This window comes from Serratia quinivorans (genome assembly GCF_052113645.1).
GTDB lineage: Bacteria > Pseudomonadota > Gammaproteobacteria > Enterobacterales > Enterobacteriaceae > Serratia > Serratia quinivorans_B.
Window position 1 is genome coordinate 1,090,645 of the sequence record NZ_JBIEIU010000001.1, and the last position, 57,090, is coordinate 1,147,734.

At 56.6% G+C, this 57,090-nt stretch carries 55 protein-coding genes and 1 pseudogene (2 of these 56 cut by a window edge); 17 read left to right on the forward strand and 39 right to left on the reverse strand.

The window, feature by feature from the left end:
* The 7 genes from nuoG to lrhA all read right to left on the reverse strand — a co-directional run.
* Positions 1–1,105, reverse strand: partial view of an NADH-quinone oxidoreductase subunit NuoG gene (gene nuoG / locus ACGS9J_RS04940; protein ID WP_442229902.1) — the start only. 1,634 nt of this gene lie to the left of the window's left edge; 1,105 of the gene's 2,739 nt are visible here — the first part of the coding sequence; it begins with the start codon at positions 1,103–1,105; the stop codon falls past the left edge of the window.
* 79 nt (positions 1,106–1,184) lie between these two features.
* A complete protein-coding gene (nuoF, locus tag ACGS9J_RS04945) occupies positions 1,185–2,537 on the reverse strand; it encodes an NADH-quinone oxidoreductase subunit NuoF (RefSeq protein WP_442229903.1) in 1,353 nt (450 codons plus the stop codon).
* Complete coding sequence (gene nuoE, locus ACGS9J_RS04950) at positions 2,534–3,085, reverse strand: NADH-quinone oxidoreductase subunit NuoE (protein ID WP_104410952.1); 552 nt, start codon at positions 3,083–3,085, stop codon at positions 2,534–2,536. The genes nuoF and nuoE overlap by 4 nt, the downstream gene beginning before the upstream one ends.
* Before the next feature lie 2 nt (positions 3,086–3,087).
* Positions 3,088–4,884 (reverse strand): NADH-quinone oxidoreductase subunit C/D, encoded by a 1,797-nt coding sequence (gene nuoC / locus ACGS9J_RS04955; protein WP_442229904.1) that lies wholly within the window; start codon positions 4,882–4,884, stop codon positions 3,088–3,090.
* Positions 4,885–4,980: 96 nt separating this feature from the next.
* Positions 4,981–5,655: a NuoB/complex I 20 kDa subunit family protein gene (locus tag ACGS9J_RS04960; RefSeq protein ID WP_004947278.1), complete on the reverse strand. Its 675-nt coding sequence runs from the start codon at positions 5,653–5,655 to the stop codon at positions 4,981–4,983.
* Between the two features lie 22 nt (positions 5,656–5,677).
* A complete protein-coding gene (locus ACGS9J_RS04965) occupies positions 5,678–6,115 on the reverse strand; it encodes an NADH-quinone oxidoreductase subunit A (protein ID WP_442229905.1) in 438 nt (145 codons plus the stop codon).
* A gap of 710 nt (positions 6,116–6,825) precedes the next feature.
* Complete coding sequence (gene lrhA, locus ACGS9J_RS04970) at positions 6,826–7,761, reverse strand: transcriptional regulator LrhA (protein WP_442229906.1); 936 nt, start codon at positions 7,759–7,761, stop codon at positions 6,826–6,828.
* 858 nt (positions 7,762–8,619) lie between these two features.
* On the opposite strand from lrhA, the gene ACGS9J_RS04975 reads away from it, so the two are divergent.
* Positions 8,620–9,834: a pyridoxal phosphate-dependent aminotransferase gene (locus ACGS9J_RS04975; protein WP_442229907.1), complete on the forward strand. Its 1,215-nt coding sequence runs from the start codon at positions 8,620–8,622 to the stop codon at positions 9,832–9,834.
* A gap of 129 nt (positions 9,835–9,963) precedes the next feature.
* A complete protein-coding gene (yfbR, locus tag ACGS9J_RS04980; protein WP_037421003.1) occupies positions 9,964–10,563 on the forward strand; it encodes a 5'-deoxynucleotidase in 600 nt (199 codons plus the stop codon).
* A gap of 26 nt (positions 10,564–10,589) precedes the next feature.
* Here yfbR and ACGS9J_RS04985 read toward each other — a convergent pair whose 3' ends face one another.
* From ACGS9J_RS04985 to yfbV, 4 genes are all read right to left on the reverse strand, one after another.
* Entirely contained in the window at positions 10,590–12,422 is a 1,833-nt protein-coding gene (locus tag ACGS9J_RS04985; protein WP_442229908.1) for an SLC13 family permease, read from the reverse strand.
* Between the two features lie 97 nt (positions 12,423–12,519).
* On the reverse strand, positions 12,520–13,176 hold the full coding sequence (locus ACGS9J_RS04990; protein WP_442229909.1) for a sugar phosphatase: 657 nt from the start codon (positions 13,174–13,176) through the stop codon (positions 12,520–12,522).
* Positions 13,177–13,193: 17 nt separating this feature from the next.
* Positions 13,194–13,688 carry a YfbU family protein gene (locus ACGS9J_RS04995; protein ID WP_020827855.1) on the reverse strand — a complete coding sequence of 165 codons (495 nt, stop codon included), beginning with the start codon at positions 13,686–13,688 and terminating at the stop codon, positions 13,194–13,196.
* A gap of 146 nt (positions 13,689–13,834) precedes the next feature.
* Positions 13,835–14,290 (reverse strand): terminus macrodomain insulation protein YfbV, encoded by a 456-nt coding sequence (gene yfbV / locus ACGS9J_RS05000; RefSeq protein ID WP_442229910.1) that lies wholly within the window; start codon positions 14,288–14,290, stop codon positions 13,835–13,837.
* A gap of 354 nt (positions 14,291–14,644) precedes the next feature.
* Here yfbV and ackA point away from each other — a divergent pair, with 354 nt between their 5' ends.
* The 4 genes and pseudogenes from ackA to ACGS9J_RS05020 form a co-directional block, all read left to right on the forward strand.
* Positions 14,645–15,847, forward strand: coding sequence for an acetate kinase (ackA, locus tag ACGS9J_RS05005; RefSeq protein WP_442229911.1), 1,203 nt, complete (start codon positions 14,645–14,647; stop codon positions 15,845–15,847).
* Positions 15,848–15,921: 74 nt separating this feature from the next.
* Positions 15,922–18,084, forward strand: a complete 2,163-nt coding sequence (pta, locus tag ACGS9J_RS05010) for a phosphate acetyltransferase (RefSeq protein WP_442229912.1) — start codon at positions 15,922–15,924, stop codon at positions 18,082–18,084.
* A 366-nt stretch (positions 18,085–18,450) separates the two neighbouring features.
* On the forward strand, positions 18,451–18,969 hold the full coding sequence (locus tag ACGS9J_RS05015) for a hypothetical protein (RefSeq protein ID WP_442229913.1): 519 nt from the start codon (positions 18,451–18,453) through the stop codon (positions 18,967–18,969).
* A 121-nt stretch (positions 18,970–19,090) separates the two neighbouring features.
* A pseudogene (locus ACGS9J_RS05020) lies at positions 19,091–19,303 on the forward strand (substrate-binding domain-containing protein); the annotation flags it as partial.
* 64 nt (positions 19,304–19,367) lie between these two features.
* On the opposite strand, the gene yfcD reads toward ACGS9J_RS05020, so the two are convergent.
* Positions 19,368–19,925: an NUDIX hydrolase YfcD gene (gene yfcD, locus ACGS9J_RS05025; RefSeq protein WP_442229914.1), complete on the reverse strand. Its 558-nt coding sequence runs from the start codon at positions 19,923–19,925 to the stop codon at positions 19,368–19,370.
* A 90-nt stretch (positions 19,926–20,015) separates the two neighbouring features.
* Positions 20,016–20,567, reverse strand: coding sequence for a phosphodiesterase (gene yfcE / locus ACGS9J_RS05030; protein ID WP_442229915.1), 552 nt, complete (start codon positions 20,565–20,567; stop codon positions 20,016–20,018).
* 259 nt (positions 20,568–20,826) lie between these two features.
* On the opposite strand from yfcE, the gene yfcG reads away from it, so the two are divergent.
* From yfcG to ACGS9J_RS05045, 3 genes are all read left to right on the forward strand, one after another.
* Complete coding sequence (gene yfcG / locus ACGS9J_RS05035) at positions 20,827–21,456, forward strand: GSH-dependent disulfide bond oxidoreductase (RefSeq protein WP_012146034.1); 630 nt, start codon at positions 20,827–20,829, stop codon at positions 21,454–21,456.
* Between the two features lie 104 nt (positions 21,457–21,560).
* Positions 21,561–21,932: a dihydroneopterin triphosphate 2'-epimerase gene (folX, locus tag ACGS9J_RS05040; RefSeq protein ID WP_012146035.1), complete on the forward strand. Its 372-nt coding sequence runs from the start codon at positions 21,561–21,563 to the stop codon at positions 21,930–21,932.
* 27 nt (positions 21,933–21,959) lie between these two features.
* Positions 21,960–22,874, forward strand: coding sequence for a TIGR01777 family oxidoreductase (locus tag ACGS9J_RS05045; protein ID WP_442229916.1), 915 nt, complete (start codon positions 21,960–21,962; stop codon positions 22,872–22,874).
* A 41-nt stretch (positions 22,875–22,915) separates the two neighbouring features.
* On the opposite strand, the gene hisP is transcribed toward ACGS9J_RS05045, so the two are convergent.
* The 15 genes from hisP to ACGS9J_RS05120 form a co-directional block, all read right to left on the reverse strand.
* Positions 22,916–23,689: a histidine ABC transporter ATP-binding protein HisP gene (hisP, locus tag ACGS9J_RS05050; RefSeq protein WP_020827863.1), complete on the reverse strand. Its 774-nt coding sequence runs from the start codon at positions 23,687–23,689 to the stop codon at positions 22,916–22,918.
* 18 nt (positions 23,690–23,707) lie between these two features.
* Positions 23,708–24,412, reverse strand: a complete 705-nt coding sequence (locus ACGS9J_RS05055; protein WP_020827864.1) for an ABC transporter permease — start codon at positions 24,410–24,412, stop codon at positions 23,708–23,710.
* Positions 24,409–25,095, reverse strand: coding sequence for a histidine ABC transporter permease HisQ (locus tag ACGS9J_RS05060; protein ID WP_442229917.1), 687 nt, complete (start codon positions 25,093–25,095; stop codon positions 24,409–24,411). Before ACGS9J_RS05060 ends, ACGS9J_RS05055 begins: the two co-directional genes overlap by 4 nt.
* Positions 25,096–25,180: 85 nt before the next feature.
* Complete coding sequence (gene hisJ / locus ACGS9J_RS05065; protein ID WP_442229918.1) at positions 25,181–25,963, reverse strand: histidine ABC transporter substrate-binding protein HisJ; 783 nt, start codon at positions 25,961–25,963, stop codon at positions 25,181–25,183.
* A 301-nt stretch (positions 25,964–26,264) separates the two neighbouring features.
* Positions 26,265–26,837 carry a UbiX family flavin prenyltransferase gene (locus ACGS9J_RS05070; RefSeq protein ID WP_442229919.1) on the reverse strand — a complete coding sequence of 191 codons (573 nt, stop codon included), beginning with the start codon at positions 26,835–26,837 and terminating at the stop codon, positions 26,265–26,267.
* Between the two features lie 131 nt (positions 26,838–26,968).
* The gene (gene purF, locus ACGS9J_RS05075; RefSeq protein ID WP_182824402.1) at positions 26,969–28,486 is read right to left on the reverse strand and encodes an amidophosphoribosyltransferase; all 1,518 of its coding nucleotides are present in this window, start codon (positions 28,484–28,486) and stop codon (positions 26,969–26,971) included.
* Positions 28,487–28,507: 21 nt separating this feature from the next.
* Positions 28,508–29,008, reverse strand: coding sequence for a colicin V production protein (gene cvpA / locus ACGS9J_RS05080; protein WP_020827869.1), 501 nt, complete (start codon positions 29,006–29,008; stop codon positions 28,508–28,510).
* Positions 29,009–29,240: 232 nt separating this feature from the next.
* On the reverse strand, positions 29,241–29,957 hold the full coding sequence (dedD, locus tag ACGS9J_RS05085) for a cell division protein DedD (RefSeq protein WP_442229920.1): 717 nt from the start codon (positions 29,955–29,957) through the stop codon (positions 29,241–29,243).
* Complete coding sequence (gene folC / locus ACGS9J_RS05090) at positions 29,958–31,223, reverse strand: bifunctional tetrahydrofolate synthase/dihydrofolate synthase (RefSeq protein WP_442229921.1); 1,266 nt, start codon at positions 31,221–31,223, stop codon at positions 29,958–29,960. It lies immediately after the preceding gene.
* A 210-nt stretch (positions 31,224–31,433) separates the two neighbouring features.
* A complete protein-coding gene (accD, locus tag ACGS9J_RS05095) occupies positions 31,434–32,342 on the reverse strand; it encodes an acetyl-CoA carboxylase, carboxyltransferase subunit beta (RefSeq protein WP_442229922.1) in 909 nt (302 codons plus the stop codon).
* Positions 32,343–32,575: 233 nt separating this feature from the next.
* Entirely contained in the window at positions 32,576–33,238 is a 663-nt protein-coding gene (locus ACGS9J_RS05100) for a DedA family protein (protein WP_442229923.1), read from the reverse strand.
* A gap of 75 nt (positions 33,239–33,313) precedes the next feature.
* Positions 33,314–34,135, reverse strand: a complete 822-nt coding sequence (gene truA, locus ACGS9J_RS05105; RefSeq protein ID WP_442229924.1) for a tRNA pseudouridine(38-40) synthase TruA — start codon at positions 34,133–34,135, stop codon at positions 33,314–33,316.
* Positions 34,135–35,145: an aspartate-semialdehyde dehydrogenase gene (locus tag ACGS9J_RS05110; protein WP_442229925.1), complete on the reverse strand. Its 1,011-nt coding sequence runs from the start codon at positions 35,143–35,145 to the stop codon at positions 34,135–34,137. The genes truA and ACGS9J_RS05110 overlap by 1 nt, the downstream gene beginning before the upstream one ends.
* Positions 35,146–35,235: 90 nt before the next feature.
* On the reverse strand, positions 35,236–36,357 hold the full coding sequence (pdxB, locus tag ACGS9J_RS05115; protein WP_442229926.1) for a 4-phosphoerythronate dehydrogenase PdxB: 1,122 nt from the start codon (positions 36,355–36,357) through the stop codon (positions 35,236–35,238).
* Between the two features lie 53 nt (positions 36,358–36,410).
* Positions 36,411–37,184: an AraC family transcriptional regulator gene (locus ACGS9J_RS05120; RefSeq protein ID WP_442229927.1), complete on the reverse strand. Its 774-nt coding sequence runs from the start codon at positions 37,182–37,184 to the stop codon at positions 36,411–36,413.
* Positions 37,185–37,301: 117 nt separating this feature from the next.
* Here ACGS9J_RS05120 and ACGS9J_RS05125 point away from each other — a divergent pair, with 117 nt between their 5' ends.
* A complete protein-coding gene (locus ACGS9J_RS05125) occupies positions 37,302–38,204 on the forward strand; it encodes a DMT family transporter (RefSeq protein ID WP_442229928.1) in 903 nt (300 codons plus the stop codon).
* Here ACGS9J_RS05125 and ACGS9J_RS05130 read toward each other — a convergent pair.
* The 3 genes from ACGS9J_RS05130 to ACGS9J_RS05140 form a co-directional block, all read right to left on the reverse strand.
* On the reverse strand, positions 38,201–39,619 hold the full coding sequence (locus ACGS9J_RS05130; protein WP_442229929.1) for a sensor histidine kinase N-terminal domain-containing protein: 1,419 nt from the start codon (positions 39,617–39,619) through the stop codon (positions 38,201–38,203). The two genes, ACGS9J_RS05125 and ACGS9J_RS05130, sit on opposite strands and share 4 nt — an antisense overlap.
* Positions 39,606–40,280, reverse strand: a complete 675-nt coding sequence (tctD, locus tag ACGS9J_RS05135) for a transcriptional regulator TctD (protein WP_442229930.1) — start codon at positions 40,278–40,280, stop codon at positions 39,606–39,608. The genes ACGS9J_RS05130 and tctD overlap by 14 nt, the downstream gene beginning before the upstream one ends.
* A gap of 220 nt (positions 40,281–40,500) precedes the next feature.
* The gene (locus ACGS9J_RS05140) at positions 40,501–40,821 is read right to left on the reverse strand and encodes a hypothetical protein (protein ID WP_442229931.1); all 321 of its coding nucleotides are present in this window, start codon (positions 40,819–40,821) and stop codon (positions 40,501–40,503) included.
* Positions 40,822–41,111: 290 nt separating this feature from the next.
* On the opposite strand from ACGS9J_RS05140, the gene ACGS9J_RS05145 reads away from it, so the two are divergent.
* From ACGS9J_RS05145 to ACGS9J_RS05155, 3 genes are read left to right on the forward strand one after another with little or no spacing between them, the layout of a single operon-like run.
* Positions 41,112–42,092 (forward strand): Bug family tripartite tricarboxylate transporter substrate binding protein, encoded by a 981-nt coding sequence (locus tag ACGS9J_RS05145; protein WP_442229932.1) that lies wholly within the window; start codon positions 41,112–41,114, stop codon positions 42,090–42,092.
* A 13-nt stretch (positions 42,093–42,105) separates the two neighbouring features.
* Complete coding sequence (locus ACGS9J_RS05150) at positions 42,106–42,537, forward strand: tripartite tricarboxylate transporter TctB family protein (protein WP_442229933.1); 432 nt, start codon at positions 42,106–42,108, stop codon at positions 42,535–42,537.
* Between the two features lie 11 nt (positions 42,538–42,548).
* Positions 42,549–44,066: a tripartite tricarboxylate transporter permease gene (locus ACGS9J_RS05155; RefSeq protein ID WP_442229979.1), complete on the forward strand. Its 1,518-nt coding sequence runs from the start codon at positions 42,549–42,551 to the stop codon at positions 44,064–44,066.
* Positions 44,067–44,130: 64 nt separating this feature from the next.
* Here the strand turns inward: ACGS9J_RS05155 and ACGS9J_RS05160 are convergent, their stop codons facing one another.
* The gene (locus ACGS9J_RS05160) at positions 44,131–45,126 is read right to left on the reverse strand and encodes a DMT family transporter (protein WP_442229934.1); all 996 of its coding nucleotides are present in this window, start codon (positions 45,124–45,126) and stop codon (positions 44,131–44,133) included.
* Positions 45,127–45,295: 169 nt separating this feature from the next.
* On the opposite strand from ACGS9J_RS05160, the gene pdxR (ACGS9J_RS05165) reads away from it, so the two are divergent.
* On the forward strand, positions 45,296–46,753 hold the full coding sequence (gene pdxR, locus ACGS9J_RS05165; protein ID WP_442229935.1) for a MocR-like pyridoxine biosynthesis transcription factor PdxR: 1,458 nt from the start codon (positions 45,296–45,298) through the stop codon (positions 46,751–46,753).
* An 8-nt stretch (positions 46,754–46,761) separates the two neighbouring features.
* On the opposite strand, the gene ACGS9J_RS05170 is transcribed toward pdxR (ACGS9J_RS05165), so the two are convergent.
* The 4 genes from ACGS9J_RS05170 to ACGS9J_RS05185 are packed head-to-tail and all read right to left on the reverse strand — an operon-like array spanning position 46,762 to position 50,419.
* On the reverse strand, positions 46,762–47,262 hold the full coding sequence (locus ACGS9J_RS05170) for a protein disulfide oxidoreductase (protein WP_442229936.1): 501 nt from the start codon (positions 47,260–47,262) through the stop codon (positions 46,762–46,764).
* Positions 47,255–47,971, reverse strand: coding sequence for a DsbA family protein (locus ACGS9J_RS05175; protein ID WP_442229937.1), 717 nt, complete (start codon positions 47,969–47,971; stop codon positions 47,255–47,257). Before ACGS9J_RS05175 ends, ACGS9J_RS05170 begins: the two co-directional genes overlap by 8 nt.
* Positions 47,968–50,004, reverse strand: a complete 2,037-nt coding sequence (locus ACGS9J_RS05180) for a protein-disulfide reductase DsbD family protein (protein ID WP_442229938.1) — start codon at positions 50,002–50,004, stop codon at positions 47,968–47,970. The genes ACGS9J_RS05175 and ACGS9J_RS05180 overlap by 4 nt, the downstream gene beginning before the upstream one ends.
* Before the next feature lie 49 nt (positions 50,005–50,053).
* The gene (locus ACGS9J_RS05185; protein ID WP_442229939.1) at positions 50,054–50,419 is read right to left on the reverse strand and encodes a copper resistance protein; all 366 of its coding nucleotides are present in this window, start codon (positions 50,417–50,419) and stop codon (positions 50,054–50,056) included.
* Between the two features lie 179 nt (positions 50,420–50,598).
* Here ACGS9J_RS05185 and flk point away from each other — a divergent pair, with 179 nt between their 5' ends.
* Complete coding sequence (flk, locus tag ACGS9J_RS05190) at positions 50,599–51,627, forward strand: flagella biosynthesis regulator Flk (RefSeq protein WP_442229940.1); 1,029 nt, start codon at positions 50,599–50,601, stop codon at positions 51,625–51,627.
* A gap of 98 nt (positions 51,628–51,725) precedes the next feature.
* On the opposite strand, the gene ACGS9J_RS05195 is transcribed toward flk, so the two are convergent.
* Positions 51,726–52,181 (reverse strand): rhodanese-like domain-containing protein, encoded by a 456-nt coding sequence (locus ACGS9J_RS05195; RefSeq protein ID WP_442229941.1) that lies wholly within the window; start codon positions 52,179–52,181, stop codon positions 51,726–51,728.
* Positions 52,182–52,282: 101 nt separating this feature from the next.
* Here ACGS9J_RS05195 and pdxR (ACGS9J_RS05200) point away from each other — a divergent pair, with 101 nt between their 5' ends.
* Entirely contained in the window at positions 52,283–53,716 is a 1,434-nt protein-coding gene (pdxR, locus tag ACGS9J_RS05200; RefSeq protein ID WP_442229942.1) for a MocR-like pyridoxine biosynthesis transcription factor PdxR, read from the forward strand.
* Positions 53,717–53,748: 32 nt separating this feature from the next.
* Here the strand turns inward: pdxR (ACGS9J_RS05200) and ACGS9J_RS05205 are convergent, their stop codons facing one another.
* Positions 53,749–54,645 (reverse strand): endonuclease/exonuclease/phosphatase family protein, encoded by an 897-nt coding sequence (locus tag ACGS9J_RS05205; protein ID WP_442229943.1) that lies wholly within the window; start codon positions 54,643–54,645, stop codon positions 53,749–53,751.
* A 214-nt stretch (positions 54,646–54,859) separates the two neighbouring features.
* On the opposite strand from ACGS9J_RS05205, the gene pepT reads away from it, so the two are divergent.
* Positions 54,860–56,092: a peptidase T gene (pepT, locus tag ACGS9J_RS05210; RefSeq protein ID WP_442229944.1), complete on the forward strand. Its 1,233-nt coding sequence runs from the start codon at positions 54,860–54,862 to the stop codon at positions 56,090–56,092.
* 43 nt (positions 56,093–56,135) lie between these two features.
* On the opposite strand, the gene ACGS9J_RS05215 is transcribed toward pepT, so the two are convergent.
* Positions 56,136–57,090, reverse strand: partial view of an SLC13 family permease gene (locus tag ACGS9J_RS05215; protein WP_442229945.1) — the 3' portion only. It continues 158 nt past the right edge of the window; only the last 955 of its 1,113 coding nucleotides appear in the window; its start codon lies beyond the right edge, outside the window — the gene reads right to left on this strand; its stop codon occupies positions 56,136–56,138.

Here is a 57,090-nt window from a genome sequence, read left to right on the forward strand (position 1 = left end):
TTTCGCGCAGCGCAGGAGTGTGAACGCCGCTGTTTTGCAGCACGTTCAACATCAGGTTCAGACGACCCTGTTCAGCCTGCGAAATACCGGTGTAGAAGTTCTCGGCGCCAACCAGTTCACGCAGCGCGAAGTTACTTTCCAGGCTGGCGCGTGGCGAGCCGATACCGATGGTTTTCTTCGCCTGGCGCAGGATGTCCGCCGCACCCTGCATTGCCTGTTCGGCATTCAGGGTGATCCAGTCGTTGCCGCGCAGTTGCTGTGGCTGACGTGGACGATCTTTCTGGTTCACGTAGCCATAACCGAAGCGGCCGCGGTCACACAGGAAGTAGTGGTTCACGCTGCCGTTATAGCGGTTTTCGATGCGACGCAATTCGCCATAGCGCTCGCCCGGGCTGGTGTTACAGCCGATGCTGCACTGCTGGCAGATGCTTGGCGCAAACTGCATGTCCCACTTACGGTTATAACGCTCGGAGTGGGTTTTGTCGGTGAACACGCCGGTCGGGCACACTTCTACCAGGTTACCGGAGAACTCGCTTTCCAGCGTGCCGCTCTCGACGCGACCGAAGTAGACGTTATCGTGCGCGCCGTACACACCGAAGTCGGTGCCGTCCGCATAATCCTTGTAGTAGCGCACACAACGGTAACAGGCGATGCAACGGTTCATCTCATGCGAGATAAACGGTCCCAGCTCCTGGTTGTTGTGGGTACGCTTACTGAAGCGGTATTTACGGAAGCTGTGGCCGGTCATTACTGTCATATCCTGCAGGTGACAGTTACCGCCTTCTTCACATACCGGACAGTCGTGCGGGTGGTTGGTCATTAACCACTCAACCACGCTTTCACGGAACTGTTTGGCTTCGGAATCGTCGATGGAAATAAAGGTTCCATCGGATGCCGGTGTCATACAAGACATCACCAAACGGCCACGCGTATCTTCCGCGTTTTGGTATTGCTTTACCGCACATTGGCGGCAAGCGCCGACGCTTCCCAGCGCCGGATGCCAGCAAAAGTAAGGAATATCGAGGCCGAGGGAGAGACAAGCCTGCAACAGGTTGTCAGCTCCATCTACGTCGTATTCTTTGCCGTCTACATGAATCGTAGCCATAGTCAGCATGCTTCCAAGTGGCCTGCCTTGCGGCAGGCGTTAATCAAAAATTCTGGCCGTGTCGTCGGGGCGAGTCGGCTTACCAGCGTTGCTTCAGCAGATTGTTCGGCTGAATACCGCCAATCGCATGCGCGTTACTGAACTGCTTCACGGCAATGCCCGCTTCGAACTCTTCACGGAAATATTTAATTGCGCTTTGCAGTGGCTCTACGGCACCTGGCGCGTGGGCGCAGAAGGTTTTGCCCGGGCCGAGGGAACGGCACAGCTGCTCGAGGGTTTCGATATCCCCCGGCTGCCCTTCGCCATTTTCCAACGCACGCAGGATCTTCACGCTCCACGGCAGGCCGTCACGGCATGGCGTACACCAACCGCAGGACTCGCGTGCGAAGAACTCTTCCAGGTTGCGCACCAACGGAACCATACCGATTTCGTGGTCCACCGCCATCGCCAACGCAGTGCCGAGACGGCTGCCGGCTTTGCCGATGTTTTCGAAGTCCATCGGCAGATCGAGGTGATCGGCCGTCAGGAAGTCAGTCCCTGCGCCGCCTGGCTGCCAGGCTTTAAAACGCAATCCATCACGCATGCCGCCGGCGTAATCTTCCAGAATTTCACGCGCGGTGGTGCCAAACGGCAGCTCCCAAACGCCTGGGTTTTTCACCCGGCCGGAGAAGCCCATCAGTTTGGTCCCGGCGTCGTTACTTTTGCCGGCGGAGATCCCCTTGTACCAATCAATGCCGTTCGCCAGGATGGCCGGCACGTTGCACAGGGTTTCTACGTTATTGACGCAGGTCGGTTTGCCCCAAACGCCGGAAGAAGCCGGGAACGGTGGCTTGGAGCGCGGGTTGGCGCGGCGGCCTTCCAGCGAGTTAATCAGGGCGGTTTCTTCGCCGCAGATGTAGCGACCGGCACCGGTATGAACAATCAGCTCGAAGTCGAAGCCGCTGCCCATGATGTTCTTGCCCAAATAACCGGCTTCGGTGGCTTCGGCGATCGCACGGCGCAGATGTACCGCCGCTTCGATGTACTCACCGCGCAGGAAGATGTAGCCGCGATAAGCTTTCAGCGCGAAAGCCGAGATCAGCATGCCTTCCACCAACAGGTGCGGCAATTGCTCCATCAGCAAGCGGTCTTTATAGGTGCCCGGCTCCATTTCATCGGCGTTACACAGCAGGTAACGGATGTTCATGGATTCGTCTTTCGGCATCAGGCTCCACTTCAGACCGGTGGAGAAACCTGCACCGCCTCGACCTTTCAGCCCGGCGTCTTTCACCAGGGTGACGATCTCGTCCGGAGCCAGACCCTTAATGGCCTTTTCGGCGCCCGCATAGCCGTTCTTGCTGCGGTATTCATCCAGCCACACCGGCTGTTTGTCATCACGCAGTCGCCAGGTCAGCGGGTGCATTTCGGGAGTGCGTACAATGTCTTTAATCATTGATACTGCTCCAGTAGCGTCTCGATATCTTCAGGCTTCAACTGACTGTGAGTGTCCTCATCAATCATCATGGTCGGCCCTTTATCGCAGTTGCCCAGGCAGCAGGTTGGCAGCAGAGTGAAACGGCCATCAAAAGTGGTTTGACCCGGTTTGATGCTCAGCTTCTTCTCAATGGCGGCCTGAATGCCCTGGTAACCGGTGATGTGACAAACAACGCTGTCACAATAACGGATCACGTGACGTCCTACTGGCTGACGGAAAATCTGGCTGTAGAACGTGGCCACGCCTTCTACGTCGCTGGCAGGAATGCCCAGCACTTCCGCGATGGCATAAATCGCCCCGTCCGGAACCCAGCCGCGCTGCTTCTGCACAATTTTCAGTGCTTCGATGGAGGCGGCGCGTGGATCCTCGTAATGGTGCTTTTCGTGCTCGATCGCATCACGTTCTTCCGCGCTCAGCTCAAATGCATCAACGCCGCTCTGAGGAGCGGCCGCATTGATGGGTTCAAGCGCTTCGTTATTCGCGTGATTGTCTTTTTGATCATGCATAGTTAGCGGTCCACATCTGACATTACAAAATCGATACTACCCAGATAGACGATCAGGTCTGAGACCAGGCTGCCACGGATTACCGCCGGGATTTGCTGCAGGTGCGCAAAGCTTGGCGTACGTACCCGGGTGCGGTAGCTCATGGTGCTGCCGTCGCTGGTCAGGTAGTAGCTGTTAATCCCTTTGGTGGCTTCAATCATCTGGAATGATTCGTTGGCTGGCATCACCGGGCCCCAGGAAACCTGCAGGAAGTGGGTGATCAGCGTTTCAATGTGCTGCAGCGTACGCTCTTTCGGTGGCGGCGTGGTCAGCGGGTGATCGGCCTTGAACGGGCCTTCCGGCATGTTGTTCAGGCACTGTTCGAGAATGCGCAGGCTCTGGCGCAGCTCTTCCACTTTCAGCATCACACGGGTATAGCAGTCGCTGTTGCCGTCGCCGACCGGGATTTCGAAGTCGAAATTCTCATAGCCGGAATACGGACGCCATTTGCGCACGTCGAACTCGATACCGGTGGCACGCAGACCGGCGCCGGTCACGCCCCACTCCAACGCTTCTTTGGCATTGTAGGATGCAACGCCTACGGAACGGCCTTTCAGGATGCTGTTCTTCAGCGCGGCCTTGACGTAGGAATCCAGACGTTTCGGCATCCACTCGAGGAACTCGCGCAGCAGACGATCCCAACCGCGCGGCAGGTCGTGTGCGACACCACCAATACGGAACCAGGCCGGGTGCATACGGAAACCGGTAATCGCTTCCACCAGATCGTAGATTTTCTGACGATCGGTAAAGGCGAAGAACACCGGGGTCATGGCGCCGACGTCCTGAATGAAAGTACTGATGTACAGCAGGTGACTGTTGATGCGGAACAGTTCGGACAGCATCACGCGGATAGTATCAACGCGATCAGGCACCTTGATCCCGGCCAGTTTCTCAACCGCCAGCACGTAAGGCATTTCGTTCACGCAGCCGCCGAGATACTCGATACGGTCGGTGTACGGAATGTAGCTGTGCCAGGACTGACGCTCGCCCATTTTCTCGGCGCCACGGTGGTGGTAACCGATATCCGGTACGCAGTCGACGATCTCTTCGCCATCCAGCTGCAAAATGATACGGAATGCACCGTGCGCAGACGGGTGGTTTGGGCCGAGGTTAAGGAACATGAAGTCCTCGTTCTCGGTACCGCGCTTCATGCCCCAGTCTTCCGGCTTGAAGGTCAGCGCTTCCATTTCCAGATCTTCTTTCTGTTTGGTCAACACAAAGGGATCGAATTCGGTGGCGCGCGCCGGGTAGTCTTTACGCAGCGGGTGGCCTTCCCAGGTCTGCGGCATCATGATGCGCGTCAGGTGCGGGTGGCCATCGAAGGTGATACCGAACATTTCCCAGGTTTCGCGCTCATACCAGTTGGCATTAGGGAAAACCTTGGTGGCTGTGGGCACGTGCAAGTCTTTTTCAGACAGCGCCACTTTCAGCATGATGTCGCGGTTGCGTTCGATAGAAATCAGATGGTAGAAAACAGAAAAATCCGCAGCAGGCAGACCGTCGCGGTGGGTGCGAAGACGCTCGTCCACGCCATGCAGATCGAACAGCATGACGTAAGGCTTCGGCTGTTTTCTCAAAAACGTCATTACTTCCAGTAACTGGTCAGGCTTGACCCATACCACGGGCATTCCGGTACGGGAGGGCTGAACAGTAAAGGCTTCCGGCCCAAAACGGTTGCGCAGTTCGCCAATCACCGGATCATCGAGATGATCTCTGGTTTGCCAGGCCGGCAAGGCGTCGTGCGTCGTTGAATCTGTCATAATTTTTTTTCACCACACTAAAGGGTTATTTCGCCGCAAGTTCACTTTTCGCTGTGTTAACCAATAGCGCACTAAGATGGACGTTAAATGAACGTCTTAAATCTCGTCAGGCGTCCGAAGGTTGGTCACCGCGATACGCTCGCCGTGTTTACGCTCTCTTTCAGACTGCATATTGGCGCGGTAAACGCCCTGATCGCCAACAACCCAGGACAGCGGACGGCGTTCTTTGCCGATCGATTCCTGCAGCAGCATCAGCGCCTGCATGTAAGCTTCTGGACGCGGTGGGCAACCCGGGATATACACGTCGACCGGCAGGAACTTGTCCACGCCCTGCACGACGGAGTAGATGTCGTACATGCCGCCGGAGTTGGCGCAGGCCCCCATGGAGATCACCCATTTGGGTTCCAGCATCTGTTCGTACAGACGCTGAATCACCGGGGCCATCTTGGTGAAACAGGTACCGGCTACAACCATCAGGTCAGCCTGACGTGGCGATGCACGCAATACTTCGGCACCAAAACGCGCCACGTCGTGAACGGCGGTAAACGACGTCACCATCTCCACGTAACAGCACGACAGGCCAAAGTTATAGGGCCAAATAGAGTTTTTACGCCCCCAGTTCACCATGTCATGCAATGCATGTTCGAGTTTACCCATGTAAACCGTGCGGTGAACCTGTTGGTCCAGGGGATCGGCGACGATCTCCTGTTTTTGCAGGGGGTAACGGTCGTTCTCACCGTTCGGGTCTATGCGGGTGAGCGTATAGTCCATCTTAATGCCTCGTTTTAACCGACTACTGCGGATGACTGTTGGTGTTAGTGATCGTGCCTGGTTTACTCAGACGTTTGGAACGCGATGGTGTCCAGTCCAATGCGCCGATACGCACCAGATAAAACAAACCGGCCAATAGCACCAAAATGAAAATGGCGGCTTCGATAAAGCCAACCCAACCGCTCTCACGAATGGAGACCGACCAGGCGTACAGGTACAAGGCTTCAACATCGAAAATAACGAAGAACATGGCGACCAGGTAGAACTTGGCGGACAGACGCATACGCGCCGTACCGACCGAGTCGATGCCTGATTCAAACGGGGTATGTTTGGCACGCGCACGGGCTCTCCCGCCCAAGAAAAACGCGCCCAGCAGCATGAAGCCGCAAAGCCCGATAGCCACGACAAGAAATACGGCGAACGCCCAGTGATGAGCGATAACTTCAGTGGTTGTTGACATACTCTATGCTTACTCATCAAAAGTGGCGTCGATCGCTCTGCTCTTGTATCTGGCAGTTAGTGCACCACATCGATTTAAGGGAAGGATAAATTAACCACACAAACAAACTGCTATTACAGCGAGTTAGGCAGTGTTTTACTGTGGGCTTTTTACTCCTTTCTATAACCTTTTGTCAACTTTGACAAAAGTATCTACACACTAGTTTACATACGTATCATTTAATTAACATTTGATGCGACTGGCTTAGGCTAAATCGTGTCAGTTAATTGCCGTGTAGAAACAGATAGATATAAACCAACGTGCACATTTCAGTTTTACTATACCATTGTCTCAGGAATCTCCTGTTCTTCCACTCACTACCTAGGGGTATTTTTTTGATCCAGGACACGTTTTCAGCATAAAACCTCAAAAAAAGTGTGGCCCTTTAATAAATTTTGTCAATTTCTGCGTTCAAAATGACCGTGACAAGCTATCAAAATAACCTTATTCATTCCAGGTCTTTACCCGCAGAATTAATCGTTCAAAAAAACAGCGAAAGTCTTTTTCTTCGTCTGACAACCGTTCTCATTGCCAACCAAAACCAAAACAAATGATAGCTTCGATATGTAAATCAATCGAAGTCGCTATAAATTTAACTTTTACCGAATTTTGGCCAAAAAAAACCTCCGCCGAAGCAGAGGTTTTATCACCCGGTTTAACGCTTTTTGGCGTTATTCCTCATCGTCAACCAGACAGGCATCATCTTGCAGCGATGCGCCAGGCCCGCTGAAGCTGTAGTTGTCGTTGCCGTTTTGCATGGCGCTGAAAATCGCCATCGCCAGCTCATTACCGCACTGTGAGTCCTTGCACAGGCTGTATTGAGTATCAGGCAGCGGCGGCAACCCTTCTACTGCGCCAAGAACTCGCAGATCCGGACTCATCATTTCGATGGGACGAACGGTGATGCCCAGGCCGGCCTTGCAGGCGGCGCGAACGGCGGAAAGCGTCGAGGCCACATAGGCGATCCGCCATGGGATCCCGGCGTCATCCAGGTGCTTGATCGCCATCTCGCGGAACGGACTTGGTTCGTCCATCACCACCAACGGGATCGGCTCGCCGACCTGGAAATGGTAATCCGCCGCGCAATACCACAGGGTGGGTGAAGTTCGCAGCACAATATGCGGGCGATCTGCAGCCGCTATCGTGGTGATTGCCAGATCGACTTCGCCGTTTTCCAGCATGTCGATCATGAACGAGCTAGGTTTCACCCGAACATCAATCGCCAGTTTTGGATACACCGAAGTGACGCGGTTAAGCAGGAAAGGCAGGATGGTATCGGCGGTATCATCGGAAGCGCCAATAGTCAGAACACCTTTTATATTGTTGTACATCAATGAAGTACAGGCTTCGTCGTTGAAGCGCAGGATTTTCCTGGCGTAGCCGAGAAGCTGAATACCGTGTTCGGTCAGTAATTTATTGCGCCCATGACGGGCAAACAACTCTTTGCCAACCAGTTGCTCTAACCGCTGCATTTGTTGGCTGACGGCTGATTGAGTACGACAAACGGCGACTGCCGCCGCCGCAAAAGTATTCAAATCAGCAACAGCTACAAAGGTTCTAAGCAGATCGAGGTCGAGATTGAGTATCGGACGATTTGCAGTTGTCATAGTGTTTTCTTCACTTTTTGAATTCTAATTTACAAACTACCCTGGTGTGTTTCTAAGGCATCGTTTAAAGGGCGATACCAGACATGACAGTACCCCACTCATTAGTGGAGGGCAAAAAAATTACTTTTATTTCGTTACCTCTATCGCCTTTTAAAATGTGATCTATCGTAAATGCTTATAGAACGCCGTACTTTATAAGTGGTGAAAGTGTTTGATTTTTACCGAACTAAATATTTTACTCATTCAACGCGTGAGATTTCCACACCAATTGTGCTGCACAACCCCCGCATCCAGACTGGCCTCAGCGTCATTCGATGCAAGAAAAAGTAAGGGCCTTGCAGCGTAACGTTCGGTTCATTTCTTAATGATTTTAATAAATTCAATCAGTAACATTTATTCCGTGAATAAATCAGGAATAACTACTTAAACACCGCTTAAGAGAGAAACTGAAATAGGGCTAATGTAATTCATCTCTATCCTCAGTTTGGATCGCCGATTGGCATCCCGCTATCAGACTACTCCGGCATTATCATTTCTTTACATTTTAACTTCTTTAATCTCTGACAGGGCTTAACAGTTTACAAACTTCCGTTTCCGTCGCGGGATGATACAGCGTAATTATGACTACGCACCACCCTTACTACAGAATAAATAACCAATTTAAAAATAAAATGCAGGACTAAAATCCATGAAAACACTTTAGTATTGCTTATATCCCCTAAAATCCCGCGCTGCCCCCTTCGTTTGCACCAAAGGCGTGCATGACCCTTCAAAAGCGTCCGCGCCAGGAGTACATTGGGCGGGTTGCGGTGTTCCACGGTAGGAACGCCCCCATCCCAGCAAAAGGCTCAACTTTCTATGTCCCCCATTGAGAAATCCAGCAAACTGGACAACGTCTGCTATGACATTCGTGGCCCGGTGCTCAAAGAAGCTAAACGTCTTGAAGAAGAAGGCAATAAAGTCCTGAAACTGAACATCGGCAACCCAGCCCCGTTCGGTTTCGATGCCCCCGATGAAATCCTGGTCGACGTGATCCGCAATCTGCCCACGGCGCAAGGCTATTCCGATTCCAAAGGGCTCTTCTCGGCGCGTAAAGCGATCATGCAGCACTACCAGGCACGAAACATACGCGACGTGACCGTTGAGGATATCTACATCGGCAATGGGGTTTCCGAGCTGATCGTGCAATCCATGCAGGCGCTGCTGAACAGCGGCGACGAAATGCTGGTGCCGGCGCCGGATTATCCGCTGTGGACCGCAGCGGTCTCGCTGTCCGGCGGTAAAGCCGTGCATTACCTGTGCGATGAGCAGGCCGGCTGGTTCCCGGATCTGGATGACATCATCAGCAAAATCACCCCGCGCACTCGCGGCATCGTGATCATCAACCCGAACAACCCAACCGGCGCGGTATACAGCAAAGAGCTGCTGGAGCAGATTGTCGAGATCGCCCGTCAACATAATCTGATCATCTTCTCCGACGAGATTTACGACAAAATCCTGTATGACGAAGCCGAACACCATTCGATCGCCGCACTGGCGCCGGACCTGCTGACCGTCACCTTCAACGGGCTGTCCAAAACCTACCGTGTGGCCGGTTTCCGTCAGGGCTGGATGGTGCTGAACGGGCCGAAAAAACACGCCAAGGGCTATATTGAAGGGTTGGAAATGCTGGCGTCGATGCGTCTGTGCGCCAACGTGCCGATGCAGCACGCCATCCAAACGGCACTGGGTGGCTATCAGAGTATCAGCGAGTTTATTCAACCCGGCGGCCGACTTTATGAGCAGCGCAATCGCACCTGGGAATTGTTGAACGAGATCCCGGGGGTTTCCTGCGTGAAGCCTCAGGGGGCGCTGTATATGTTCCCGCGCATCGATGCCAAACGCTTTAATATTCACGACGACCAGAAATTGGTGCTGGACCTGCTGCTGCAGGAAAAAGTGCTGCTGGTCCAGGGCAGCGCATTCAACTGGCCGTACCCGGACCACGTGCGTATCGTGACGCTGCCGCGCGTGGATGAACTGGAAATGGCCGTGGGCAAACTGGGCCGCTTCCTGGAAGGTTATCGTCAGTAATCATTGTGGGCGCAGTTCACTTGCTGCGCCCTCCTCTTGCGTCAGTTCCCCACCGCACAGCCTGAGTTGCATAACCCGCCGTCACTGCTCACAATGGAACCCTCACTTGCCGTTGTAAAAGAGAGCACCATGAGCCAGAGCCACTTTTTTGCCCATCTGTCACGTTTGAAACTGATTAACCGCTGGCCGCTGATGCGCAATGTACGTACTGAGAACGTTTCCGAACACAGCCTGCAGGTGGCGTTTGTCGCCCATGCGCTGGCGGTGATCAAAAACCGAAAGTTCAATGGCAACCTGAGTGCCGATCGCGTCGCTCTGCTGGCGATGTACCACGATGCCAGCGAAGTGATCACCGGCGACATGCCGACGCCGATCAAATACTACAATCCGCAGATCGCCCACGAGTATAAGAAGATCGAAAAGATCGCCCAGCAGAAGCTGCTGGATATGATCCCGGCGGAATTACGCAACGATTTCCGATCTATTCTCGACGAGCACTATTACACCGAAGATGAAAAATTGGTGGTCAAGCAAGCCGATGCGCTGTGCGCCTACCTGAAGTGTTTGGAAGAGCTGTCTGCCGGCAATAACGAATTCAAGCTGGCGAAAGCACGACTGGAAAAGACCCTGCAGCAGCGCAGCAGCCCGGAAATGGACTATTTCATGAACGTGTTTATTCCCAGCTTTAGCCTGTCGCTGGATGAAATCAGCCTGGACTCTTCCCTGTAATTCTCATGGCGCAGCACGCTGCGCCGTTAAAATGCATACAGCCAGGGCACGATAATCACGCTAACCAGCATCACCAACAGCGTGAACGGCACACCCATGCGGACAAAATCACCGAACTTATAATTCCCAGGCCCCAGCACCAGGGTGTTCACCGGCGAAGAAACCGGCGTCATAAACGCCGCCGAAGCAGCAATGGCGATGATCATGGCGAACGGGTACGGTGAAACGCCCATTTCGCGGGCGGCGGCAATGGCGATCGGAGCCATCAGCACCGCAGTTGCCGTGTTGGAGATAAACAGGCCAATGGTGGCACACAGGACAAACAGACACACCAGCATAACTCGCGGCCCGGCACCACCGGCAACGTCCATTAACCCGCGCACGATCAAATCCACCCCGCCGGTTTTCTGGAGCGCCTGAGCAAAGGGCATCATGCCGACAATCAAAATAATGCTCGGCCAGTGGATCGACTTATAGGCACTTTCCATGTCGATGCAGCGGAACTTGCCCATCAACAGGCAGGCGATCAACGCGGCGATTGGGTTGGGGATCTCGTCGGTCAGCATCATTGCCACCATCAGCGCCAGACAGAATAACGCATGGGGTGCCTGGGTGATGGCCGGCGCGACCTCGTCGACCTCGGCCGGCAGATTGAGCACGATAAAGTCATGGGTTTTCGCCTGCAACTGACGAATGGCCTTCCAGTCGCCGATCACCAACAGAATATCGCCCAACGCCAGCGGTTCATCCACCAGCTTGCCTGCCAGGGTTTCACCATTGCGGCGGATCCCCACCACGTTCAGATCGTAACGGCTACGAAAAGCGGATCCGCGCAGGCTTTTTCCCAACAGCGTCGAATCGGGAATCAATGACACTTCCGCCATGCCGACGTTGCGCGATTGCTCGGAAAAATAGTCGCCGCGCAGGACCATTGGCTCCAGTTGCTGCTCGCTGCAGAATTCACGCAGATCAACCTGGCTGTCCGACATGTCGAGCAGCAGCACATCCCCTTCGCGCAGCTCGGTGCTGCCGGATGCGCTGACCATCACCCGCCGAAAGCGCTTCCAACGTTCAATGCCCACTACGTTGGCCCCGTAGCGAGCACGCAGGTGTAGCTCGTCCAGCGAATGCCCGACCAGCGGCGATCCGCTGCGGATCGCCAGCCGACGCGCCCGGCCGGTCAGCTTGTAGTCGCGGATCAGATCGCGGAAGGTGCGGCGCTGCCAGGTTTCGCGCGTTTTATCGTTGTCGTCATTGCCCAGCCAACGCCGGGCCACCAGCATATAGCCCACGCCCAGCACCAGCACCACCAGGCCTACCGGCGTCACGCCGAAGAAGCCGAAACCGCTGATGCCCTCACGTACCAGCTCGCTGTTCACCACCATGTTCGGCGGCGTCGCCACCAGGGTCATCATGCCGCTGATCAGGCCGGCGAAGCTTAGCGGCATCATTAACCTTCCCGGCGCGATTTTCATCCTCGCCGCCACGCTGAGTACCACCGGGATAAAAATCGCCACCACGCCGGTCGAGCTCATGAAAGCCCCCAGACCGGCTACGGTGACCATCAGCAGCATCAGCATTTTGGTTTCGCTACTGCCGGCCACCTTCACCAGCCAGTCCCCCACCTGATAAGCCACACCGGTACGCACCAGCCCTTCACCAATCACGAACAGCGCGGCGATCAGGATCACGTTGGGATCGCTGAAACCCACCGTGGCCTCCGGCAGGGTCAGGGTGCCGCTCAGCACAAAGGCGATGATCACCAGCAACGCCACTACGTCCATGCGCAGTTTATTGGTGGTAAACAACACAATGGCAATCAACAGTAAACTCAGCACCCACAGTAATTCGCTGTTCAAAACGGCCTCATCCGGCAGAGAAATCCAAGGGCTTAAAAATTAGCATAAAAAAACCCCGCCGATGCGGGGTCTAATCAATTTGGGTGAAGATAGAACGTTACGCCACCAGGTTAATGGCTGCACCCTGCTGCGTTTTGCTCACCGCAATCTGCTCAAGCGATGACAGCAGCAGATCGACCTGATCCAACTTTGGCGCGTCGGCAGGTGCATTCACCGCAATCACCTGGCAGCCTGCGGCCAGCCCGGAAAGAATGCCGGCGGCGGCGTCTTCCACCACCACGCAATCCTGCGGCGCCAACCCCAGGCGCTCAGCGCCCAGCAGATACGCATCCGGCTGCGGCTTGCCCCGCTTTACCTGCTCGGCGGTAATGAAAACCTCCGGCTGCGGTAACCCTGCGGCGTTGCGGCGAGCGGTTGCGACCGGAATAGAACCAGACGTGACGATCGCCCAGGGGATCTCCAGTTTATTCAAGCGCTCCAGCAAAGCCGCGGCGCCGGGCAGCGCGGTGACGCCATCGGTGTCCTGCGCTTCCACCTGCTCCAACAGCAAAAACTCCTGCTGAATAGCCGCCTCACTTTCACCGGGCATAAAATGACGCAACGAGGTAATGGCCTGTTTACCGTGAATAAAATCCAGTACGTCCTGCGGATCAACACCGCGGCGTTTGGCCCAGTTAACCCAGGCGCGTTCTACCGCCGGCAGAGAATCAACCAACGTCCCATCAAGATCGAACAGAAAACCCTTACACTCCACAGGAAACCTCTTTTTAATCAGGCATTGATAATTTGCGCAATCTCAACGGCGCTCAAGTGATACTGACGTGGGCATGACAGCCAGATAGCCAGCATACGCTGGTACTTTTCCCACATTTTGGTTTGGGCGTTGAAGCCGTGGCTACCGGAATCGAAATGAGTATAGCGCCCCTCGGTGTTAACCAGGAAACGCACGTAGCTCAGATGGCGCGCCTCAGTGGCGGCATCAAAGCCGAGAAACGCCAGGCGGCGCGCCTCAATGCCCTGCTTGTCTTTCAGATTATCCCAGGAGACCTGCAACGCGTGGTGCATTTCCATCACGTTGATAATGGTGCGGCACACGTCTTCGCTCATTTCGCCGAAGTCGCGATCCAGTTCGCGCATCTGCAGGCCGAAACCGCGTTCGATAATAGTCTGCAAGCGACGGTAACGCTCGGCATTATCCGGATCCAGCAGGGTCATCATCTTGTATTGGTTCGACAGGATCAGCCGTTGGGCGTGGGTCATTTCCATTATAGTTTCCTCGATAAATTACTCATGGCGAAAGCATCGCACAGCGCAATATTGCAGGAAATCACAACTCGCCGGTTCTTTGATTTGAACGGGGGTTATTGGTCAGAACCCTAACATGGCCGCCAGTGATGCGGCCATTTTTGAGATTAGAGGTCATCCAGGAAGGTTTTGTCCAACTGCTTGAAGGCGCGCTTCAGCAGGTCCGCCAACGCCTGATAGGTGGGCGTGCCTTCTACCGGCGCGACGGCCTGGCCGGCTTCCGTCAACTTGTTGCGGACCTCGTGAAACCACTGCAGCAGCGTTGGCGGCAACGGGGTGACCGAACGCCGCCCCAGCCACCACAAGCCCTGCATCGGCATGCTGCAGGCGAACAGCGCGGTGGCGATCGCCGGGCCAAGCTGGCCGCCCAGGGCAATCTGCCAGGTTAGGGTAAACACCGCCAGCGGCGGCATAAAGCGGACGGCAAAGCGGGTGACACTCGCAACGCGATTCTCCGGAAAGACCGGAGCCAGACGTTTGTCCGACGGCCAGGTTTTCATATAATGCTGCCCGCGCTGGAAGACCTGAAACCAGCTAACGGAACCGGACGGTTTGCTCGTCATCGCGTACCTCAACGTCACTAAGAAAAATAAGGGCACGGCCAACACATACTAAAAAATTTGAAGCTTTAAATTTATTTTGTGTTTGCCTCGGGCTATCGGTATCCTAAGCCGGCCTTTTGGCCGGTAGAAGATGACAAGAATTCTGTCAACTTTTAGCCCTATAAAAATCAAGATTATTTAAACCGCAGAGAAATCATCGGTTTTTTCATCGTCATGTGGTTTGTGCAATTCACATGATGTTAATCATAAATGTCAACGGCATTATGCGCTACGCTTGTTGTCTGATTGACGATTAATTCACCACGTGTTTTGGTCTTTCCTTTAACAACACGAACTATTTAAGTAGGTACTTCCATGTCGAGTAAGCTAGTACTGGTCCTGAACTGCGGCAGTTCTTCCCTGAAATTCGCTATCATCGATGCTGTCAACGGTGAAGAACACCTCTCCGGCCTGGCCGAATGTTTCCACCTGCCTGAGGCTCGCCTCAAATGGAAGATGGACGGCGCCAAACACGAAGCGGCTCTGGGTGCCGGCGCTGCGCACAGCGAAGCACTGAACTACATTGTTAATACTATTCTGGCACAAAAACCTGAGCTTTCTGCACAGCTGACCGCTATCGGTCACCGCATTGTGCACGGCGGCGAGAAGTTCACCGCTTCTGCCGTGATCAATGACGAAGTCTTGCAGGGTATCAAAGATTCGGTGCCGTTTGCACCACTGCATAACCCGGCGCACCTGATCGGTATCGCTGAAGCATTGAAATCCTTCCCTAAACTGGCGGATAAAAACGTTGCCGTGTTCGACACCGCATTCCACCAGACCATGCCGGAAGAATCCTTCCTGTACGCCCTGCCGTACAGCCTGTACCGCGACCACGGAGTTCGCCGCTACGGCGCACACGGCACCAGCCACTTCTACGTGACCCAAGAAGCCGCGAAGCTGCTGAACAAGCCGGTTGAAGAAGTTAACGTGATCACCTGCCACCTGGGCAACGGCGGTTCCGTAACCGCAGTGCGTAACGGCAAGTGCGTTGACACCTCCATGGGTCTGACCCCGCTGGAAGGCCTGGTGATGGGTACCCGCAGCGGTGACATCGATCCAGCTATCATCTTCCACCTGCACGACTCCCTGGGCATGACCGTTGATCAAATCAACAAAATGCTGACCAAAGAATCCGGCCTGCTGGGCCTGACCGAAGTCACCAGCGACTGCCGTTATGTTGAAGACAACTACGAAACCAAAGCCGACGCCAAACGCGCAATGGACGTATTCTGCCACCGTCTGGCCAAATACATCGGTGCCTACAGCGCCCTGATGGACGGTCGCCTGGACGCGGTCATCTTCACCGGCGGCATCGGTGAAAACGCCGGTATGGTGCGTGAGCTGACCCTGGACAAACTGGGCCTGCTGGGCTTCGAGATTGACCACGAGCGCAACATGGCCGCTCGCTTCGGTAAATCCGGTGCCATCACCAAAGACAGCAGCCGCCTGGCGCTGGTTATCCCGACCAACGAAGAGTTGGTCATCGCGCAAGACGCATCCCGTCTGACCGCGTAACGCTCCCCGACACCGTCAGCCCAGGCTGACGGTGCTGTTTTAGCCTCATGTTAAATCGTGAAGAGGACTATTCTGTGTCACGTACAATTATGTTGATCCCCACTGGCACCAGCGTCGGCCTGACCAGCGTCAGCCTGGGTGTCATCCGCTCCATGGAGCAAAAAGGCGTTAGCCTGAGCGTGTTCAAACCTATCGCTCAACCCCGCACCGGCGGCGATTCGCTCGACCAGACCACCACTATTATCCGCGGCAGCAACTCCACCATCACGGCAGCCGAACCGCTGCGCATGAGCTACGTTGAAGGCCTGTTGAGCTCCAACCAGCAAGACGTGCTGATGGAAGAGATCGTGGCGCGTTACCACGAGAACACCAAAGACGCGGAAGTGGTGCTGATCGAAGGCCTGGTGCCGACCCGTAAACACCAGTTCGCCAACTCGCTGAACTATGAAATCGCCAAGACCCTGAATGCGGAAATCGTCTTCGTGCTGGCGCTGGGCAACGATTCCCCGGCACAGTTGAAAGAGCGCATCGAGCTGGCTCGCAGCAGCTTCGGCGGCAGCAAAAACAAAAACATTACCGGCGTGATCATCAACAAGCTGAACGCCCCGGTCGACGAACAGGGCCGCACCCGTCCTGACCTGTCCGAGATCTTCGACGACTCCACCAAGGCCAGCGTGACCAACGTTGACCCGGCGCAACTGTTTGCCAACAGCCCGCTGCCGGTGCTGGGCTGCGTGCCGTGGAGTTTCGATCTGATCGCGACCCGCGCCATCGACATGGCCCGTCACCTGAAGGCCACCGTGGTCAATGAAGGCGACATCATGACCCGCCGCGTGAAGTCCGTAACCTTCTGTGCGCGCAGCATTCCGCACATGTTGGAACACTTTCGTCCGGGTTCACTGCTGGTGACCTCGGCAGACCGTCCTGACGTGTTGGTTTCCGCCTGCCTGGCGGCGATGAACGGCGTGGAAATCGGTGCCATTCTGTTGACCGGCGGCTACGCCATCGACGCGCCGATCAGAAAGCTGTGTGAACGTGCATTCCAAACCGGCCTGCCGGTCTTTATGGTCGACACCAACACCTGGCAGACCTCGCTCAGCCTGCAAAGCTTCAACCTCGAAGTGCCGGCGGATGACCACCAGCGCATCGAGAAAGTGCAAAACTACGTGGCCAGCCACATCAACGCCGAGTGGATCGAGTCACTGACTGCGACCTCCGAGCGTTCACGTCGCCTGTCTCCACCTGCATTCCGCTACGAGCTGACCGAGCTGGCGCGTAAAGCCGGCAAACGTATCGTCCTGCCGGAAGGCGACGAGCCGCGTACCGTAAAAGCGGCGGCTATCTGCGCCGAACGCGGTATCGCAGACTGCGTGCTGCTGGGCAACCCGGAAGAGATCCAGCGCGTTGCAGCTGCACAGGGCGTTGAGCTCGGCAAAGGCATCGAGATTGTTGATCCGGTCGCCGTGCGCGAACAGTACGTACCGCGTCTGGTTGAGCTGCGTAAGAGCAAGGGTATGACCGAAGTGGTGGCGCGCGAGCAACTGGAAGACAACGTGGTTCTCGGCACCCTGATGCTGGAGCAAGGCGAAGTCGACGGTCTGGTTTCCGGCGCGGTTCACACCACCGCCAACACCATCCGTCCGCCACTGCAGTTGATCAAAACTGCACCGGGCAGCTCGCTGGTGTCCTCTGTGTTCTTCATGCTGCTGCCTGACCAGGTTCTGGTTTACGGTGACTGTGCGATCAACCCGGACCCAACCGCTGAACAACTGTCTGAAATCGCGATCCAGTCGGCAGACTCCGCCGCGGCCTTCGGTATCGAACCGCGCGTAGCCATGATCTCCTACTCCACCGGCAACTCCGGCGCGGGTAGCGACGTTGAGAAAGTGCGCGAAGCGACCCGTCTGGCGCAGGAAAAACGTCCTGACCTGATCATCGACGGTCCGCTGCAGTACGACGCCGCCATCATGGCTGACGTAGCGAAGTCCAAAGCACCGAACTCACCGGTTGCAGGCCAGGCTACCGTGTTCATCTTCCCAGACCTGAACACCGGTAACACCACTTACAAAGCGGTACAGCGTTCCGCTGATCTGGTATCCATCGGGCCAATGCTGCAAGGCATGCGCAAGCCGGTGAACGACCTGTCACGTGGCGCACTGGTAGACGACATCGTCTACACCGTGGCGCTGACCGCCATTCAGTCTTCCCAGGCTGATGCAGCAGCAGCCAAAGCCTGAACGGGCTGATTGATTAATATCGTTCATAGGTTAAACCAGAACGAATATTGATATAGGCTATAAAGCACCGCACGAACCCCTCGGCGGTGCTTTTCTTTTTAGAATAAAAAATAATAATTTCATTCAGTTACCCTGGTCCATCCGCGCCCTGCAATCCTGCGTTTTTTACGCCAATACCGATTGGAAAAACGCTTGTCCTTGTGATTCCCCTACCGTAACAAGTGAATAATCAATGTATTACAATACTGAGCCCCCTTCTCGCTCATGGCTAGGAATAATCTCAATTTCAACCTGTCTCATTCCAATTCCACGAGCTTGTGCTAGATCCTATTAACATTCATAAAATATTCTGAAGGTTAATCCCCTATGGCATCCACAGGGCAATCCGTTGAAAAAATCGCTAAAACTCTCATTAACAATGCCATCAATTACGATTCCTACCTGTGGAAAATCGACCGACTCGGCCCCACCACGAATAGAATGCTGGCGCTGGCTTTTTCTCTCACAAGGGGAAAAAGAGATGTGTCAGGGTTAACCAAGTTCGTAGGCCATAGCGCGGGTATCAATCATGACGCCTCCGTATTTGACCGTTACATTGAACAGCTGCAGGCCCGCGAAAAAGAGACCAAACGTCTGATACTGCCGTGGAGCGGAAAAAAGGAAGTTGAAGCAAGGCCGTTCAGCGCCTGCGCCGAGGCGCATGTGTGGCTTGAACTGTATGCCCGAAACTTGCATCCGCGCCATTATTACTGCGTTGCATTCAACGGGGACGGAAGAATTGCGCCTTGTTGCAATAACTGCAAAATGTGGGTGCATAGCGCGTTCTTTGGCGTTGTCACCCCCAATACCGAATACAACAACAGACACACATATTCACCTCGTTAAACGTTGAGCGGCAGCACAGTATCGTCTGTCGATACTGTGCTGCCCGTGAACAACGCCGGTCTTGGCCACATAGGTTTTGATGATCTCGCGATCGATCGGCTTGAAGATAAAGATGTCGTTCACCGCCGCGCAGCAGTTGCCGGAGTTTCTGCTGGCCTGGCCGGAGTTGGACGCTCTGGTGTATGCCTCGGACAATCTGGCCTGCGGCGCACGGTATGAATGCCAACGGCGGCGTATCAAAGTGCCGGGCCAACTGGCGGTGGTGGGCTTCGTCAACAACGAGTTCAGCAAGGTGTGCCAGCCGCAACTGACCACCATGTCCATTCCACAGCGGCTGATGGCGGGCATAAAAAAGCCGGTCATTGCGACCGGCTGATTATTTTTAGCGTAACACCGCGTCAGGCGTTTTCTTCCGAATCGCGTAGCGGTTTACCGTAGGCCTGCTCGTTGTTGCGCGTCAGCCATAGCGACAGCGCTTTTAACGAGTCCGGCGTGAATTCGTCGCAGCGTGCGGTGATCTCTTCCGGCGTCAGCCAGCTCACCTCAACCACTTCTTCTTCCTGCAGCGCAAACGGGCCGTGAGAGACGCAACTGAACAGCGCGCCCCACACCCGGCACTGGTCCTCTTCAAAGTAGAACAGGCCATGCTCGGCGAAAGGCACGCCGGCAATGCCCAGTTCCTCTTCCGCCTCGCGGCGGGCGGATTCCAGAACGTTCTCCCCGCTTTGCACTACGCCACCCGCAGTGGCATCAAGCCAACCCGGATAGAAGTCTTTAATGTCGGTGCGACGCTGCACCAGAATTTTTCCCATTCCATCATGCACCACAATATAGGTAGCACGATGACGCAGCCGTTGAGCACGCATCTGTTGACGACTGGATTGAGCAATCACTTCGTTTTGCTCGTTGACGATATCAACCCACTCGGTATCTGCAGCCTGACCCTGTTCCGCCATCCTCTAAAACCTTCTATTTTGGCGCGATGCATCCCGCGCACTGGTTAATCAATGAGTGTTTTTCAAAGATTTTTATTGTGTGTGTATAAATTAGTGCGTTAACGCCACCTCTGCAACAGCCTTGCCGCTGTCCAAAGTGACCACATTCAAAATGCTGTCCTCCAGTATGCCATAGCTGGCGGGAAAGCCCCCTTTAGGAATGCTGACCGACCCTGGATTAAAGCAGTAAATATCTCCCTGCCGTTCCGCCTGCGGTAAATGGCTGTGTCCGTAGACCAACACATCACCGGCAGATAACGGCGGCAGTGCGGAGGGATGATAAAGGTGTCCGTGGGTTAAAAACAATCGTCTTTTTTGCAATAGCACCTGCTGCCAAGACGCCGTGATGGGAAATGACAATAACATCTGATCAACTTCACTGTCACAGTTGCCGCGAACGGCGATGATCTTGTCGCTATAGCGATTCAATTGTTCAGCAACCTGCGCCGGTTGATAACCCGCAGGCAATGCATTTCTCGGCCCGTGATTCAGCAAATCGCCCAGCAGGATCAGCCAATCGGCGCCGCTTTGTTCAAAACGATCCAGCACGCTTTCGGTGGCGGGCAGCGAACCGTGTATATCAGAGGCGAATATGAGCTTCATAACCTTTCCTTTAACAGGGAAATAAAGGCTATTTTATCGCAGTAACCTGCGACGGCAAGGCTGACGAGAAGCCAAATCCCGACGACCTGAAATTGTGATGCATGTTGTGGAGATAGCATCAGACGAATCTCACATAGCCTGCTATTCTTAGCTGCTATTGTTGGTAACCCTATAGAAAGATCTCTGATATACCTTTGTGCGCGGCGAAGACCGCAACAACGTGTAATGACTTACAGATCACCTTACCGCAGGAGGCAACATGATTGACCTGTATTACGCGCCTACTCCCAATGGTCACAAAATTACCCTGTTTCTGGAGGAGGTTGGCTTACCCTACCGTATCCACCGCGTAAATATCAGTGCCGGCGACCAGTTCAAGCCGGATTTTCTGAGCATTTCACCCAACAACAAAATTCCGGCGATCGTCGACCAGCAGCCGGTTGATGGCGGTGCGCCCATCAGCCTGTTCGAGTCTGGCGAAATTCTGCTGTACCTGGCCGAGAAAACCGGCAAGTTACTGAGCAAAGGCCTGCGGGAACGCGCCGCCACGCTACAGTGGCTGTTCTGGCAAGTCGCGGGCTTTGGTCCTATGCTCGGGCAAAACCATCACTTCAACCATTACGCGCCGCAGCCGGTGCCTTACGCCATCGAACGCTACCATCTGGAAACCAAGCGGCTGTATGCCGTGCTGGAAGCCGAACTGCAAAAACACCCGTATCTGGGCGGCGACAACTACAGCATCGCCGATATTGCAACTTACCCTTGGGTTGTTTCGCACCCGCGCCAACGCATCGATCTGGCGGATTATCCGGCGGTACGCAACTGGTTTGAACGCATCAGCAACCGTCCGGCTACCGAACGCGCCTACAAGCTGGCCGAACAGGGTTAAATTTAACGCTCCCCGACCCGCGGGGAGTTTCCTTCGGCTCGTTATCTTTTCCCTACTTTCCGTGTATTCTGAGCGGCAATAATCAGACCTGTGGAGATCTTCTGATGTCATTCAGTCAACCCGACGCCATTATTCGTATAAAAAACCTGCGGTTGCGTACTTTCATCGGTATCAAGGAAGAAGAAATTAACAATCGTCAGGATATCCTGATTAACGTGGTGATCCATTACCCGGCGGACAAGGCGCGCGACAGTGAAAACATCGACGATGCGCTCAATTACCGCACCATCACCAAAGCCATCATTCGCCATGTGGAGGATAACCGCTTCGCCCTGCTGGAAAAATTAACTCAGGATGTGCTCGATATCGTGAAACAACATGCCTGGGTAACCTATGCTGAAGTGGAGATAGATAAACTACTGGCCCTGCGCTACGCCGACTCGGTTTCGATGACCATGAGCTATCGCCGGGCCTGAAAACCACCGTTTCAGGGAGAATCGACCATGCGGATCCTGATCACCGGCGCCACAGGATTGATAGGGAGCAGCCTGACGCATCGGCTGTTGGGCCTTTCTCACCAAATCACGGTACTGAGCCGTAACGTGCCCCGCGCTCGTGAGCGGTTCGGTGATCAGGTCAGCTACTGGTCAACGTTGGAGGATCAGCCGTCGCTCGATGGCTTTGACGCCGTGATCAACCTGGCCGGCGAGCCCATCGCCGACAAACGCTGGAGCAAAGCGCAGAAAGAGCGCCTGTGTCACAGCCGCTGGGATCTGACCGAGCAGTTGGCGAAACTGATTAACGCCGGCAGCACCCCGCCCAGCGTGCTGATTTCCGGCTCCGCGACCGGTTACTACGGCGATCAGGGCCAGGCGGTGGTGACCGAAGACGAAGCTCCGCATGACGAGTTCACCCATCAGCTCTGCCAACGTTGGGAATCCCTGGCGTGGCAAGCACAAAGCGACGCCACCCGCGTCTGTCTGCTGCGCACCGGCGTGGTACTGGCGGCAAAAGGCGGCGCGCTGGCGAAGATGTTGCCGCCGTTCCGCTTCGGGCTGGGCGGCCCCATCGGCACTGGCCGTCAATATCTGCCGTGGATCCACCTGGACGACATGGTCAATGGCATTATCTATTTGCTGGACCACCAGACCCTGCAAGGCCCTTTCAATATGGTCGCCCCCTACCCGGTCCACAACGAACAGTTTGCCGCCCAGCTCGCCAACGTGCTCGACCGTCCGGCATTTTTCCGCGTGCCGGCGTTCGCCATGCGTTTATTGATGGGGGAAGCGGCGGTATTGGTCCTGGGCGGGCAACGGGCGGTGCCGAAACGGCTGGAAGAGGCAGGCTTCAGCTTCCGCTTTCTGGAGCTGGAACAGGCGCTGGATGATGTAATCAATCAGCGGGCCGAAGCCCGCTGAGAACGCGATCGGGGCCAGAAAGATCCGGTCCCGACAACGGATTATTTTAACGCGCCGGAAAGGAATTGCTGCAGGCGAGGGCTTTTCGGATTGCCAAACAGCTCGGCCGGCGGCCCCTGCTCTTCGATCAACCCTTTGTGCAGGAAAATCACGTGGCTGGAGACATGGCGAGCAAACTCCATCTCGTGCGTCACCACCACCATGGTTTTACCCTCCTCCGCCAGCTTTTGCATGATGCGCAGCACTTCGCCCACCAGCTCCGGATCCAGCGCCGACGTCGGTTCATCAAACAGCAGAACTTCCGGCTCCATCGCTAAAGCCCGGGCGATAGATACGCGCTGCTGTTGACCACCGGACAAATGCACCGGGTATTTGCCTCGGGCGCGTTCGTCGATACCCACCTTATCCAGATAACGTATCGCGCGCTCACGCGCTTCGGTCTTGCTCAACCCCAGAACCTGCACCGGTGCCTCCATCACGTTCTCCAACACCGTCATGTGGCTCCACAGGTTAAAGTGCTGGAACACCATGGTCAGGCGGGTACGCAGCAGCTGCAGCTGTTTCTTGTCGAACACCTTGAGCTGGCCGTCCTTGTCGCGCACCATGCGAATATCTTCATTGTTCAGGCTAATGGAACCTTCACTCGGTTTTTCCAGGAAGTTGATGCAGCGTAAAAAGGTACTTTTACCGGAACCGGAAGAACCGATGATGCTAATCACGTCCCCTGCGTTAGCCGCCAGCGATACCCCTTTCAGTACCTCGTGTTCGCCATAGCGTTTGTGCAGTTCGGTGACGGCTAATTTATTCTCAGACATAGTGTATTCCCGTCATTATCAGTGATTAACGTGTGCCATCCAGCGTTTTTCCGCCTTGCGGAACAGGCTGATTAATCCATAGGAGATGATCAGATACAGCACCGCCGCAATGCCGAAGGCATAAAAGGGTTGATAGGTTGCCGCATTGATATCTCGCGCTATCTTCAACAGGTCCGGCACGGTAGCGGTAAACGCCAGCGCGGTAGAGTGCAGCATCAGGATCACTTCGTTGCTGTAGGCCGGCAATGCGGTGCGCAGCGCGGAAGGCAAAATGATGCAGCGGTACATTTTAAAGCGCGAAAAACCGTAGGCATTGGCCGCCTCGATTTCACCGTGCGGTACTGCGCGGATCGCCCCGGCGAAGATCTCGGTGGTATAAGCGCAGGTGTTCAGCGTCAGCGCCAAAATGGTGCAATTGAGCCCACTACGGAAGAAGGCGTTGAGGAAATCCGTACCACGCACGATTTCCAGGCTGTACATACCGGAGTAGAACACCAGCAATTGCACATACAGCGGCGTGCCACGGAAGATGTAGGTATAGAGCCACACCGGGAAACGCACCCAACTGATGGAGGAAACACGTGCCACCGCCATGGGGATCGCCAGTAAACCGCCCATCACCACTGAGGAGATCAACAGCCACAGCGTGACCGCCACGCCGGTGAAGCGGTAACCGTCGCTCCACAACAACGATTGCCAATACTGTTGTAAAATTTCGATCATAGCTCAGCCCTCCGGACGCCCAGTGAATAACGCCGTTCGAGCCACAGCAGCACCCCATTGGAAACGGTGGTGAAAATCAGATAAACCACGCCGGCCACGATCGCGAAGAAGAACGGCTGATAAGTGCCTTTGCCGGCTAACTGAGTGGCTTTCACCACATCATTCAAGCCCAGAATAGACACCAGCGCCGTCGCCTTCAGGATCACCTGCCAGTTGTTGCCAATGCCCGGCAGGGCAAAGCGCATCATCGCAGGGAACAGAATGCGGCGGAAAATCTGCGAACCGGAAAAGCCGTAGGCGGTGGCCGCTTCGATCTGCCCTTTTGGCACCGCCAAAAAGGCGCCGCGGAAAGTTTCAGTGAAGTAGGCGCCGTAGATAAATCCGAGGGTGATAATCCCCGCGCTGAGCGGATCAATATCGATTTGCGAAAAACCAAGCAGTTCGGTGACGTTGTTGAGCGCAATTTGCAGGCCGTAGAAAATCAGCAGCATCAGCACCAGATCGGGCACGCCGCGGATCAGCGTGGTATAAGCGCCAAACAGCGTAGAAAGCAGGCGATTATGGGAAAGCTTGCCACCGGCGCCGATCAAACCAATCACCACCGCCAGCAGTACAGAACTGAGGGCCAGCTCCAGCGTCACCAGAGCGCCCTCAAATATCAATTGGGAGTAGCCTTGCAGCATTTACTTCACCCTGTCGTCATTAGATCCCGAACCATCGGGGCCGGTGGACCGGCCCCGTAGTCACAACATGGAAGGGTACGCGGCATTACCCGCCGTAGACGTCAAAATCGAAGTATTTTTTCGCAAACTTGTCGTAGGTGCCGTCTTTGCGCATTTCGGCAAAGGCTTTATCCAGCGCCGTCTTCAGCTCGGTATCGGTCTTGCGCAAGCCCATGCCGGTGCCCACGCCAAAGAATTTGTCATCCTTCACTGATTCGCCGGCGAAAGCGTAATCCTTGCCTGGAGGCTGTTTCAGGAAGCCGTCGCTACCTGCCACTTCGTCCTGGAAGGCGGCATCGATGCGGCCGGACGCCAGATCGGCGTACACCAAGTCCTGGTTCTGATAAGGCACAACGGTGATGCCCTTAGGCTGCCACATGGCGTTGGCATAGGCTTCCTGGGTGGTGCCTTGCAACACGCCGACGCTCTTGCCTTTCAGCGCATCCACGGTAGGCAACAGTTTCGACCCTTTCGGCGCAATCAGGCGCGCGTTAGCGGCGTACAGCTTGTCGGTAAAGGCAATTTCCTGCTGGCGTTTTTCGGTGATCGACAGAGAAGAGATGATGGCGTCAATTTTCTTCGCCTTCAGGGAAGGGATCAGGGCGTCAAAATCGCTTTCCACGAAGGTACATTGGGTATTTATGCGTTTGCACAGCTCTTTGGCCAGATCGATATCAAAACCGACCAGCTCACCTTTGGCATTTTTGGATTCAAATGGTGCATAGGTCGGATCGGTACCTATCTTCAACGTCGATGGTACGGCGGCAAATGCGCTGCTTGCCGCGCTCAAAGCCAAGACTAAAGGAAGAACCTTAACCAGCTTTTTCATAAATCACCCTCAAATTGATTTTTTGATGCCACTGCGGGCATTACTTTTCCACCAAATCAATTTGCAGTAATCGTGCCACATTTATTGCTGTAGGCGGAGGGAACGGCCCCGGCCTTCACAAAACTGTTTCCTGGGACGATAACCGCAAAATTAAATCGGCCAGTCCTGGCCGCGCCACGGGCAATGGATAAATACCAGAGCCTTGAAACAGTGAACGTGATGAAGTGGGATCATTATGGTGCATGCGCCGCCCTAATTCAGTGCGGTGTTGCACAAATGTGCCAAATTAGGGAGGATTTTGTTAATTCGCGCCTTGCCAGCGGGTAAATAAATCTTTCGGTAATTCAATGTCGAACTGATCGATCACCCGGTTTACGGTTTGGTCGATGATGTCTTCTACGCTTTCGGGGCGATGATAAAACGCCGGCACCGGCGGCATGATAACCGCGCCCATTTCCGCCGCCTGGGTCATCAAACGCAGATGGCCGAGATGCAGCGGGGTTTCGCGCACGCACAGCACCAACCGGCGGCGCTCTTTCAACACTACGTCGGCGGCACGCGTCAGCAGGCCATCGCTATAGCTATTGGCGATACCGGATAAGGTTTTGATTGAGCAAGGTAAAATCACCATACCGGCCGTTTTGAACGAACCGGAAGAGATGCTGGCGCCAATATCGCGTGAGTCATGGACCACATCAGCCAGCGCCTGCACTTCGCGCAGGCTGAGCGTGGTTTCCAGCGACAGCGTTTGCCGCGCGGCGTTACTCATCACCAAATGGGTTTCCACCTCTGCGACGTCACGCAATACCTGCAGCAGGCGCACGCCGTAGATTGCGCCACTGGCGCCGGAAATACCGATGATGAGTCGTTTCATAAAGCTGGCCTCTGCCAAGGAAAAAATAGGATCAGGCAGACTTTGCCGCAATGGCGCTACATAAGCAAGTCAGGCGGGGATAATGCACCGCAGCGAGCGCCACGGTGCACCATTTTGGTCAACGCGAAGGCTTAACCTTCGTTGTGCATTTCCAGATTTTCCGCTTCGGTCTGACCACGCATTTCCTTGGCGTCGTCGTTGCGCAGCGATTCCAGATACTCGAGGTAGCTCTGGTCGACGTCTTTGGTGACGTAGATACCGTTGAATACCGAGCATTCAAACTGGCTGATGTCCGGGTTTTCTTCGCGCACCGCTTCAATCAGATCGTCCAGGTTTTGGAAGATCAAACCATCGGCACCGATGATCTGGCGGATTTCATCCACCTCACGGCCGTGGGCAATCAGTTCGTTGGCGCTTGGCATGTCGATGCCGTACACGTTGGGAAAACGGATTTCCGGCGCAGCGGAAGCCAGGTAAACCCGTTTCGCCCCGGCGTCGCGTGCCATCTCCACAATCTGCTCAGACGTGGTACCGCGCACGATGGAGTCATCCACCAGCAGCACGTTCTTGTCGCGGAACTCGGCACGGTTGGCGTTCAGCTTGCGACGTACCGATTGGCGACGCGCCTGCTGGCCCGGCATGATGAAGGTACGGCCGACATAGCGATTCTTCACAAAGCCCTGACGATACGGCTTATCCAGAATACGCGCGATTTCCAACGCGATATCGCAGGAAGTTTCCGGGATTGGGATCACCACGTCGATGTCCAAATCTTCCCACTCGCGGGCAATCTTCTCACCCAGCTTCTGCCCCATACGCACGCGGGCGCTGTAGACCGAAATTTTGTCCATAAAGGAGTCTGGACGCGCGAAGTAGACATATTCGAACAGGCACGGATTGGTTTTCGGGTTCTCTGCGCACTGGCGAGTGAACAGTTGGCCCTTATCGGTGATGTACACCGCTTCGCCCGGCGCCACATCACGCAGGAACTCAAAGCCCAGGGTGTCCAGCGCCACGCTCTCGGAAGCCACCATATACTCGTTGCGGCCATCTTCCAGTGTGCGTTTGCCAATCACCAGCGGGCGGATGCCGTTCGGGTCACGGAACGCCAGCAGACCGTGGCCGATGATCATCGCCACGCAGGCGTAAGCGCCGCGCAGTTGTTGATGCATGGCGGCAACGGCGGTGAAAACGTTGTCGGATTCCAGCGGATAATGTTGGAAACGGTCCAGCTCGCTGGCCAGTACGTTCAGCAGGATCTCGGAATCGGAGGTGGTATTGACATGGCGGCGGCCGCTTTCAAACAGCGTTTGGCGCAGCTCATGGGCGTTGGTCAGGTTGCCGTTGTGTGCCAGCGTTATGCCGAACGGCGAGTTTACATAGAAAGGTTGAGCCTCTGAGGCACTGGAGCTGCCAGCCGTTGGGTAGCGCACATGGCCAATACCCATGTTGCCCTGCAAGCGCTGCATATGGCGTGCCTCGAACACATCCTTCACCAGACCGTTTGCTTTACGCAGGCGGAACCCGTTGTGGGCATCAATGGTGACGATGCCTGCGGCATCCTGGCCACGGTGCTGTAGCACCGTCAGCGCATCATAAATCGACTGGTTTACCGGCATAAAACCGGCGATACCGACAATACCGCACATGTTGTCTTTTCCTCATCAGCGCTACCGCCCCGGTAAATGGGTCGGTAAGAAACTCGACGTGCTCTGCAGGTAGTCAAAGAACCACCTGATGATGTAACTGAACTGGGGAATGAGCTGCGACTGTTTCCAGTCTGCGCTTTGCGAAAAGCCGGTAAAGGTATCCAGGAAAAACAGTATCGCCGAAACGATCAACACGCCGCGCAGTGCGCCGAAACAGACGCCCAGCACCCGGTCGGTGCCTGATAACCCGGTTTTCTCTACCAGTGAGCTAATCACATAGTTAACAATAGCTCCTACGATCAGGGTCGCGATAAACAAAATGGCGATCGCGATGCCGTTTCGCACCAGTTCATCTTCAAAACGAGTGAAGTAGACCGCAAGGTAAGAGTAGAAATGGCTGGCAACAAAAAACGCACATCCCCATGTCACAAGTGACAATGCTTCGCGAACAAACCCTCGGATCAGGCTCACTAAAGCCGAAAATCCAATCACCGCTATAATGACGTAATCAATCCAGACCATGAACTATTCCAATGATGAATCGCCCCTGCATCCAATTCGCGGCGAATTCTAACAGAAAAAGAAAACGTTTGCGTAGGGGTTTTCCTACCACGTTACAAATAAAAAACGGCGATAAAAAAATTCCCAATCGCCGCGCCTACATAGGCCATTTCAGCTACGAAAGGCACAGTTTTTTTAATGATTATACCGCCATGCTTCGATTCAGGGGCACAGCATGCTGTGCCCCATCCTGTTAACGTACGCCGTACGGCTTCACCTGACCACTCAAGCCGCTGATGGAGTTCAGCGCGGGCAGCGAAGACTGCAGCTTCTGTTTCGAGGCGTCCGGGCCGACATAAATCCGCGTGATCTGCCCCTGTACCGGCGTTGATGGCACGGTAAAGGCGCGATAGCCGGACAGCCGGAGCGACGCCACCACTTCATTCACCTTGGCGGCGTTCTTCAGCGCACCAAGCTGCACCACATAAGCCTGCCCTGCCGGCGCTTTCTCTTCCGCCGGTTTCTGCACAGGGGCAGGTTCAGGCTTCGGTGTCGGCTCTGGTTTAGGTTCAGGTTTCACCACCGGCTTCACTTCCACCGGTTTTGGCTGCGGTACCGGTTTAGGTTTCGGCGGTGGCGTCGGCTGCGGTCGGGTTTCGACCGGCGGTGGCGCAACCTGAACCGGTTGCTGCGTCGGCTGGCGGATGGCCTGTTGCGTTGCCGCTTCATTGGCCGCCTGCTGCTCAACCATAGCGCCGGCACCTTCCGGCGGTTGTGCCGGTAAAGTCTGGCTTACCGGCGGCACCACGTCGTTTTCTTCCACATCACCGGCCTTCGGCACCAAGGGAATGGCGGCGAATTCGTCCTCATAATGTTTCTTTTTACCGTCCAGCAGCCCTGGCAGGATAATCACCCCCAGCGCAACCAGGATCACGGTACCGACCAATCGGTTTTGAAATTTACTTGCCACTCACACTCCCCGCATCTCGTCTAACGCCGCCATTACCTGTGCAACGGTGTGGAACGATCCACAGACGATCACAATATCCTGAATATCAGCGTCCTGCATAGCCTGACGCCAGGCAGTTTCGACATCCGCGAACTGCCGCGGTTCCGTCAAATGTTGCGCCAACTGCTCGGCACCGGCACCGCGCGGCCCTTCCAGCGGCGCGCAATACCACTCATCAACCTGCTCACTCAGACAGGCCAAGGTACCAGCGATGTCTTTATCCGACAGCATGCCCACGACGGCACGCACCTTGCCACCATTACGCGGCAACGTCGCCAGACGCCCGGCCAGGTAGCCTGCGGCGTGCGGGTTATGTGCCACGTCGAGGATCAACATCGGATCACGCCGCACAATCTGGAAGCGCCCAGGCAACGTCGCCTGTTGCAGACCGGTGAAGATCGCCCGGTCATCGATTTCCAGCGCAGAAAAATGCAGTGCCGCCAATGCCGTCGCGGCGTTGGCCAGCGGGACGTTTGGCATCGGCAAATCGGTCAGCAAGGTGCCACCGCTCTCCCACTGCCAGCGTTCGCCCTGTTCGCTGAAGGTCCAGGCGTCACCGCGGCGATACAGTTGCGCGCCCAGCGTTTCCGCCACCTGCTGAATGCTTGCCGGCATATCCGGCTCGCCCACCACCGCCGGCTTGCCGCCACGGAAAATACCGGCCTTTTCGCGGCCAATGCTTTCACGGTCGTTGCCCAGCCAGTCGGTATGATCCAGCGCGATGCTGGTCACTACCGCCACGCTCGGATCGACGATATTGGTCGCGTCCAGACGGCCTCCGAGGCCAACTTCCAGGATCACCACGTCAAGCTTAGCCTGTTTGAACAGCTGCAGCGCCGACAGAGTGCCGAATTCGAAGTAAGTCAGCGAGGTTTCGCCCCGGCCCGCTTCAATGGCGGCGAACGAGCGGCTGTGTTCGGCTTCGCTCAGCTCGTCGCCCTGAATACGTACGCGCTCGGTGTAACGCACCAGGTGCGGTGAGCTGTAAACGCCGACGCGCAAACCGGCCGCCATCAGAATGGCTTCCAGAGTTCGGCAGGTGGTGCCTTTGCCGTTGGTACCGGCAACGGTGAAGACCGTCGGTGCAGGGGTGAGTAAATCAAGATGCGCTGCAACGCGCTGTACGCGTTCCAGACCGAGCTCGATCGCCTGGCTGTGCAGACGTTCAAGATAGAAAAGCCACGAGCTCAATGGCGACGTGGCTTGGGGAATTTGGTGGTTTTGCATGAGTCCCGTCACTGAACTTGGGTTCATTAATCCATCAGGGCACCACCCTCACCGCGGTAAAGGCGATGCTCTGCATGATACCCGTTGCCTTTCAAGCGGCAGCCCGATTCGCTGCGCTCGATATTCATAGGGTATATCAGCCGCCATTTAGCCACAAAATGGCGGCTGAATCCCGCGCAGGCTTACGCCGGCACGGGTGAATTGCCAGCCTCAGGCGTCGGCCTGATTTTCCTGCTCGGACGCCGGCGCAACTTCATCGAAATGCGGTTGCGGCTGGTTAGTCAGCTTGGAAAGGATGCTCGCCAATGTCTGGCGCATTTCCGGGCGACGCACGATCATGTCGATCGCACCTTTTTCAATCAGGAACTCACTGCGCTGGAATCCCGGCGGCAGTTTTTCACGTACGGTCTGTTCGATAACGCGTGGGCCGGCAAAACCGATCAGCGCTTTCGGCTCGGCGATATTGATATCGCCCAGCATGGCCAGACTGGCGGAAACGCCACCCATGGTTGGGTCGGTCAGCACCGAAATGTATGGCAGACCGCGTTCCTGCAGTTTCGCCAACGCAGCACTGGTTTTCGCCATTTGCATCAGCGACATCAGCGCTTCCTGCATACGGGCGCCGCCACTGGCAGAGAAACATACCAGCGGGCAGTTGTCTTCCAGCGCCTGCTCAACCGCACGAACAAAACGCGCACCGACCACGGACGACATGGAACCGCCGATAAAGGCGAATTCGAACGACGCCGCGACAATCGGCATGCCGTACAGCGTGCCTTTCATCACGACCAATGCATCTTTTTCACCGGTCGCTTTCTGTGCGGCAACCAGACGATCCTTATACTTCTTGGAATCCTTGAACTTCAAAACGTCTTTCGGCTCCAGTTCGCTGCCCAGCTCCACTTCACTGCCTTCATCAAGCAGGGTATGCAGACGCATACGCGCGGTCATGCGCATGTGGTGGTCGCATTTCGGGCACACTTCCAGATTACGCTCCAGCTCGGCGCGGTAGAGAACCTGGCCGCAGCTATCGCATTTGGTCCAAACCCCTTCAGGAATACTCGCCTTACGGGTTTGGGTAATATTGCTCTTGTTAAGAATTCGTTCAATCCAGCTCATCGATGACCTTTCTGTTTGAACCTGGCGGACACCAGTCCGCTGTTCATGCTTTAACAATCCCCCCGAGAACACATCCAATGAAAAAGTGCCCGAGCAAAACGCGGCAAGCGCGCGACAGAGGCACTGGTTTCAAGGTTGTTAACAGGAACAGACCATAAATGTCGCTCATTAAACCATATCGGCCCGACACTGTGGATAAAAAACTGGTCGAACCGATAGGTTAAGCGATGTTTTTACTGTTTTTGCTGGCGGGCAGCCGCGCGCTTGTGGCGCCAAATTTCAATGATGCCCGGCAGAATTGAAACAATGATAATAGCTACGATCAACAGTTTCAGGTTTTCCTGCACGATCGGCAAGTCGCCGAAAAGGTAACCGGCATAGGTGAACAGCAACACCCAAAGCAGCGCACCAATCACGTTGTAGGCGGCAAAATGGCGGTAGGACATATGCCCCATACCGGCGACGAACGGCGCAAAAGTACGCACGATCGGCACAAATCTCGCCAAAATAATGGTTTTCCCACCGTGCTTTTCATAAAACTGGTGAGTTTTATCCAGGTAGCTGCGGCGGAAGATTTTCGAATTCGGGTTGCTGAACAACTTTTCCCCGAACAGCCGCCCGATGGTGTAGTTCACCGCATCGCCGAGTATCGCCGCGCCGATCATCAACGCCACCATGGTATGCACATTCAGATCGTTGGTCGGCAATGCCGCCAGCGCCCCTGCGACAAACAGCAGAGAATCCCCCGGCAGGAAAGGCGTCACCACCAGCCCGGTTTCGCAAAACAGGATCAGGAACAAAATACCGTACACCCACATACCGTATTGCGCCACCAGCTCAGCCAGATGCACGTCAATATGCAGAATAAAATCAATCACAAACTTGATGATGTCCATAGGTTCTCTCTTTGACCGGGTGTCTCACCCACCCGGCAGGTACAAAAGGGAGTCACGCGTCAGTCGCGCCAGCGTTTAATCGTCGGGTAAAAACAGTGGCCCCATAGGCGGCCGGGGTAAGGCAAAGTGTTCAGGGTAATCGACGCTCACCAGATATAACCCTTCGGCCCGCGCCGTGGCCGCAGCCAGATTGCGATCTTTCAGCGCCAGTAACTCGGCCATCCAGTTCTCGTCCTGATTGCCGCAACCAATTTCCATCAGGCTGCCGACAATATTGCGAACCATATGATGCACAAAGGCATTCGCCTTGATATCTACCACAATATATTCACCGTGGCGCGTAACCTTAACGTGTTTTACGTTACGCCAGGGCGTTCGCGACTGGCATTGCACGGCACGGAACGAAGTAAAGTCGTTCTCGCCCAACAGCGCCTGCGCCGCCCTTTCCATCCGCTCGGCATCCAGCGGATGATAAAAATGGGTCATCCCCTGTTGCAATACCGCCGGGCGGTAGCGGTGGTTATAAATAATGTAGCGGTAACGGCGCGCGGTAGCGCTGAAACGCGCATGGAAATCTTCAGGTACGCCGGTCACCCAACGCACCGCGATATCCGGCGGCAGATGGGTGTTGACCCCCATCGTCCAGGCCGCGTCCTTGCGCTGTGCGGTGGTTTCAAAATGCACCACCTGACCGGTAGCATGCACCCCGGCGTCGGTACGCCCGGCGCACAGAACGTTGATCGGCGCATTGGCCACCTTGCTCAACGCCTGCTCCAGACAGGCCTGCACGCTGGCCACCTCTTGCTGACGTTGCCAACCATAATAACGGCTGCCGTCATATTCAATCCCCAGCGCGATTTTCAGAGTCGGCTGGGTGGGCAAGACAACCTCAGACATCAGTACATCTGCTCCTGCACCAGACGTTCTGCGGTTTCGATCGCCATCAGCGCGCCGCCGAAGCGTACGTTGTCCGCTACCGACCAGAACTGCAGAATTTCAGGAATGCCGTAGTCATTGCGCAAGCAGCCTACGCTCAACGCATCGCTGCCGGAGGCTTCCGTGACCTGGGTCGGATAGTCGTCTTCTTCGCTCAGTTGGATATCGTCCACCTGCTCCAGCTCGCTGCGGGCTTCTTCCGCAGAGATTGGGCGCAGCGCTTCCAGATGAACCACCTGCGCATGGCCATAGAACACCGGCGACTGCACGCAGCTCACGGAAATCGGCAGCCCTTCGTCCTGCAGCACTTTACGCACCTGATCGACGATCAAACGTTCTTCACGCACGCTGCCCTGCTCGTCGGTCATCAACGGCAACAGGTTGAACGCCAACTGCTTGGCGAACACGCCCGGCTCAGCCGGAATGCCGTTCAGCAGACGTGCACTCTGACCGGCCAGATCGTCCACGGCCACTTTCCCGCGTGCCGATACCGACATCAGAGTAGTGACATGCAGACGGGAAAGCCCGGCCTGTTCGGTCAAAGGCTTGATTGCCGTCAGCAGTTGGCTGACCATGCTGTCGGCCACCGCGACAATATTGCGGTTACGGTAATCCGCCAGCACCTGCGGGTTAACGCCAGGCACCACCAGCGGCACGTCCGGCTCCAGCGCAAACAGGCCGCTGGTGTCGATCACCAGGCAGCCCATATTGCCGGCTTCTTCCGCGTAGCGGGCCGAGGCTTCGGTACCGGCGACGAAGAACGCCAACTGGGCCTGTGACCAGTCGAACTCTTCCGCTTTTTGCACCAGTACCGATTTGCCATTGAAGCGCACCGTTGCACCGGCACTGCGCTCGCTGGCCAGAGGATAGAGTTCGCCCACCGGGAACTGGCGTTCCTGTAACAGTTCCAGCAACGCTTCACCTACCGCGCCAGTGGCGCCAAGCAGAGCGATATTCCAGCCGTCAGACATTGGGTTTCTCCAGAGTATTTATTCAAATGCAGAGGGGCGACTGATATGCCGCCCTGATAACGAAATTAGTCGCTGTTGCTTAAGAAAGCCTTATGCGATCAAAAAGCCCAGCTTGTGCAGCAGCTCCGCGCTGGCGCTGTCATCGCACTGGACGCGCAATGAAGACCATTCACGGCGTTCCTGATAATGCTTGCGCAGACGATCAAATTCGCCCGGTTGTCCGGCCACTTTGCGCAGCGGCGCGTCGTCGCGGCGCACATCATACACCAAGTGCATCAATCGTTTTAATTTGCCTTCATCCAGCGGCCCATTGAGCTGGATCTGGCTGAATTCAGGTACCGGTAACAGGGAGGCCAGTTCAATCTGCTGCGGATTGCCCAGGTGGCGGCTAAAGGCCTCAAAAACCTGCGTGGTACCACGCGCCTTGCCTTCCAGCGTGTAACCGGCGATATGCGCAGTGCCGATATCCACCCGCGCCAGCAGTGGCAGGGACAACTCCGGCTCCGGTTCCCATACGTCCAGCACCGTGCTCAGTTTTTTGCCTTTTTCCAGCGCCTGGAGCAGCGCGGCATTGTCCACCACCGGGCCGCGACAGGCGTTGATCAGAATGCGGTTGTCCGGCAGCGCCGCCAGCAGCTCGGCGTCCGCCAGGTGCAGCGAGTGATAAGGGCCGGATTTATTCAGCGGCGTGTGGAAGGTCAGCACGTCGGCTTCTGCCACCAGCTTTTCCAGCGGCCAGAATTCACCGCTGTCTCCGCGATCGGCTCGCGGCGGATCGCACAGCAAGGTGCGTACGCCCAGGGCTTTCAGGCGGGCATCCAGTCGCGAACCTACGTTACCGACGCCGATAATGCCGACGGTTTTATCGCGCAATTGAAAACCGTCGCGTTCGGCCAGCAACATCAAGGCGGAGAACACATATTCCACCACCGCAATGGCGTTGCAACCCGGAGCCGCAGAAAAACCAATGCCCTGCTGCTGCAACCAGGCGTCGTCCACGTGGTCGGTTCCCGCCGTCGCGGTGCCAACAAAACCGATACGGGTGCCGGCCAGCAGGGCTTCATTCACTTTGGTGACCGAACGCACCATCAACGCATCGGCATCCGCCAGCGCATCGCTCGGAATTGGGCGGCCAGGCACGGCCTGCACGTTCCCCAAACGACTGAACAATTCAGTCGCGTACGGCATATTTTCATCAACCAGGATTTTCACTTGTTGCTCCGACGGTTTACGGCTATTTAGCTGGGAAATAGTGTGCCACTGAATCATGCCCGACGAAAGCGCTCGGGGGTGGTGCCGGCGATTTGCTGAAACATGACGATAAACGCCGACGCCGAGCTGTACCCCACTTCCAGCGCGACCTCCTGCACGGTTTTGCCCTGTTCCAACAGCGAAACGGCATGCAGAAAACGCAGCCGCTGGCGCCATTCGCTAAATGACATCCCCAAATCCTGCTGGCAGCGACGCGACAGCGTACGTTCGGTGGTGTAGACCCGGGTGGCCCAGGCGGCGAGCGACGTATTGTCCGCGGGGCTGTGCTCCAGCGCTTCCAGCACCGGCGCCAGGAATTTGTCTTCGGAGGTCGGCAGATAAGTTTGCTGCACCGGCGAGACATGCAACTGGTCGATCAAGGCACGACACAAGCGTAAATCCTGCTTGCTTTGCGGGATGTATTGTTTGCGGGCGTAAAAATCTTCGGCAATGGCGCGGAAAATCGGGGTGACGCTGACCAGACAAGGCTCTTCCGGCAGCCCGGCACACAACGGCAACGCAATATCCACCATGCGGCATTGTGCCAGCCGCTGGTTATAGCAAGAGTGTTCAATCTCTGCCGGCGCCCACAAAACAAACTCCGGCGGGGCCAGAAAACGCTGGCCGCCAATGCGCAGCACCATGACGCCGGCCTTTACCCACATCAACTGTCCCCAGCTGTGGCGATGTGGCTGAAATTCGGTGCGGGCATTGAATTCCTCACAGCGAAACTGCACCGGACGCGGTGCCGGGATCAGCGCTTCGGGATAATGGCGGATTTCTGGCATGGTTTCGCCCCGTGACTTGTCTTGTTTAGGAGAAAAATTGTCTGGATATCACTATATATAATAAACCGGACACGCGTAAACTAGCCAGCATGTCAGTCGTTAATGAGAATAATTATCATGAATATGCTCTTCCCTTTGCTGGCGGTGTTGATTTGGTCAATCAACGCCGTGGTCAGCAAGCTCTCGGCCACCGCTATCGATCCGGCCGCTATTTCCTTCTACCGCTGGCTGCTGGCGCTGATCACCCTGACGCCGTTCGTGCTGCCCGGCGTGATCCGCCACTGGTCAGCGATACGCGCCAACTGGTGGAAATTGCTGATCCTCGGCATGCTGGGCATGGTGCTGTATCAAAGCCTGGCGTATTACGCGGCGCACAGCGTCAGCGCACTGTTTATGGGCATCATTGTTTCACTGATCCCACTACTGACCATTTTGATCAGCATCGTGCTGTTGCGCGTCGCGCCGACGGTGGGCATTGCGATAGGCAGTCTGTTGTCTCTAGGGGGATTGATCTGGCTGGTGAGCGCCGGGAACCCGGGGGAATTGCTGCACCACGGCATCGGCAAAGGCGAGTTGATGATGTTTGCCGCTACCGCCTCTTATGCACTGTACGGCGTACTGACCAAGCGTTGGGCGATTGCCCTGCCGAACTGGCAGTCGTTGTATATACAGATCCTGTTCGGTGTGGTGCTGTTGCTGCCTAATTTCCTGATGGCACAAGACGTCGCGCTGACCAGCCAAAATATTCCTTTGGTGCTGTTCGCCGGCATTCCTGCCTCGATTGTCGCGCCTTATCTGTGGATCCACGGCGTTATGCGTCTGGGTGCCAATACCGCGTCGATCTTTATGAATCTGGCACCGGTATTTACCGCCGTCATTGCGGTGCTGTTCCTGCATGAACACCTGCACAGCTACCATCTGATCGGCGGTGGCATTACCCTGCTGGGCGTGATCCTGTCGCAGCGTCTGCGCACGCCGCTGGGGCGCAAGGCAAAACAAGCCGCGGAGTGTCAGAGCTAAGGTAACAGTTGAAAACGCACCCGCACCAACAGGCCACCCAATGTGGCCGAGGTCAACAGCTCCGGGCGGGTGCCGTGATAACGGGTGATATCGCTGACCAGCGCCAGCCCCAATCCTGCGCCGGGTTGGTCACCCACGTTATCCAGCCGATGAAACGGCTGCAGCGCCTGAGCGGTGTCCTGTTGTGCTATGCCCGGCCCGCTGTCTTCAATTTCCAATATCCCTTCGCCGGCCTGCTTGTCCAGGGTGAGGCGTGCGGTGACCGTCCCCTGATACGGCGTATATTTCAGCGCGTTATCCAGCAAATTGGCGCACAGTTCGGTTAATAACAGCGCTTCTCCGCCGACCCAACAGACCGATTCCCCCTCGTACCCCAGATCAATGCGTTTGCTGCGCGCCTGCGGCAAACGGGAAAAGCAGGCGTCGCGCAGCACCTGTGCCAGATTTACCGGTTGCAGCTGGCGATCGGCCTGGTGTTCATGGGCTTTGAGCCGTGAAAGATAGAGCAAGCGATCGGTCAGCGCCACGGTGTTATCCAACGTAGCGCTCATGGCCAGCAAACTTTCCCGCCATTGCTCCGGCTGGTCGCTGGCCAGCGCGACGCCCACCTGGGTTTTCAATACGGTTAACGGCGTGCGCAGCTGATGCGAAGCATCGGCACTGAAGCGTTCCTGCCGCGCTACCATCACCCGCAGCCGTTCAATATAGCGGTTGAACGCCAGCAGCAACGGCTGCATTTCCGACCAGGGCAACACCGTTGGCAACGGCGTCAACTCCCCCGGATCGCGCCGCAGCATGATGCCGGAAAGTTTGCGCATCGGCTTAAGCACCCGTTTGAGCAACGCAAAGGCCAGGATCATGGTCAGCACGACGACGGTTCCCTGGCTGAGCAAGGCAGAGAGCATCATCTGCCGTGCCAGATAACGGCGCGACTCCAGGGTTTCCGCCACCAAAATGGTTGCCATGCCCATTACGCCGGATTCATTGACCGGCTGGTATAGCGCGGCCACGCGTATCGGACGGCCGCGATATTCGGCATCATAGAAATGCACCAGCGCCGGATACAGACTGGAGCGCAGGATATGCGGCGGCATCGGCGGCAGATCGTCATAACCAGAGATGCTTTCACCCTGCGGGGAGATCACTTCGTAATAGAGCTGATCGTTCATGTTGCGCTCAAAACTGTCGAGCACCACATAAGGCACGTCCGCCTCCAATCGGCCATTGCGCACCACCAGCCGTTCTGCCACGGTGCGCGCCGACGCCAGCAAGGTGCGATCGTAAGCCAGCGTAGCGGCATTCATCGCGCTGAAATAGTGGGTATAAATCGAGATACCGCCCAGCACCAGCAGCGGTAAACCAAAGAACAACAACAGTTGATAAAACAGCGATCGCGGCGCGTTAAACCACCTCATTGCAAAGCTCCAGGCTGTAGCCCAGACCGCGCAGGGTGATAATGGCTACGTTGCTGCCCTGCAGCTTCTTGCGCAGCCGATGAACATAGAGTTCGATACTCTCCGGATTGGCCTCGTCGGCCAGGGTAAATACCTGTTCAAACAGTTGCTGTTTGGCGACCGGCCGACCACGGCGGTGGATCAACGCGGTCAACACGGCCAGTTCACGCGGCGTCAATTGCAGTGGTTTGTCGTCCAGTTGAAAATAGCCTTCATCGTGATAGGTCAGCGCACCGTATTTCAGCGCCTGCTGGGTCACACCGACGCTGCGGCGCAACAACGCCCGAATACGCGCCTCCAGCTCATCGAGTTCGAAAGGCTTGGTGAGATAATCGTCAGCCCCCAGGTTCAGCCCTTTGACCCGATCGGCGACGTCGGTTCTGGCCGTCAGCAACAGCACCGGTAAGTCCTGCCCGCGTTTGCGCAGACGGGCCAGCAGATCCAGGCCATTCAGCCGCGGTAACGCCACGTCCAGCACCACCAGCGCATAGGTTTCGTTTAACAGCAGGTGATCGGCCGCCAGCCCGTCCGGCGCGACGTCGACGGCAAAACCGACGCCGGTTAGCGCCTTTTGCAGCCAGTGGGATAACTCGGGATGGTCCTCAACCAATAACAGACGCATGTTTCCATTCCATTGATTTGTCTATGCCCATAGGCCGAATGCTGAGCGATGGCAGCAGGATCCGGCGCATTGCCAATTAACATCTTTATAACAACAGGATGGCACGGAAGACGCAGTGATAGAAGGGTTGCTCCTGGTCAGTTTTGGGAGCTGGAACACAATTGCGACACGGAATAAACCCTGACCTGTCGGCAACAGGGTTCATTCGATCGGCCCGTCGCTATTTTTCGCAGTCAGCCAGAGCGATATCCAGCACCGGTTGTAATTTGGCGGGCGTAAACGGCGGGGACACCAGTACCGAGCGATTATTTGTCGCGAACACCAGATCAACGCCGGTAATACAGGCGGTCATCTGGCATATGTATTTTTTGCCTTTCACATTAGAAAAATGCAGTTCAAAAACGCCGATATCGGCGCGCAGGCGCTTCAGGCTGCAATGACCTTCCTCCCCGACCCTTTCGGCATAGGCCACCGGCAACATCTTGATGGCGCTAACTTTATTGCTGTCCTTGCTGCCGAATAACTTCCCTAATGAAAACATAACAATGTACCTTTAATCATTTTATTTTTCGGCATTCTACCGCAAAACAACACGGACAAATCTGACATTACGCAGATTTTAAGCAGGGTTTACGGGCTGTTATTCCCCCAGGGCATGTGTTAACGCCGCAGCCAATGTTGGCGGCGTTATTGCCGCTAACAGGAGACACGTATCACATCCCGGAAACTTTTCCGTCGGTTGAAAGGTAAATGAAAGGTTGTTGATTTAACAATCCAGCAACCCGTATCGGCGGGGATCCGTACCGACTGAAAAATACCTTGGGGAAAGCAATGAAAAAAATAATCACCCGCACACTGACCGCTACCGCCCTGCTGCTGGCAGCCCATCAGGCCTTTGCCGTGGAAGCGCCAAAACGTACCGAATGTATCGCTCCTGCCAAACCCGGCGGGGGTTTTGACCTGACCTGCAAACTGATCCAGGTATCGCTGCAGGAAACCAAAGCCATCGATAAACCGATGCGCGTGACCTACATGCCCGGCGGCGTCGGCGCGGTGGCCTATAACGCTATCGTCGCCCAGCGTCCGGCTGAATTCGGCACGGTAGTGGCCTTCTCCGGCGGTTCGTTGCTGAATTTGTCACAGGGGAAATTCGGCCGTTACAACGTTGATGACGTGAAATGGCTGGCCGCTGTCGGCACCGACTACGGCATGATCGCCGTGCGCGCCGACTCGCCGTACAAAACCCTGAAGGATCTGATGGATGCGTTCCAAAAAGATCCCAACAGCGTGGTGTTCGGCGCAGGTGCTTCTATCGGCAGCCAAGACTGGATGAAAACCGCCTTGCTGGCGCGCGAAGTTGGCGTCGATCCCCACAAAATGCGCTACGTGGCGTTCGAAGGGGGTGGCGAGCCGGTGACCGCCCTGCTCGGAAACCACATTCAGGCAGTTTCCGGCGATCTGAGCGAAATGGTGCCTTACCTGCAGGGCGACAAAATTCGCGTCCTGGCCGTGTATTCCGAACAACGCCTGCCGGGTCAGTTAGCCGATGTCCCGACCGCCAAAGAGCAAGGGTTCAATCTGGTCTGGCCGATCATTCGCGGCTTCTACGTTGGCCCGAAGGTCACGGAAGAGGAATACCAGTGGTGGCTCGATACCTTCAAGAAAATGATGACGACCGACGAATTCAAAAAACAGCGCGATCTGCGTGGTCTGTTTGAATTCGACCTGACCGGTAAGGAACTCGATGCCTACGTGAAAAACCAGGTCAATCAGTACCGTGAACAGGCCAAAGTTTTCGGCCTGGCCAAATAACCGGGGGCTTACCATGAGCGATCGCATTTTTGCCGGGTTCTGGCTGCTGCTGTGCATCGGCGGCCTGTTTATCGGCTGGGGTATCCAGAGCGAATACAGCTATGAACCGCTGGGGCCGCGCCCCTTCCCGCTGGCTATTCTCAGCCTGATGGCGCTGTGCGCGGCGCTGCTGCTGTTGAATAAACCGCAGGTCGTTGAATGGCCGCATAACAAGGTGATGCAACGTCTGCTGGTGCTGGTGATTACGCTGGTGCTGTACGCCTGGGGTTTTGAGTGGTTGGGCTTTCCGCTGGCGACCGCGCTGCTGACCTTCAGTATTGGCTTGTTGTTCCAGGCCAGTCTGATAGCGGCGTTGGTGTCCGGCGCGGTGATGGGCGTTGCGCTGTATTACGCCTTTGACCGCTTACTTGATGTGACACTGCCACTCGGCGTTTGGCTGAGCTAACGGGGGCGATGATGGAAACCTGGATGTATTTGTCTCAAGGGTTTGAGGTGGCATTGGTGCCCCAGAACCTGGTTATCGCCCTGGTCGGCTGCTTCGTCGGTACCATTGTCGGCCTGCTGCCGGGATTGGGGCCGATCAACGGTGTGGCTATTCTGCTGCCGCTGGCGTTTGCCCTCAAGCTGCCGGCCGAATCCGCATTGATCCTGCTGGCGACGGTGTATATCGGCTGTGAATACGGTGGTCGTATCTCCTCGATACTGCTCAACGTACCGGGGGATGCCGCGGCGATCATGACTGCGCTGGACGGTTACCCGATGGCGCAGCAAGGCCGTGCCGGAGTCGCCCTGTCGATTTCGGCGGTCAGTTCCTTTATCGGTTCAATTATTGCTATCGGCGGGATTATTCTGTTTGCCCCGCTGCTGGCCCGTTGGTCACTGGCGTTCGGCCCGGCGGAGTACTTCGCCCTGATGGTGTTCGCCATCGCCTGTCTGGGCAGCATGATGAGCCAGAACCCGCTGAAGTCGCTGCTGGCGGCGCTGATTGGCCTGGGGCTGGCGACGGTCGGGGTAGACGCCAACACCGGCGTTTATCGCTTTACCTTCGACAGTGTTCACCTCTCCGACGGCGTGCAATTTATTGTGGTGGTGATCGGCCTGTTCTCGGTCAGTGAAATTCTGCTGATGCTGGAAAGCACCAGCGGCGGACAAAAACTGGTACGTAAAACCGGTCGCCTGCTGTTTAACCGCAAAGAGGCCGCCGAATGCGTGGGCCCCACGCTGCGCTCTTCGGTGATCGGTTTCTTCGTCGGCATCCTGCCGGGTGCCGGTGCCACCATCGCCAGTGCGCTCACCTACATGACCGAAAAGAAAATCAGCGGTAACAGCGAAACCTTCGGCAAAGGGGATATCCGCGGCGTCGCAGCCCCTGAAGCGGCCAATAACGCTTCGGCCTGCGGTTCGTTCATCCCGATGCTGACGCTGGGCGTACCGGGTTCCGGCACCACGGCGGTGATGATGGGCGCGCTGACGTTGTACAACATCACGCCAGGTCCGGCGATGTTCACCGAACAACCGGATATTGTCTGGGGGCTGATTGCCGCACTGCTGATTGCCAACGTGATCCTGCTGATCATGAACCTGCCGCTGGTGGGCCTGTTCACCCGCATGCTGACCATTCCCTTGTGGTTCCTGGTCCCGGCGATTGCCGCGGTGTCTGCGGTCGGCGTTTACGCAGTGCACAGCACCACCTTTGACCTGCTGTTAATGGTCGGATTGGGGGTGTTTGGTTACATACTGAGGAAAATGCACTTCCCGATGTCACCGCTGATCCTGGGCTTTGTTCTGGGAGAAATGCTGGAGCAAAACCTGCGCCGCGCGCTGTCGATCAGCAACGGTGAGTTTGGCATCCTGTGGAGCAGCAGCATCGCGCAAACGCTGCTGGTGTTAGCGGTGTCTGTACTGGTGCTGCCGCCGCTGCTGCGCAAGTTACGCAAACGCCGCCTGACAGCAGAAGCGGCCAAGGCCGAGTAAGCAAAAGGGCGGGGTCATGACCCCGCCCGAATCTTTGACGACAATAACGTCGTTTCCGCGCCAATCACGCCGCAGCCGTCTTGCTCTTCAACATCAGCACCCCACCCATCACCAATGCACTGCCCAGTAACTGTAGCTGATTCATATTTTCCCCCAGCAGGAAGTAGGCGATCACCGCCGTGAACACCAGTTCCAGCGACAAAATCAGGTTAGCCACCGCCAGCGGCAAGGTTTTCAGGCTGATGTTGTACAGGCCGAATCCCAACAGCGTCGGGCCGGCGGCCAGGGTCAGCAGCAACAACCAGCCGCTCCACGCGATCCCCTCAGCGCCCTGAGACAGGAACCACAATGAGCCTGTCATACCCTGGAACGCCGCCAGTGGATGGAGCGTTAGCGCCGCATTGAACAGCCACTGATAAACCGCCGAAAAGCCAAACACGTACAAGATGGTATTCCACACCGGATAATGACGCTCGGTCGCCACCCGCCCACCCAGGGTGTAGAGGGTATAGCCGACGCCGGACAGCATACCCACCACCAACCCCAGCAGGTTAAAATGGCTGCTGCCCGAACTGTCGCCGTTGCTGACCAGGAAGCAGCCGCCCAGGCTGACCACTATCACCACCAGTTGGCGCAGGCTCAGGCGCTCGCTGTACATCACCCAGCCGAGGAACACGGTAAAACCGACCGAGCAGTAAGTCAGGATGGTCGCCACCGACGCACCGTTCAGCGCTACCGACAGCGTCCACAGGCTGTTGAATACCGCCAATAGCAGGCCATAACAGGCATAAAAGGGGATCTGCGCACGCTGTAAGCGCGCCCACTCGGGTTTGAACAGCAGCAGGATCGGCAACAACACCAGAGCCACCAGCGCCGCGCGCCAGAAGGCCAGCACAAAGGTCGGCAGGCGATAATATTCCGTCAGCACGCGGATAATAATGGCGGTAAAAGCCAGCAACATGGCGCTGATGATGGCAATCACGTAGCCCTGACTGCTGCCCTGTAAAATACGCGCCCCCGGGAAGACCGGCCTGGCTGAGATACCCGATGGTAATGACATGACACCCTCAAAAAACGGCGATAATAGACTCAGGCGAGATTCTAACGCCGCGCCGCCTTACCGCCAGAGCCACTTTCCCCCGATGTTATACAGGCCACTTTTATCCTCTTGAAGGCCTGTAACTATGGGGTATAGTGAAAATCACCCTCGTTAACCGGGCCAATTGCGCATGCATATTCCATTAGACCGTCAGCAGAATATTCCGTTGTATCTGCAAATTGAGGAAGCGCTGCGACGGGCGATCCTCAGCGGCGTATTTGTCGATGGCGATAAACTGCCCTCCACGCGCACGCTTGCCGCCAAGTTGGCCGTCAGCCGGCTGACGGTGGATAACGCCTACGCCGAACTGGCGGCCAAAGGTTTTTTGCGCCAGCGACGCGGCAGCGGTGCCTATGTGTTACATCCGCTGCTACAGCCCGCGCAGCCGCGCCCAACCTGCGATACGCCTTTCCCGACTGAGCGTTTCACCACCCTGACCTCCCGGCTGGATGGTTACCCCGATACGCCTCTGCCAAGCAACATCATCAACTTTGCCGCCGGCGTCGGCAGCCCGAAAGTCTTCCCTCAGGAAGAGTTCCGCAAGATATTGCTGTCGGTGCTCAGCCGTCATGCGGAAGAAGCCTTCAGCTATGGCGAATACTGCGGCTATTACCCGCTACGCGACACGCTGGGCCGGATACTCACCGCTCAGGGCATCCCCACCCATGCGGAACAGTTGTTGATCACCAACGGTTCGCAGCACGCCATTAGCCTGATTGTGCAAAGCCTGCTGGAACCGGGAGATACAGTGATCGTCGAACAACCGACCTACGCCGAAGCACTGGGGCTGCTGCGCCAACACCGCATCAATATCGTCACCGTTCCCAGCGATCGGCACGGCATGCTGGTTGAACAGCTGCCCGCGCTGCTGGAAAAGCACCGACCGAAGCTGATTTACACCATTCCCAATTTCCACAACCCTACCGGACGCTGCATGAGCGAAGCCCGCCGTCGACGCCTGCTGACGTTAGCCGAGCAGGCCGGCGTAGTGATACTGGAAGACGATTTTGTCGGCGATCTGCGCTACAACGGCAAGCAGTTGCCCTCGCTGCGGGCGCTGGCACGGCCAGGTACGGTGATTTATGTCAGCACCTTTTCGAAAATGCTGCTGCCCAGCATGCGCATCGGTTATCTGGTGGCGGACAGCGACCATTATCGGCAGTTCGCCCGACTGAAACACGTCGACAGCTTTACCAGTTCCAACCTGATCCAACGCGCGTTGGACGCGTTCGTCACCATAGGTCGCTACGACAAACAGTTGCGACGTGCCGGGCGGTTGTATCGCCAGCATAGAGACGTGATGGTGACGGCCTTGCAGCAACACCTGCCGCACGGCTGTCAATTTGAAATCCCGGAAGGCGGGTTGTTTATCTGGCTGACGCTGCCTGCCGCCGTCAGTACCGAGGCGTTGATGCCGATGGCCTGGCAACAGGGGGTCACCTTTGCGCGTGGGGAATGTTTTTATGCCGAAGAAAAACGTGGCGCACATAGCCTGCGATTGAACTTCGCTGCCAATACGCCACCGCAAATAGAAGAAGGTATCGCCCGACTGTGCCGGGCGATTGATGAGGTCATCACTTCAGGATGAGCCGACGATCAGAGTCCGGCCCACCATAACCGCAGTTTCATCCCCCAGTAGCTGGTCCAGCCGGTGGTGCTTTGCACCACCTTGCCCTGGGAAATGATCGCCAGTGTAGGCGTGACGCCGATCTGCCACTGCGCCGACAGTTCGCCACGCGGATCGTTGACTACCGGCAGCGTCACCCGTTTGCCCGCCAGCCACTGCTCCACCTGGCGATCGTCGCCGGAACGCAGCGCCACGGTCAACACGTTGCCGCCCTCACCGACCAACCTGGCGACATACGGCGTGGTAAAGCGGCAGACACCGCACCAGCTGGCCCAGAAATAAACCAGCAAGGGTTTATCCTGGCTGAGTTGCGCCAGAGACACCTGATCGCCGTTCAACGTCGTCAACAACTGCGAATCAAACGCCGCGGGGGGCTGTGGCGCGCGCAGCCAATCCATCCCAAACGCAACGACCAGGACAATCAGCAGCAGGATCAGCAGTTCACGGCCCCAACGCCGCAGCTTAGCCATGATTGACCTTCGCAAGCTGTTGTTTCACGACCGCCTCCAGATCCTCATAAGAAACCGCGCCCGGCAGCATCTGATCGCCAATCAAGGTTGCCGGCGTTCCCTGTACCCCCAGTTGCTCTGCCAGTTCCATGTTGGTACGCAACGTGGTCATGCTCAGTTCGCTGGGCGCTACGGCTTTCACCCCGGTTTTCTGCTGCGCGGCGGCGATGCTGGCCGTGTCATGGAAACCCTTTTTCGCCATCAGCCGCTGATGCAGCGCCCAGAACTGATCCGGGTGCTGCTGCCAGGTCGTCAGCGCCACGCGCGCCGAACTGACGGAGCTTTCCCCTTTAAACGGCAGCAATTTCACCACCAGCGCCACCTCTGGATACTGTTTGACGATCTTTTCCAGCATCGGGTCAAAACGCTTGCAGTACGGGCAGTTATAGTCGGTAAAAGCGACCAGGGTCAGTTTGGCATTGGCGGCGCCCAGACGAGGGCTGGCCGGATCTTCATATAAGGTTTTGGCGTTTTGCTTGATCGCCTGACTGATTTGCTGACCGGCGGTCTGCTGCTGCCAGGCGTCAACCGCCTGCGCCAGAATATCCGGGTTCGACACCAGCGTTTCACGGATCAGTTCTTTAATGCGTACCTCTTGTTCCGGGGTAAAAGGGGCCGCGGCCCAAACCGGGGTAACCATCAGTATCAGTAACATCAGTAATTTTTTCATTGTGAATTTCCTTTGGCGGCGGACAGGGTTTGCAAGACGGCATCACGGGTCAACAGCGGGGACAACACCACGCCGTCGGGGCTGCCAGGGCCATAAATCTGGTTAAAAGGGACGGCAACGCTGCCGCGTTTTTGCAGGAAAGCGCTAATTTCGGCCGATGGGCGGCTCCAGTCTCCCCGCAGGGCGACAACGTCCCCGGCACTCAGCGCTTTTTGCACATCATCACGCAGCAGTACATTGAATTTGTTGGCTTTGCAGGTTACGCACCAGTCAGCAGTCACATCGACAAACACCCGTTTATTCTGGGCAAGCGCCTGGCTAATCGCCTGCTCACTCAGCGGTTGCCAGTTGATATTGTCGTGCAGCGGCTGGCGCCACAACCCGGCGGTCAGCGAACCGGCCAATAGCACCACACCGACCAACACCAGCGTACCGGCAGCCAGCTTGGCCGCCAGGCGAACGCCATGTTGCCAACCCACCGCCAGCAACAAGGTCAGCAGTGCGATACCGCCCAGCACCAGCGTCGGCAAGGTGCCGATATGGTTGACCATCAGGCTCAGCAGCCACAGTGAAGAAGCCAGCATCAGCAACCCCATGACCCAGCGTAAACTGTTCATCCAGCGCCCCGGGCGCGGTAAACGCAGCGCCAAAGCAGGCCAGGCAGCAATCAGCAACCAGGGCAGGCTCATGCCGACACCCAATGCGATAAACATGCCCCACAACACCGGCAGCGGTGCCGCCAGCGCAAAGGCCACGGCGGTGCCCAGGAAGGGAGCTGAACAGGGCGTCGCCAGCAAGGTCGCGAATGCCCCCTGCCAGAAATGTCCACTCAGGCCACGTCCGTTATGAGTCGCCAGTTTGGTATTAAGCGAGGAGGAAAGCTGCAGGTGGAACAGGCCAAACAGGTTGGCGCTGAATAACAGCGTCACCAGCACCATAAAGCCGATAAACCACGGATTTTGGAACTGAATGCCCCACCCCAGCGCCTGGTTGCTCAACCGCAGCAACGTCATCAGCAACGCCAGTGCCATAAACGACGCCACAATACCGAACGACGAGGCCAGGAACTGCAGCCGGATGCTGTGTCGGTCGCGCTGCTCAACCTGGAGAATCGACCCCAGTTTGATGCCCAATACCGGCAGCACGCAGGGCATCAGGTTGAGGATCAACCCGCCCGCCAGCGCCATCAGCACCGCTTGCCACAGTGAAAAACCCGCCGCAGCCGGTAATGCCAACGGCCCGCCAATCGGCAGCGTCACCTGTTGCGCCAGCCCAGCATCCCCGATCACCAACGTCAGGGTTTTGCCGCGCAGATCCGGTGCAGTGTCACCCCAGCCATCGCTGACCGGCACTCGCGCCGTCATCAGCGAACCCTCGCTGCTGACCCGTGGCTTACCGAGATCGGCATCTTCCAGCGTATCGAAGAACAGCTCCGGGTGCTGCCAACCGGCGGCCCGCTCGGCACTGATCTGCAACTCGCCATTTTGATAACCGGCCTTGATGCTCTCCACCAGACCCTCGGCGATAGGGACCTGCCCCATCGCCTGCGCAAAGTCATGGGCAAACTGCGCGTCAGACGGCGCGCCAAGATCCAGGCTGAACGGATAGTCGGTCAAAATGCAGACGTTGCTGCAGGTGGACAACGTCAGCGTGCCCGCCAACTGACGCGGCGCAGCGCCTTTCATCACCATCGGCAGCTCAACCCGATCGTGGTAGCCCTGAGTGGAAATGCCGGCAACGTCAAAACGCTGCGGCGTCGGCCAGTACCAGGTCACCGCTGGCGGATTGCCTCGCCAGGTTATGGCCGGCGCGATGCCGCCTTCCCCCGGCGAACGCCAGTAGGTTTTCCAGCCTTTTTGCAGCTCTATTGCCAGCAGCAGCCGGGTTTCCCCTGCTTGCGAGGTGTCGGCGCGTAGCCGCACCTTGGCATGATCGTTAGTCGGGCTTTGCAACCAGCCGCTGTCTGCCGCCTGTAAAGCGGGCAGCCACAGCATGAACAGGCAGGCAAACGCCGACCTGATGATATTCAACATGTTTTTTCTCCATAAATAAGACAATCACCAAAACAGACGGGCGATTAACTCATTCACGGAAGACACATAATCGGAGATGCACCCTGAGGGTGGTGGGGGAGATCACTCTGGGAGGGGGAATACGCAAACGCGCGGCCACGGTGGGCGCTAACAGCACCAGTAACAGGCCGAGTCCGAACAGCAAAGTTTCGAACATCACCGGCGGTGAGGCCAACAAGGATTTCGCGCTCAGTTCGCAAGGCGTGGGTTGCAGTTCGGCGGCATCGTCAGGGGCGGATGGCGCGGCGCTGACGGCAGGCAGGCCCACCGCTTGCTGCAACGCATGCAGGCTCGCCATGCGCTGAGTCATGCAGATCAGCACCACCAGGCAAGCCAAGCCTAAAAACCATTTCGCAATCCGCTGCTGTTTAACCATGCCGTCCTCAATTCCAAGTCTGCGCTTATCTTAGCGGCGCAGGCGCGTTTAGCAATGTTTTGCCTGTAAAGAAATGTCTGACGGCGGTATTGATGGCGGCCATTTACAGGTATCATAGGCGCACACCTGCGCTTTTCGCCGGGTACGACGAATATTCTACACAGCGAAGGACAGGTGATATGCAACCTTTGAGTGGACCGGGCACCCCGATCGCCAACGATCGTCCTCCAAGCCCGGGCAAAACCACCGCCACTGACGATAGCCCGCTCTCCCCAGCGCAACGCACTACGCTGGAGAAGCTGATCGTCAAAATCATGGCGCTAAGCCCGGCCAAATCCGCAGAGATTTGGCTCACGCTGCGTCATGATCTGCAGACAGACAACAACAGTGAACTGCTGGCGCGCCATTTTCAACCGGCCGAGCAACTGCTGCAAAACCGTCTGACGCAGGTCCAACAAAACCATGCCAGCCGCCAATTGCTGCAGCAGCTCACCGAACTGTTGCCGCAGGGCAATAACCGCCAGGCCGTCAGCGATTTCATTCGCCAGCAGTTTGGCCACACGGTGCTGAGCCAGTTGAGCCACCCGCAATTGCAACAGGTGCTGAACCTGCTGCAAACCGGTAGCCTGGCCATTCCTCATCCGCAGCAAACCAGCACCAGCGATCGTCCGTTGCTGCCTGCCGAGCATCAAAGCCTGCAACAGCAGGTCACCAAGCTCAGTGCCGCCACCGGCGAGTCACCGGCCAAGATCTGGCAAACGCTGTTTGATCTGACCGGGGTCAAAACCAACGATCCATTGCCGGCGCGCCACTTCCAACTGCTGAACCAGTTTTTGCAGGTGAAAGTGGCGCTGAGCCCGCAGAGCGCACCGACGCTGAACAACCTGTTGGCCGCGCTCAAACAACCGGCGGATCCGCAAGAGCAGCAGCAATTGAATGACTACTGCCAGTCGCGTTTTAACTGCAACGCCAGCGCGCCGCTGACCCACCCGCAGATGAGCGACGTCATCAACCAACTGTTTGCCCGTCGTCTGGAAAAGGCCGGCCCTGCACAGCCGCTCAGCGTCAGCCATACCGAGCCGCAACCACTGCTCAATCCGCTGATTGCCGCCCTGCCCCAGCCGTTGCAAAAAGCGCTGAGCAAACCGGCGGTCGCCTTTACCCTGTTCGTTCTGGTGCTGGCTCTGGTATTGGCGCTGGTGTTTTAACCCTTCATTTCCCCCACCGACTTCTGGCCTGTGGATCCCCTATTCCACGGCCAGATTGAACGCTAATGTGAGTGGGCGTGATTGCCTGGGCTACCCCGTCAGGCACAGCCGCAATCTTCTCCCTGTGCCCTTCCCAACAGCGAACCCGGCAATTCACCGGTAGCCAATGGATGGCCATCACGTTTCCAAAAATCCAGGCCGCCAATCAACTCTTTCACCCGCAGACCCTGTTGCGCCAGTTTGTACGCGCCTTTGGTCGAGCCGTTGCAGCCGATGCCGTCGCAATAAGTGACGTAAACTTTGTCGCGGTCCAGATGCGCCGTGCCTGCCTCGTCCATCAGCCGATGCGGCAAACTGATAGCGCCGGGAATATGCCCGGCCGCATAGAGCGCCTCCGCACGGGTATCGATCACCAGGATCTCACTGACGCCATTGCGCAGATCTTCCGCCACGTCCCAGGCATCCGCGTAATAGCTCAGTTTAGCCGCCAGATAATCCAGACTCTGCGCCGCCGTCCCCGGTGGAAAAGCCAAAACCAATGAAGATACCGCCATGGAATTCACTCCTGTAGAACTGTAGATAAAGACTGATGACAATATTGCCTGATTTTGGTCTTATGCTTGATACCCATTTACACCCATGGATAAGTCCCATTATGGCTAATGCCCTGCCCACACTGTTTCACCAACCGGAACATACCGGCGGTACCTTGCGTGAGCGCGTGTGCAGTACGCTGCGCCGGGCTATCCATACCGGGGCGCTTGGCCGAGGGCAGCGCTTACCCTCATCCCGGATACTGGCCGAGGATTTGGGTGTCTCGCGCGTCACCACCGAAGCGGCCTATGCTCAGTTGGAAGCCGAGGGCTATCTGCAGCGTCGCATCGGCCAGGGCACCTTCGTGGCAATAGATATCGTCAAATCAGCGCCTGCGACTAAAGCCGCCGGCGAACCCCGGCTTTCACTGCGCGGCAGGCAGATCGTACAAACCGGTGGCTGCCGCGATCCGCAACAGCCTCTGCCCTTCGCTGCCGGCTCACCGGATCTGCGCGCCTTCCCGTTAAAACTGTGGAAACAGCTCACCGCCCAGCAATTGCGTCAGCGGGGAGAATCCCTGATGCGCTATGGCGATCCGCAGGGTTACCTGCCGCTGCGCGAGGCCATTGCCGGTTATGTCAGCCAGACGCGCGGCGTCAACTGTGATGCGCAGCAAGTTGTGGTGCTGACCAGTTCGCAGCAGGCCCTGCAGCTGATTGCCACCCTGCTACTGGATAACGGTGACAGCGTGTGGATGGAGGATCCCGGTTATCGCGGCGCCAGAAACGCTTTTAGCAGCGCCGGTGCCGCACTGGTGCCGGTCAAGGTTGACGAAGCCGGAATGCTGCCGGACAAGCAGCTCCCTACGCCGCGACTGATTTACCTGACGCCCTCACACCAATACCCCACCGGCGTGGCGCTCAGCCTGGCGCGGCGGCTCGAGCTGCTGGCATTGGCACACCGGCAGCGGGCATGGATTATTGAAGATGATTACGACAGCGAGTTTCACTATGACGGCCAGCCGATGCCGGCGATGCAGGGTTTGGATCGGCACGGTAACGTGCTTTACCTGGGCACCTTTTCCAAAGTGCTGTTTCCTTCGCTACGGCTGGCTTATTTGGTGGTACCACCGGCCTTGGTGGAACCCTTTACTGCCGCACGCACGGTATATGACGGCCACAGCGCCCAACTGATGCAGGCGGTGACCGCCGAGTTTATCCAACAGGGGCATTTTGCCGCTCATATCCGCTATATGCGTCAGTTGTACCGCAGCCGACGCGACCGATTATTGGCGGAGGTGCAGGAAAAGCTCGGGCATTTTGCCACGCCACAACCGGCAGGTGGCGGATTGCAACTCAGCGTTTGGCTGCCGCCCGGGCAAGAGAGCGCCCTGACCCAGCAGGCGCAGCATCTGGGCGTCGTCACGCCCGGGCTGACGGCTCAGTATCACATGCCGAACCGGCAGCGCGATGGCTGGCTACTGGGGTTTTCCGCCCTGACACCGGGTGAGATCCGCGCCGCCGTTGAGCGGCTGGCGCGGATTATGCCCGCTTAATCTTGTGGCCCCTGACAGAACCCCAAAATAAATTACTGCTCGGTCAGCCGCAGTTCGGCAACCAACGGCAGGTGATCGCTGACCGCCGGCCAGTGGATGCCGTTCCAGTCGCCGCTGGCGTTCGGCACCGTCAGGCTGTCTAGGTGCCAGCGCTGGGCGTTGCCGCTAAAGATATAATCGACCTTGATTTCGGCGTTTTCCGCCGGCCAGCTGCGGCCATCCTGCGCCTTGGGCATGATGTCGTTCCAGTAGCGGCTCAGCTCGGTCCAGGTGACGCTGCCCGGCACGTCGTTCATGTCGCCGAACAACAGCTTGATGCCGCGCATTTCAATAGTGCGGTCATTCAGCTCGCGCACCTGTTCCAGCCGCATCGCCGGATCTTCCTTGGTGTCCAGATGAGTGTTGATCAAGGTAATCGGCGCCGGGAACTCAGGCACATCAGTCTGGGCGCTAAAGGCAATGCGCTGTTCACGTTGGCCGGAAGGCAACGGGTAAATTTTGCTGTCATGCAGCGGGTATTTCGACAGGAATGCCAGCCCATACTCACCGCCGTCATAATCAATCGCACGGCCAAACGCGACGTGCATGCCGGTCAGTTTGGCCAGCTCCCCGGCCTGATCGAGCTTGCCGCTGCGGCCGGTCAGTTTATCCACCTCCTGCAGCGCCACCACGTCGACGTTCATCGCCTTGATTGCCTTGGCGATGGCGGTCATGTCGCTGACTTTCCCGGCGGCGATGTTAAAGCTGGCGACGCGGATCTTCGGTGCCTGTTCCAGGCTATAGGTTTTGTTCTTCAGGCCGCCGAGCGCACTGGCCACTTCACGGCTATTGGCGTTGCTGTTGGCATGACCGCCATCGGTGGATGACCAGGCCGTATGCGATATTCCCAGGGATAACAAAGTGATAAGCAAAGCATGACGTGAGCGCATGTATTCTCCTTTAACGTTCATATTATTTGGGGGCACCCGTTCCCCCACAGCTAACAACGATTTTGCCGCAGTTACCCGCGACTATTTCCTAGTTGCAGCGCTATTTTTTTATTCTGCGCGGCGTCTCGCATTCCGGCAGCGAAAGCATTGCACCATTGGACAACCGGCTGATTTAGCTTTAAAACCGATAGACCGCTTATCGAGAGGAACCCGCATGACCAGCGCCATTGCCGAACAGCTCACCGAACGTTTCTTCCGCTATCTGGCGGTAACCAGCCAGAGCGACGCCGCCGCAACCACGTTGCCCAGCACGCCGGGCCAACATGATATGGCCAAACTGCTGGCGGCCGAACTGCGTCAGTTAGGGATGCAAGACGTGCAAATCGACGAGCACGCCACCGTCACCGCCCGCAAACCCGGCAACCAGCCAGGCGCACCGCGCATCGGCTTTATTACCCATATCGATACCGTTGACGTTGGCCTGTCGCCCCATATTCACCCGCAGCGCCTGCGCTTTACCGGCCAGGACCTGTGCCTGAATGCAGAACAGGATATCTGGCTGCGCACCGCCGAACATCCGGAGATCCTGGCCTATCCGAATGAAGAGATTATTTTCAGCGACGGCACCAGCGTGCTCGGCGCCGACAACAAAGCGGCGGTCACGGTGGTGATGACCCTGCTGGCTAATCTGGGGGCTGCAGACCGCCACGGCGATATTGTGGTGGCTTTTGTTCCGGATGAAGAAATTGGCCTGCGTGGTGCCAAGGCGCTGGATCTGGCTCGTTTCGACGTGGATTTCGCCTATACCATCGACTGCTGTGAATTGGGGGAAGTGGTGTATGAGAACTTCAACGCCGCCGGGGCCGAGATCCGCATCGAGGGGGTGACCGCACACCCGATGTCGGCGAAGAACGTGCTGATCAACCCGATCCGCATCGCCAACGACATCATCAACCAATTCGACAGTCTGGATACGCCGGAGCATACCGAGGGGCGCGAAGGTTATTTCTGGTTCAACGACCTCACCGCCAATGCCAACCTCGCCACGCTGAAAGTGTCGATCCGTGATTTTGATCTGGCCGGGTTTAATGCACGTAAAGAGCGTATTCAGGAAGTTGTGCGACAGGTTGCGGCAAACTACCCGCGCGCCAAGGTCAGCTGCAAGGTGACGGATATCTACAGCAATATCAGCAATTCCATCGGTGAAGATAAGCGGGCCATCGAACTGATTTTCGGCGCTCTGGCCGCCCACGGCATTCCGCCAAAGGTGATCCCGATGCGCGGCGGCACCGACGGTGCCGCGCTCTCCAGCCGCGGGTTGGTAACGCCGAACTACTTCACCGGCGCGCACAATTTCCATTCGCGCTTTGAGTTTCTGCCGGTCAGCGCGTTTGTGAAGTCATATCAGGTGACGCGCAGCATCTGCTTGCTGGCGGCGCGTGGCTAAACACCATACTCAAGCAGCGCGGTATTGCCGGAAAATACCGCGCTTAAGCCAACAGCCAGCCCAGCACGCCGCCCCATGCCAGTAATGGCAACGAGAAGTAATGAAATTTCAGCCAAATTTTGCGCTCGCCCGCCATACGCAGCGCAATCAGGTTCGCCAGCGAACCGATCGCCAGCCCAAAGCCGCCGGCGTTCACCGCATAGGCCAACAGTGGGCTGGAAGGCACGTAATTAAGCATTAAAATGGTCGCCGGCACGTTGCTGATCACCTGCGACAGGCCAATCCCCAAAGCGTATATGCCGCCGTTGCCCAGCGTAGCGATATCGGCGAACCAGGGCTGGATTGCCTGTAGGCGGGTGAACAACCCCACGTCGATAAACATGGCGATAAAGACAAAAATCAGGCTCCAGTCGATCTGCAACAAGACCCGGCGCGCCAGCAGTAAAAAACCGATGAATACCGCCAACAGGCCATACAGCGGCAGATCAAGATCCAGACACAACAGAAAAATCACGTACAGCGCCACACAACTCAATAACAGGCGCAGCTGATAAGGGTAACCCTCGGTATCCGGGGCTTTAACGATATCCCGCGACGGGAAGCAGAAGCCTGTCAACAGCAGCAGACTGGCCAGCATCGCCGCACCAAACGGCGCCATTTGGGCGATGAACTCCAGGAAAGAGAGCGAAGACTTGCCCCACAGCAAAATATTTTGCGGGTTGCCAATCGGCGTCAGCAACGAACCGGCATTGACCGCCAGCGCCTGGAAGATAATCAACCGACCGATCGGCAACGACGACAGTTTTTTCAGCGTGATGGTCAGCGGAATGACGATAAACAGCGCCACGTCGTTGGTCAGGAACGACGACAATAACGCGGCGGAAAACACCAGAAACAGCGCCAACCGACGCTCGGTGTGCAGCGTATTGATGATTTTGCGGCCGATGAAATCAAAGTAACCGCTGACCTCAACGCCCTTGGTCAGCAACATCAGCCCA

Coding starts and splice junctions, on each gene's coding strand:
- ACGS9J_RS05145 (WP_442229932.1), top strand. CDS start 41,112: ATGAAAAAAATAATCACCCGCACACTGACCGCTACCGCCCTGCTGCTG.
- accD (WP_442229922.1), bottom strand. CDS start 32,342: ATGAGCTGGATTGAACGAATTCTTAACAAGAGCAATATTACCCAAACC.
- ACGS9J_RS05060 (WP_442229917.1), bottom strand. CDS start 25,095: ATGCTGCAAGGCTACTCCCAATTGATATTTGAGGGCGCTCTGGTGACG.
- ACGS9J_RS05100 (WP_442229923.1), bottom strand. CDS start 33,238: ATGGACATCATCAAGTTTGTGATTGATTTTATTCTGCATATTGACGTG.
- ACGS9J_RS05170 (WP_442229936.1), bottom strand. CDS start 47,262: ATGGCTAAGCTGCGGCGTTGGGGCCGTGAACTGCTGATCCTGCTGCTG.
- ACGS9J_RS04960 (WP_004947278.1), bottom strand. CDS start 5,655: ATGGACTATACGCTCACCCGCATAGACCCGAACGGTGAGAACGACCGT.
- purF (WP_182824402.1), bottom strand. CDS start 28,486: ATGTGCGGTATTGTCGGTATCGCCGGTTTTATGCCGGTAAACCAGTCG.
- hisP (WP_020827863.1), bottom strand. CDS start 23,689: ATGTCTGAGAATAAATTAGCCGTCACCGAACTGCACAAACGCTATGGC.
- yfbV (WP_442229910.1), bottom strand. CDS start 14,290: ATGACGAGCAAACCGTCCGGTTCCGTTAGCTGGTTTCAGGTCTTCCAG.
- ACGS9J_RS05120 (WP_442229927.1), bottom strand. CDS start 37,184: ATGCCAGAAATCCGCCATTATCCCGAAGCGCTGATCCCGGCACCGCGT.
- yfbR (WP_037421003.1), top strand. CDS start 9,964: ATGAGCCAGAGCCACTTTTTTGCCCATCTGTCACGTTTGAAACTGATT.
- ACGS9J_RS04965 (WP_442229905.1), bottom strand. CDS start 6,115: ATGTCAACAACCACTGAAGTTATCGCTCATCACTGGGCGTTCGCCGTA.
- ACGS9J_RS05175 (WP_442229937.1), bottom strand. CDS start 47,971: ATGAAAAAATTACTGATGTTACTGATACTGATGGTTACCCCGGTTTGG.
- ACGS9J_RS05195 (WP_442229941.1), bottom strand. CDS start 52,181: ATGGCGGTATCTTCATTGGTTTTGGCTTTTCCACCGGGGACGGCGGCG.
- ACGS9J_RS05045 (WP_442229916.1), top strand. CDS start 21,960: ATGCGGATCCTGATCACCGGCGCCACAGGATTGATAGGGAGCAGCCTG.
- ACGS9J_RS05205 (WP_442229943.1), bottom strand. CDS start 54,645: ATGCGCTCACGTCATGCTTTGCTTATCACTTTGTTATCCCTGGGAATA.
- ACGS9J_RS05150 (WP_442229933.1), top strand. CDS start 42,106: ATGAGCGATCGCATTTTTGCCGGGTTCTGGCTGCTGCTGTGCATCGGC.
- folX (WP_012146035.1), top strand. CDS start 21,561: ATGTCATTCAGTCAACCCGACGCCATTATTCGTATAAAAAACCTGCGG.
- ACGS9J_RS05140 (WP_442229931.1), bottom strand. CDS start 40,821: ATGTTTTCATTAGGGAAGTTATTCGGCAGCAAGGACAGCAATAAAGTT.
- nuoC (WP_442229904.1), bottom strand. CDS start 4,884: ATGACAGATTCAACGACGCACGACGCCTTGCCGGCCTGGCAAACCAGA.
- ACGS9J_RS04995 (WP_020827855.1), bottom strand. CDS start 13,688: ATGGAAATGACCCACGCCCAACGGCTGATCCTGTCGAACCAATACAAG.
- nuoE (WP_104410952.1), bottom strand. CDS start 3,085: ATGCATGATCAAAAAGACAATCACGCGAATAACGAAGCGCTTGAACCC.
- lrhA (WP_442229906.1), bottom strand. CDS start 7,761: ATGACAACTGCAAATCGTCCGATACTCAATCTCGACCTCGATCTGCTT.
- pdxR (WP_442229935.1), top strand. CDS start 45,296: ATGCATATTCCATTAGACCGTCAGCAGAATATTCCGTTGTATCTGCAA.
- ACGS9J_RS05125 (WP_442229928.1), top strand. CDS start 37,302: ATGAATATGCTCTTCCCTTTGCTGGCGGTGTTGATTTGGTCAATCAAC.
- ACGS9J_RS05110 (WP_442229925.1), bottom strand. CDS start 35,145: ATGTCTGACGGCTGGAATATCGCTCTGCTTGGCGCCACTGGCGCGGTA.
- flk (WP_442229940.1), top strand. CDS start 50,599: ATGCAACCTTTGAGTGGACCGGGCACCCCGATCGCCAACGATCGTCCT.
- yfcD (WP_442229914.1), bottom strand. CDS start 19,925: ATGGCGGAACAGGGTCAGGCTGCAGATACCGAGTGGGTTGATATCGTC.
- ACGS9J_RS05015 (WP_442229913.1), top strand. CDS start 18,451: ATGGCATCCACAGGGCAATCCGTTGAAAAAATCGCTAAAACTCTCATT.
- ACGS9J_RS05180 (WP_442229938.1), bottom strand. CDS start 50,004: ATGTTGAATATCATCAGGTCGGCGTTTGCCTGCCTGTTCATGCTGTGG.
- pdxR (WP_442229942.1), top strand. CDS start 52,283: ATGGCTAATGCCCTGCCCACACTGTTTCACCAACCGGAACATACCGGC.
- ACGS9J_RS05055 (WP_020827864.1), bottom strand. CDS start 24,412: ATGATCGAAATTTTACAACAGTATTGGCAATCGTTGTTGTGGAGCGAC.
- ACGS9J_RS05070 (WP_442229919.1), bottom strand. CDS start 26,837: ATGAAACGACTCATCATCGGTATTTCCGGCGCCAGTGGCGCAATCTAC.
- ackA (WP_442229911.1), top strand. CDS start 14,645: ATGTCGAGTAAGCTAGTACTGGTCCTGAACTGCGGCAGTTCTTCCCTG.
- ACGS9J_RS05185 (WP_442229939.1), bottom strand. CDS start 50,419: ATGGTTAAACAGCAGCGGATTGCGAAATGGTTTTTAGGCTTGGCTTGC.
- folC (WP_442229921.1), bottom strand. CDS start 31,223: ATGCAAAACCACCAAATTCCCCAAGCCACGTCGCCATTGAGCTCGTGG.
- truA (WP_442229924.1), bottom strand. CDS start 34,135: ATGTCTGAGGTTGTCTTGCCCACCCAGCCGACTCTGAAAATCGCGCTG.
- tctD (WP_442229930.1), bottom strand. CDS start 40,280: ATGCGTCTGTTATTGGTTGAGGACCATCCCGAGTTATCCCACTGGCTG.
- yfcE (WP_442229915.1), bottom strand. CDS start 20,567: ATGAAGCTCATATTCGCCTCTGATATACACGGTTCGCTGCCCGCCACC.
- ACGS9J_RS05160 (WP_442229934.1), bottom strand. CDS start 45,126: ATGTCATTACCATCGGGTATCTCAGCCAGGCCGGTCTTCCCGGGGGCG.
- cvpA (WP_020827869.1), bottom strand. CDS start 29,008: ATGGTCTGGATTGATTACGTCATTATAGCGGTGATTGGATTTTCGGCT.
- ACGS9J_RS05130 (WP_442229929.1), bottom strand. CDS start 39,619: ATGAGGTGGTTTAACGCGCCGCGATCGCTGTTTTATCAACTGTTGTTG.
- pepT (WP_442229944.1), top strand. CDS start 54,860: ATGACCAGCGCCATTGCCGAACAGCTCACCGAACGTTTCTTCCGCTAT.
- ACGS9J_RS05155 (WP_442229979.1), top strand. CDS start 42,549: ATGGAAACCTGGATGTATTTGTCTCAAGGGTTTGAGGTGGCATTGGTG.
- yfcG (WP_012146034.1), top strand. CDS start 20,827: ATGATTGACCTGTATTACGCGCCTACTCCCAATGGTCACAAAATTACC.
- hisJ (WP_442229918.1), bottom strand. CDS start 25,963: ATGAAAAAGCTGGTTAAGGTTCTTCCTTTAGTCTTGGCTTTGAGCGCG.
- nuoF (WP_442229903.1), bottom strand. CDS start 2,537: ATGATTAAAGACATTGTACGCACTCCCGAAATGCACCCGCTGACCTGG.
- ACGS9J_RS04975 (WP_442229907.1), top strand. CDS start 8,620: ATGTCCCCCATTGAGAAATCCAGCAAACTGGACAACGTCTGCTATGAC.